Origin of the sequence: Erwinia sp. AnSW2-5 (assembly GCF_045107195.1) — a bacterium.
Classification (GTDB): Bacteria; Pseudomonadota; Gammaproteobacteria; order Enterobacterales; family Enterobacteriaceae; genus Erwinia.
The window spans coordinates 1-56,999 of the sequence record NZ_JBJGXA010000017.1 but is presented as its reverse complement, the minus strand read 5'-3'; the positions used below and the strand labels follow the sequence as shown (position 1 = coordinate 56,999).

The window sequence follows — 56,999 nt, the reverse complement described above, 5'->3', positions numbered from 1 at the left end:
TGGCGCAACGGCTGGTTGTCTGACGAAGATGTGCGTCGCTCGGCCGATGCCCTGGCAAAAACCGGCTACGGCCAGTATTTATCCGATCTGCTCCATGTCCGTCCTCGCCAGTATTAAACCTCTGGCGTGGGAAAACGCCTTCTTCGGTTGTCACAGTGCCCTGCTTGAATTGCAGGGCGAAACACCGCTGGATAACGCACAGCTCGACAGCTATGCGCTGGTGCAGGTCAAAGTGCTGGCCCAACAGAGCGCCGAGCTGGATGCCCTGAGCGCACTGGGCTTTCGTCTGGTGGAAGGGGAAGCTGACTGCGTGCTGGGCATCACTCCTGTTGAACGCCCGACGGGCATTCGTATTGCCCGCGCAGAGCACATCCCCGCACTGCGTCAGGCAGCAGAAGAGGCATTCATCTACAGCCGTTTTCGCGCGCCCTGGTATGCGCCGGGTGACAGCGGACGCTTTTATGCGCAGTGGGTGGAAAATGCCGTACGCGGCACCTTTGATCACCAGTGCCTGCTGGCGGTGGATGAGCAGGGTGCAATGCAAGGCTTTGTCTCGTTGCGTGAACGGGAAGACGGCACTGCACGCATTGGCCTGCTGGCCGTGTTACCCGCCGCGCAGGGGCTGGGCATTAGTCAGCGGCTGATGAACGCGGCTAATGACTGGTGCCGCGCGCGCCGACTGACACGGCTTCATGTCGCAACGCAGCTCGGCAATGTTGCCGCGCTGCGACTCTATCTTCGCTGCGGTGGCGTGATTGAACGCACCGCTTACTGGTTATACAGGGAAACGCCATGATTCCGTTTAATGCGCCACCGGTGGTGGGAACTGAACTTGAATATATGCAGTCGGCAATGGGCAGCGGCAAACTCTGCGGCGACGGCGGTTTTACCCGTCGCTGCCAGCAGTGGATGGAACAGCGCTTCGGCAGTCGCAAAGTCCTGTTGACCCCATCCTGCACCGCATCGCTGGAGATGGCGGCCATTCTGATCGACATTCAGCCCGGTGATGAAGTGATCATGCCGAGCTATACCTTTGTCTCTACGGCCAACGCCTTTGTGCTGCGCGGTGCGACGATTGTGTTTGTCGATGTGCGCCCGGATACCATGAATATCGATGAGCGCCTGATTGAAGCGGCGATCACCGACAAAACCAAAGCTATTGTGCCGGTGCATTACGCGGGCGTTGCCTGCGAGATGGACACCATTATGGCGCTGGCGAAAAAGCATCAGCTGTGGGTGGTGGAAGATGCCGCACAGGGTGTGATGTCGACGTATAAAGGTCGGGCACTGGGCAGCATTGGCCATATCGGCTGCTTCAGCTTCCATGAAACCAAAAATTACACCGCCGGAGGCGAAGGCGGAGCAACGCTGGTCAACGACGCGGCGCTGGTTGAACGCGCTGAAATCATTCGTGAAAAAGGGACCAACCGCAGCCAGTTCTTCCGGGGCCAGGTGGATAAATACACCTGGCGTGATATCGGCTCCAGCTACCTGATGGCGGATTTGCAGGCGGCGTATCTCTGGGCACAGCTGGAAGCGGCGGAACGTATTAACCAGCAGCGTTTGCGCCTGTGGCAAAACTATCACGACGCATTGCTGCCACTTGCTACACGCGGACGTATTGAGCTGGCCAGCATTCCGGCGGACTGTGAGCACAATGCCCATATGTTTTATCTGAAGCTGCGCGACCATGAAGACCGCAGCGCGCTGATTGCATGGCTGAAAGAGGCCGAAATCCTGGCCGTGTTCCACTATATTCCGCTGCACAGCTCACCTGCCGGGCTGCGCTTTGGCCGCTTCCACGGTGAAGATCATTTCACCCAGACAGAGAGCGATCGCCTGCTGCGCCTGCCGCTGTTCTATAACCTTTCTGATAATAATCAGAAAACGGTGATCAACTCCTTACTGAGCTATTTCTCCTGATATGTCACTGGCAAAAGCGTCAGTGTGGACGGCAGCCTCCACGCTGGTAAAAATTGTCGCCGGTTTACTGGTGGTGAAAATGCTGGCGGTTTCATACGGGCCGGCGGGCGTCGGGCAGGCGGGGAATTTCCGTCAGTTGATTACTGTACTCGGTGTACTGGCCGGCGCGGGTATTTTTAACGGTGTCACAAAGTATGTGGCGCAGTATCAGCAGCAGCCCGAACAGCTGCGTGCCGTTACCGGCACCGCATCGTCAATGGTTCTGGGGTTCTCCTTGCTGCTGGCGCTGGTGTTTCTGCTGTTTGCCGCGCCAATCAGCCATGCGCTGTTTGGTCATGATCGCTATCAACAGGTGATCCGTATCGTCGCCTTCCTGCAAATGGGCATTGCCTGGGCGAATCTGGCACTGGCGATCATGAAAGGCTTTCGTGATGCGGCAGGCAATGCATGGTCGCTGATCATCGGTAGTCTGACGGGCGTTGCGGCGTGGTTTGTCTGCTACAAGCTGGGCGGGTACAGCGGCGCACTGATCGGGCTGGCGATGGTGCCTGCGCTGGTGGTGATACCGGCCGTGGTTTTGCTGGTGCGTCGCGAGCATCTGCCGATGCGCTATCTGCTGCCTGCCTGGCAGCCGGAGTTTGTGGCCCTGCTGGGTAAGTTTACGCTGATGGCGCTGATCACCGCTGTAACGCTGCCCGTGGCATGGATGATGATGCGTAACCTGCTGGCACAATATGCGGGATGGGAGCAGGTTGGCCTGTGGCAGGGCGTCAGCAGCATCTCTGATGCCTACCTGCAATTTATCACGGCCTCTTTTAGCGTGTATCTGCTGCCCACCTTATCGCGTTTGCAACACAAGGCGGAGATTTCACGTGAAATTCTGAAGGCGCTGCGCTTTGTGCTGCCAGTGGTTGCCGCCGTGAGTTTAACTGTCTGGCTGTTGCGCGATGTGGCTATCTGGCTGCTGTTCTCCCGTGAGTTTGCGGCCATGCGCGATCTGTTTGTCTGGCAGTTGATTGGTGATGTGCTCAAAGTGGGTTGCTACGTTTTTGGCTATCTGGTCATCGCGAAGGCATCGCTACGTTTTTATGTACTGACGGAAGTGAGCCAGTTTGTCTTACTCACCGGATTTTCCCGCTGGTTGATCCCGCTGCATGGTGCAGCCGGTGCGGCTCAGGCGTATATGGCGACCTATATCGCTTATTTTGCACTCTGTGCAGGCATGTTTATTATTTACTGTAGAAGAGTATGACCAGAGTAATCCATCTTTTAGGCTCAGATATTCCGCATCATAACCAGACGGTGTTGAGCTTCTTTGATCAACAGCTTCATGACGCGGCGCCTGTGACAGCCCCGCGCGAGTTCTGGGTGGTTAGCGCACAACCTGAGATGGCGCAGCCCTTTACCCGGCTGAACATCCGTGTTTTTGCGGATAAAGCAGCACTGGCCGCTGCCGTGATTGCCACCGGACGTCTTGAGCGCGATACGCGCTTTTTCTGCCACGGCCAGTTCAATCCTCGCCTGTGGCTGGCACTGTTGTCCGGCCAGCTAAAGCGCTCACAGATCTACTGGCATATCTGGGGGGCCGATCTGTATGAAGATTCAACCCACCTGAAATTCCGGTTGTTCTATCTGCTACGACGTCAGGCGCAAAAGCGAGTGGCACAGGTGTTCGCCACCCGAGGTGATATTAATCACTTTCACCAGCGGCATCCGGGCGTTCCGGCTTCTTTACTCTATTTCCCAACACGGCTGGCACAAAACGTGCAAGGCAGTGATGAGCCACAGGGGCCGCTAACGCTGCTGCTCGGAAACTCCGGGGATGCCAGCAACCGACATATTCAGGCACTGCACTCCATCCATCAGCAGTTTGGCAATAATGTGCGGGTGAAGGTGCCGCTGGGTTATCCCGCCAATAACGACGCGTATATCCAGCGCGTGCGTGATGCCGCTGCGGCGTTGTTTGCGCCGGACGTGGTGGAACTGCTGACGGAGAAGCTGGCGTTTAGCGACTATCTGCAACTGATCGCCCGTTGCCACCTTGGCTATTTTATTTTTGAACGCCAGCAGGGTATCGGTACGCTGTGTCTGTTGATGCAGGCCAATGTGCCCTTTGTGCTTAACCGCAAAAATCCGTTCTGGCAGGACCTGGCAGAACAACAGGTTCCTGTGCTGTTTGAGGGCGACCCGCTGGATGCAGCGACAGTGAAAGAAGCGCGGCGTCAGATGATGTTGCTGGATAAATCACATATTGCCTTTTTCGAGCCGGGCTACCTGAGCGGCTGGCAGCAGGCACTGCGTCTGGTAGAAGGGGACACCGCATGACGTTATTACAGTTTGCCGGGCTGCTGGTGGTGTATCTGTGCTGCGGTGGTTTTATTCTCACGCTGACGTGGCGCGAGTTTCGTCGTGTACGCTTTAATTTCAACGTGTTTTTCTCGTTGCTGTTCCTGCTGACCTTCTTCTTCGGCTTCCCGCTTACCTGCATGTTGGTGTTTGGTTTCGATGTTGCCGTGGTGCAGCCGGAATATCTGCTTCAGGCGTTACTGTCAGCGGGCTGTTTCTACGCGATTTACTACGTCAGCTATAAAACCCGGCTGCGGGCAAAGCATCAGGGGCCGCCACGTCAGGTGTTTACTATTAACCGCATTGAAGCCCATCTGACCTGGGGCATTCTGGCGCTGGTCGCGCTGGGAACCGTCAGCGTGTTCTTCCTGCATAATGGTTTTCTGCTGTTCAAGCTGCACAGCTACAGCCAGATTTTCTCGGCGGATGTCTCCGGCGTGGCGTTGAAGCGCTTCTTCTACTTCTTTATTCCTGCGATGCTAGTGATCTACTTCCTCAAGCAGGACAAGCGGAGCTGGCTGGTGTTTCTGGTCAGCACGGTGGCGTTTGGGCTGCTGACGTACATGATTGTCGGTGGCACCCGCGCCAACATCATTATTGCTTTTGCTCTGTTCCTGTTTATCGGCATTATTCGCGGCTGGATCACCCTGTGGATGTTAGTGCTGGCGGGGGTTGGCGGGATTGTCGGTATGTTCTGGCTGGCGCTGAAACGCTATAACCTGGATGTCAGCGGCTCGGAGGCCTTTTACACCTTCCTCTATCTGACGCGCGATACCTTCTCGCCGTGGGAGAACCTGGGCCTGCTGCTGCAAAACTACGACAAAATCGATTTCCAGGGGCTGGCGCCAATCTGGCGAGACTTTTACGTCTTTATTCCCAGCTGGTTGTGGCATGACCGTCCTTCTATTGTGCTCAACAGCGCTAACTACTTTACGTGGGAAGTGCTGGATAACCACTCCGGGTTGGCAATCTCTCCGACGCTGATCGGTTCGCTGGTCGTGATGGGCGGCGCACTGTTTATTCCGCTCGGGGCGATTGGCGTCGGGCTGATCATTAAGTGGTTCGACTGGTTGTATGAAAAAGGCCAGCAGGAGCCGAACCGCTATAAAGCCGCGATCCTGCAAAGCTTCTGCTTTGGTGCCGTGTTCAACATCATCGTGCTGGCGCGGGAAGGGCTGGATTCATTTGTTTCGCGTGTGGTGTTCTTCTGCGTGATTTTCGCTGTCTGTGTGGTGGTGGCGAAGTTGTTGTACTGGCTGCTGGATACTGCCGGGCTAATTCGTGCCCGTGTTCCGGTTCGTCCGATCTCGATCCAGCCGAAACCTTTGCCAGGCGATTTGTTTTGAAGGAATGTTCATGAGTGTTTCTGTAACCGTGCCGCAATACCAGATCCGCGGGATAGCGCTGTCAGGCTTTAGTGATATGGCGCAGTTTGTTGATTACCTCAATCAGCAGGGTGAGCTGAAAACCGGCACGCTGGTGGCGATCAACGCGGAGAAAGTGCTGACCGCAGAAGCTGACGCGGCGGTATCTCAGTTGATTGATGCGGCGGAATACAAATATGCCGATGGCATCAGTATTGTGCGCTCTATCCGCAAGAAGTATCCGCAGGCGCAGGTATCGCGTATTGCCGGAGCGGATCTGTGGGAGGCACTGATGCAGCGTGCCGGGCGTGAGGGAACGCCGGTGTTCCTCATTGGCGGCAAACCGTCGGTGCTGCTGCAGACCATCGATAAGCTGCGCCGCCAGTGGAATGTGAACATTGTCGGGTCGCAGGATGGGTTCTTCACGCCAGACCAGCGCGATGCACTGTTTACACGTATCCGGGAGAGTGGCGCGAAACTGGTGACGGTAGCGATGGGATCACCGCGACAGGAAATTCTGATGCGTGACTGCAAAGCCAGCTACCCGGATGCGCTGTATATGGGAGTGGGCGGCACCTACGACGTGTTTACTGGCCAGGTGAAGCGTGCGCCTAAGATATGGCAGCGAATGGGTCTTGAGTGGTTGTATCGCCTGATTTCGCAGCCTTCGCGCCTGAGGCGTCAGCTCAGATTGCTGAAATACCTTAAATATCACTGGCGCGGCGATCTTTAATTCGCAGGTCATTTTTGTCACTGAAAGGCCTTTTGTGCGATTTGAACGGGTGAAAAGGCCGAAAAACGCTGCTAGTTTAGACGTAATGCACAAAGCGTAATCAAACGCGTTTTTTTGTGAAAAAAGCACTGGACAGTCAGGTCTCTCCTCCGTAGTATGCACATCCGCAACGGCGCTACGCGCCCGTAGCTCAGCTGGATAGAGCGCTGCCCTCCGGAGGCAGAGGTCTCAGGTTCGAATCCTGTCGGGCGCACCATATTTTTTGTGCGCATATGAGCGGCGGTGGTAACATTTACCGCGTTAGTCAGTAGTAGAAAGAAGCAGTAAAGAAGTCAGGTATGGTGGCTATAGCTCAGTTGGTAGAGCCCTGGATTGTGATTCCAGTTGTCGTGGGTTCGAGTCCCATTAGCCACCCCAGACTTTAAGTACAAGATTTTGTCGTATGCGAAGGTGGCGGAATTGGTAGACGCGCTAGCTTCAGGTGTTAGTGTCTTAACGGACGTGAGGGTTCAAGTCCCTCTCTTCGCACCACAAAGTCTAAGCAGTAAAGAAGTGCCGCAGTATTCGGCGAGTAGCGCAGCTTGGTAGCGCAACTGGTTTGGGACCAGTGGGTCGGAGGTTCGAATCCTCTCTCGCCGACCAATTTAGAAAACCCTGCTGTAGCGGGGTTTTTGCTTAAAACCTGAGAGTTTTGAGCATAAAAAAAGAAAAGTAGTGGCATCAAAGAAGTATTCGGCGAGTAGCGCAGCTTGGTAGCGCAACTGGTTTGGGACCAGTGGGTCGGAGGTTCGAATCCTCTCTCGCCGACCAATTTAAGAAACCTGCTTGAAAAAGCAGGTTTTTTTTCGTCTGTACATAATGAGGATGAGAACCTCCGAAGGAGGTTTGAGCCGAGCGAAGCGAGACAACGTTGCTTCAGCAACGGCCCGCAGGGCGGCTCGAAGAGCCGTAATCCTACTCGCTACCAATTTAAGAAACCTGCTTGAAAAAGCAGGTTTTTTTTCGTCTTTTTATATCGTTTACGCCTGCCCCATTTTCCTTCCCAGCTCGCTCACATTTTGCAGTTCAACGCTCAGTGCCTCTCCGGGTGTTTGTAACAACAGCTCAGAAGTCAGCACCTTCGCACCACAAAAATCGAAAATCCCGTGATCGATCTGCGTTCTCATGGCAGCAAAGTAACCGTGGCGGGCATAAGTGCGCATATCTCCCGCGCCAATGGCGACCAGATGCACCTTCAGGCGCTGTAGTTTTTTCACCAGGCTCCCATCGGCATTGGCGTCATAAGCCCAGCCCTGAGTAAACACGCGATCAACCCAGCCTTTCAGCTGCGCAGGCATTGACCACCAGTAAATCGGGTAAACCAGTACAAGAGTATCTGCACGGTCGATCCTGCTCTGTTCAGCAACGATCTCCTCTGCTATTGATCCCTGCTGACGGAAGGCGGCCACATCATCAGCGGAGAAACGCGGGTCGAATCCTTCGGCGGCCAGATCGGCGATCTCAACGCTGCCGCCGGTTGACGCTATACCCTCCGCGAGCTGTCTGGCGATGTGATGTGTTAATGACTGGCTATCGGGATGAGAAACGACAATAAGGGTATGCATGGGAAGCCTCCGGCTTGCAGGTTGAACGAAGAAAAGATACGCTAATATACTATTGGTAAGTTACCTTTGGTATATAAGCATGTCAATCGACAAAAACTCTTCACCGTCGCCCCGGCGGCGTTTATCGCGTGAGGCGCGTTACCAGCAGCTCATTGAAACGGCATGGCAGCTCATTCGTACTGAGGGAACGGAAGCGTTAACGCTGGGCAGGCTGGCCGAGGAGTCAGGCGTCACTAAGCCGGTGGTGTATGATCATTTCGGTACACGTTCAGGTCTGTTCGCCGTGCTTTATCAGGCGTTCGACGCCCGCCAGAATGCGCTGTTTGATGCGGCATTAGCGCAAAGTGAAGCCACTTTGTCGGCCAGAGCGCAGGTGATGGCTGAATCTTATGTGAACTGTGTTCAGAAACAGGGGCGGGAGATACCGGGTATTATCGCCGCGTTGGTCGGTTCACCCGAGCTTGAGCAGATCAAGCGGGCCTACGAAGTGGCCTTTATCGAGAAATGTCGCGAAACGCTGACGCCTTTCACTGGGGGTAAAGCATTATCGAATGCCGGTTTGTGGGCCATGCTGGGTGCTGCTGAATCGGTGGCTTACGCGTCCACACGTAATGAAATCACCGGGCAACAGGCGCGGGATGAGCTGTACGCTGTCATTGTGGCACTGGTCGAACGCAGCGTAAGAATATAATGTCAGTTTGTCGCTACATTGAGACATATAACAATCTGTTTTATAAGCAATTTACCTAAATATGCGTTGTCCGTCTCTGAATGGAGACGTACCCTATGCGATTGTGTTGGTTTGCAGCGACACCTGACAAGCGCAATAAAGCCGCTTAAATAAAGATTAATGATTTAAATATCAGTGATGTAATAAAATTATCGCACGTGAATTGCAAATCTGGCACGCGCTATGCAAGAATATCCCCGTAGATGCTCATTCCACCTCTTATGTTTGCTGATGCTTCATAAACCTGGGAATGACGCAGAGCCATTTTACGGTACCTGTTGTCCAGCCAGCCAATATCGCTAACGTCTTATTGGATCTATCGGGCAATACGTTGAGTCAGGTACCAATCGGTTGTCTTAACCGACCTGAAAATTTGCACCTGTCTTATGACAGGTGTTTTTTTTTGTGTGGTTTCAGGCATAAAAAAAGCCGGGCATTGCCCGGCTTGTGTGGTGCTGTTACAACGTTATGGGTTGTTTTTCAGTGTGAGTAACAGACCGTCACGGCGCATTGATGCGGCTTCTTCCGGCTTGTGCTGACGATCCAACGTATCAGCCAGCCAGGCGTAGTCGAAGGCATCCGGGCGCTGTTGCAGCGCGGCACGGAAGGACTCAGCAGCCTGTTCCCATTCACCGTGCTGCATCAGCAGTTGACCCAACGTACTGTGCAATAGCGGTGTCGCACCGTGTTGCTTGATCTGCTGCCGCAGTGTTTTCTCCAGCTGTTCCGGGTGACTCGTTTTCAGTCGTGGCATCAGCAATACCAGGCGCTCATCGTACTGACGCTTCAAACCATCCAGCACGATTTGCTGTGCGGTATCGTGGTCATTACAGACGATAAGATGGTCCGCCATTGCAACCTGTAAAGCGGGGTCATGACGCGTTTTTCGGCTCTGGTTCTGCCACCAACGCTTCAGACCATCACTACCCTGATCGGCCATTGCCTGGCTCATCAGGCCCAGCCATGACTGCTGTTGTAGCTCGAGGCGATGGGCTTCATTCCCCAACTGAATTTTCTCCATTGCAGGCAGAATATCCAGTAGTGCGCCCCAGGCATGAGTGCGCAGATAAGCCTGCTCAGCCAGACGCAGAACTTCAGGGTGGCGTGGCGCAATCTCCAGCAGACGATCAATACCGTGGCGTGCGGCGTGATCTTCATTGCGTGCCAGTTGAATGCGTACGCGTGTGATCTCGACCGGTATCGGGTCACCCTCGTTTAATTCGGTGGCACGTTCCAGATGCTGATTGGCGCGTATCTCGTCACCGCGCTGTTGAGCGGCTTCCGCGGCCAGCAGGTAGTTCACCATCGGCTGTTCAGCGTGGTCGGCATTACGTGACAGCAGTTTTTCTACCTGCTGATAATCACCTTCCGCCAGTTTGATCAACGCCGCATTGGTATGCTTATGCGCGCTGCGGCGTTTGCGGCCGCTAAACCAGCCACGGGTGCGTGCACCGGTGCGGAAAAGGCGACGGAGCAGCCATTCGATAGCCAGAATGACGATCAGCGTCAGGATCAGCATGATCACCAGGGCAGTCACACTGGTTTTAATATCCCAGTTGTCGGTCTGGATCAGGACAAATCCCTGATGACCCGCAATCACGGGACCCAGCACAATACCGGCAATTAACAGCAGGAAAAGCAGAAGCACTTTCAACATCATTATTCTCCCTGCTGCTGAGATGAAGCTGACTGTGCGGCTGGCTGTGCCAGCAGGTTACGCACGCGTGTCTCCATCAATTTATCCAGCAGTGGCTGGCTTTGCAGTGCTTCTGGAACATCCATTGAAACGCTCTGCTGGCTCAGTTCATCCAACTGGCTGAGGAAGGCTTTGGTATTGGGATCGTTGCTGTCAAACCAGGCTCGGGTCCAGGCGGAAACCGTGTCGATAGACTGTTTAAAGATTTCATCCTGATGACGCGGTACGGCCTGAGCAGCAATGAGCAGGCGTGAACGGATATTCTCACGTAAATAAATATCCTGGTCCGGTGCCATCAGCGGCTCTGCGGTGGCATCACGACGACGGATGGTGATGAAATCGTCCATAAAATTATGCCAGCTTTTCACCAGATTCTGACGCCACTCACGCAGCGAAGAGGAAAGCTCATTGCTGTCGGCATCCATCGGCTCATTATCGCTGTCATTATCGGCGATACGCAGATTATCAACATCGTTAGACAATTGGTTTAATTTGAGGATCACGCCATCGTAATCGACCTGGCTGAGAGCGGACAGGGTGCTGATGTCATGCGTCAGCGCGCGGCGGGCATCGATCAGGCTCGGATCGTTCATATCGGCCAGGCTGGCATCCGCACTTTTCAGCAGCGCTGCTGCGGTCGTGACGTCCTGATCGCTCCACAACTTACGTCCGGCCATTTTGACCAGGTAGTCAGCCTGCGCCAGCATCCATGTCTGGGCATCGCTGCCTGAGATGGTGGCGACCTTCTGTTTCAGTTCATCCAACTGCTGGCTGGTGGCAGCCTGCTGCTGACGGGCGGTATCCAGGGCGCTGGTTTGCGTTGCCAGTCGCTGTTCCAGTGACTGTTTGTCACTGAGCGCTGACTGCTGCAGGTCGGATAGCTGTAAGGCGAGCGCCTGGCTGGCTGCGGCCTGCTGTTGTATTTGATGGTTTCCATACAGATAGAGACCCGCACCCACGGCCAGTGCAATCGCGATGGCGACAGTGCCAAGAACCGCACCACTGTTTTTTACTTTACGTGGTGATGGTGATTCAGATGTTGAGTTATCAACCGCTGGGGTAGTCTCTTCAACCATGGCGGAGGAATCTTTGTGTTCCGTCATAATGGCTCATCCCATATTTAAGTGTGTTGTATACCTTCGGCATTGACGTTTCATTGCTCACGCAAAATCCGTACGGCCTTTTAAAGGTATAGCGCGCGCAATAGCGCGTCATTATCGGCACCCCCGGCGACACAAATGTTCGCCCAGCCCAATTCCCGGGCCAGAGTAGCCAAACGTTCACTGACGACAACCAGCCGACAGTGCAGGAGCCATTCATCCCGATCAACATCGGGGAACAGCTGGTAAAGCTGTTGCAGCATTTCACCACTGGTCACGACCAGGGTATCAATGCCGCAATTACGCCAGCGTCGGCCTTCTTCCGCGCCGTGATAATGTTTTTCACAACGTTGATAGCACTCAATGAACTCTACCTGAGCGCCACGGGCAAGCAAAGTTTCTGCCAGTAATTCCCGTCCACCGTTGCCGCGCAGAATAAGGGCGCGTTTGCCAACCACCGCTTGCAGGGCCGGAAGCTGAATCAGCACTTCGCTGATTTCCTGCTCGTGTGGCCAGACGACGTTATGGCCGCTGACAGCATGCAGCGCCAGCGCTGTCGTGCGGCCTATAGCATAATAGTTCAGGTTGGCAGGCCATGTTGCTCCAGCGGCAGAGAGCGCGGGCTGGGCATAATGGATCGCGTGCTGTGACAAGATAAAGACCAGATCGCCTGCCGCCAGCGAGCGCAATCGCTCAGGCAGGGTATCCAGTTGGGTTCCCGGCGTAAACTCAATCAACGGGAACGTCCAGGCCACCTGACCGCGCGTGCGCAGACGGCTGACCAGCTCTTCTGCGGCCGGTGATGGGCGGGTGACCAGAATCGTCATGCTGGGGGATTTCCCTGGTAGACCTCAGCGAGAATGTCACGCGCGCCGTTATCCAGCAGTTCTTCCGCCAGCGAAATACCCATTTTTTCTGCATCTGCACGCGGGCCGCGACGTTCACCACGGACCATCAGGCTGCCGTCTGGCGCACCAACCAACCCCCGTAGCCACAGTTGATCGCCTTCCAGCAGCGCATAGCTGCCGATCGGGACCTGGCAACCCCCTTCCAGTCGGGTATTCATGGCACGCTCTGCCCGTACCCGGCAGGCGGTGTCGTCGTGATTCAGCGCAGAGACCAGCCCAATAACCCAGTCATCGTCGAGGCGGCATTCGATGCCTACCGCGCCCTGGCCCACCGCCGGAAGAGACTCCTCAGCAGGCATGATCTGACGAATGCGATCGCCCAGACCCAGACGCTTCAGCCCGGCTACGGCAAGGATAATGGCATCATATTCACCAGCATCCAGCTTGCCCAGGCGAGTGCCAACATTGCCACGTAGCGAACGGATAATCAGATCCGGGCGACGTGCGCTAAGCTGACACTGGCGGCGCAGGCTGGAAGTGCCGACAATCGCGCCCTGCGGTAAGTCATCCACAGACGCATAATGATGAGAAACAAAGGCATCGTGCGGGTCTTCACGCTCGCAGATGGTGGTTAATCCCAGGCCCGGAGGGAAGTCGACCGGCACGTCTTTCATCGAATGCACGGCGATATCGGCGCGATCTGACAGCATGGCTTGTTCCAGTTCTTTTACGAACAGGCCTTTACCGCCGACTTTCGCCAGAGGAGTATCGAGGATCACATCCCCGCGTGTAACCATAGGCACCAGATCAACGCGCAGTCCTGGATGGGCGGCGATTAAACGCTGCTGAACATACTCTGCCTGCCACAGCGCGAGTGGACTTTGTCGGGTGGCAATTCTTAAAATTTTGTCTAACATGCTTGATACCGTTTTGATCGTTCACTGATTATCCTATCATTGAACCGGGAATGCTGTCAGTTAAACGGCGGTACACGGAGGTATTGCATCGGGCTGCTCGCAAAATGTGCTAGGCTGTAGGTAGCGCAACTTTCTTTACGGTCAATCTGCCAGGTGTTAGATTGATCACGTTTCCAGCAATAATCTGCACGACTATTTTTAAAGCAAGCGGCAGATTTTGGAAACCGAACTTTTATATACCCTCGTTAGTCCAACAAGGGTATAGGCACTGGGATAATCAGGCGAGACGTCTTGTACCTCTACATTGAGACACTGAAACAGAGACTGGATGCCATTAACCAGCTGCGCGTTGATCGCGCGCTGGCGGCCATGGGGCCTGCGTTCCAACAGGTATACAGTCTGCTGCCGACCTTATTACATTATCATCATCCGCTGATGCCGGGTTACTTCGAAGGTAACGTTCCACATGGCATCAGCTTCTACACGCCTGATGAAAGTCAAAAATTCTATCTGGATGATTTGGAAGGGAAATCCGGATCTGCCGCTGCTATTCCTCCTCAGGGCGAGATGCCGATTACCGGCGTCTACTCCATGGGCAGTACTTCATCCGTCGGCCAGAATGATACCTCCGATCTCGATATCTGGGTCTGCCACCAGTCATGGCTGGACAATGACGAACGCCTGAGCCTGCAGAAAAAATGCACCCAGTTGCAAAAGTGGTGCGCTGCCATGGGCGTTGAGGTGAGCTTCTTCCTTATTGATGAAAACCGTTTTCGCCATAACGAAAGCGGCAGCCTCGGCGGCGAAGATTGCGGTTCCACTCAGCATATTCTGTTGCTGGATGAATTTTATCGCACGGCGGTGCGCATGGCGGGTAAACGTATTCTGTGGAATATGGTGCCACGCGAAGAAGAAGAACATTACGACGACTATGTGATGTCGCTGTATCAGCAGGGTGTGTTGACGCCAAACGAATGGCTGGACCTCGGTGGTCTGGGCACGCTGTCGGCTGAAGAGTATTTCGGTGCCAGCCTGTGGCAGCTGTATAAGAGCATCGACTCGCCTTACAAGGCGGTGTTGAAGACGCTGCTGCTGGAAGCCTATTCCTGGGAATACCCTGCAACGCATCTGCTGGCGATGGATATCAAACAACGCCTGCATGACGGTGAAATTGTCTCCTACGGGCTTGACCCCTACTGCATGATGCTGGAGCGGGTGACTCACTATCTCACCAGCATTGACGATCATGCGCGCCTTGATCTGGTGCGGCGCTGCTTCTATCTCAAAGTATGTGAAAAACTGTCGATTGCGACGGAAGACACGGGCTGGCGTCGCGAAATTCTTGGCCAGCTGGTCAAAGAGTGGGGCTGGGATAATGCCCGCCTGGCGATGCTCGACAGCCGTGCAGACTGGAAAATAAGCCAGGTACGTGAAGCCCATAATGAACTGCTGGATGCGATGATGCAGAGCTATCGCAACCTGATTCGTTTTGCGCGCCGTAACAACTTAAGCGTCAGCGCCAGCCCGCAGGATATCGGCGTGCTGACGCGTAAGCTGTACGCAGCCTTTGAAGCGCTGCCAGGGAAGGTCACCCTGCTTAACCCGCAGATTTCGCCCGACCTGTCTGAATCGCACCTGACCTTTATTCACGTGCCGAATGGCCGCGCTAACCGCGCAGGCTGGTATCTGTATAACCAGTCGCCAGACATGAGTTCGATCATCAGCCATCAGCCGCTGGAATATAACCGCTACCTTAACAAGCTGGTGGCCTGGGCGTGGTTTAACGGCCTGCTGACCAGCAAAACGCGCCTGCATATTAAAGGGAACGAGATCTGCGATCTTGCCCGTTTGCAGGAGCTGGTGTCCGACGTTTCGCATCACTTCCCGCTGCGTCTGCCTTCGCCTACGCCGAAGGCGCTTTACAGCCCATGCGAAATCCGTCATCTGGCGATTATCGTCAATCTTGAATATGACCCGACGGCGGCCTTCCGCAATCAGGTGGTGCATTTCGATTTCCGTAAGCTGGATGTGTTCAGTTTTGGTCAGCAGCAGCAGTGCCTGGTCGGCAGTGTCGATTTGTTGTACCGCAACTCGTGGAATGAAGTGCGTACGCTGCATTTCAACGGTGAGCAGGCCATGATTGAAGCGCTGAAAACTATTCTGGGCAAAATGCACCAGGACGCTTCACCGCCAGATTCCGTCGAAGTGTTCTGCTACAGCCAGCACTTGCGCGGGTTGATTCGTACTCGTGTGCAGCAACTGGTGTCCGAATGCATTGAACTGCGTCTTTCCAGCACGCGTCAGGAGCCTGGTCGATTTAAAGCCGTACGCGTGGCGGGCCAGACGTGGGGACTGTTCTTTGAGCGCCTCAGTGTTTCGGTACAGAAGCTGGAAAATGCGGTCGAGTTCTACGGCGCTATTTCGAATAATAAACTGCACGGTCTGTCACTGAAGGTGGAAACCGATCAGGTTCACCTGCCTGCGGTGGTGAATGGCTATGCGAGTGAAGGTATCATCCAGTTCTTCTTTGAAGATACGCTGGACGATCACGGCTTTAATATCTATATCCTTGACGAAACAAACCGCGTTGAGGTGTATCACCATTGTGAAGGCAGTAAAGAGGAGCTGGTGCGTGATGTCAGCCGTTTCTACTCCTCCTCACATGACCGCTTCACCTACGGTTCCAGTTTCATCAACTTCAACCTCCCGCAGTTCTACCAGATTGTGCGTGTGGATGAACGTTTCCAGGTCATTCCCTTTCGTAGCCAGGCCCTGACACAACTCTGTGCAGCATTACCGGATGATGCGGCCAGCGAAGAGTACGCCCGGCGTTATCAGATGCATTAAGCACCACCCTTCATCACCCGGATCACTTTACATCCCAGTCTTTCCATAACGCCTTGCTGTTACGCGTTGTCGTCATCTGCATGAGGTTAACGATGCAGCAGGGATTGCGCTTTTCCTGTTGCTTTTCGAACTTCACCTGCGATGATAGACAACCAAAAGGCATCAATGACGAGCACATGAGAATGAAGAAAAGAATTTGCCAGCTGGCCGTGATACTGGCCGTCACCAGCCTGGCGGGATGTGGATTAAAAGGGCCGCTCTATTTTCCGACAGATGAGCAGGCTAACCCACAAACAACTCAGACAACCCCTGCAACGCAGTCTGGCAATCAGGCGCAACAACCTGCCACGACCAGCGGACAGAGTGTGCAACCGGCTCAGTAAACTATGACGCACTCGGCGGAGCAGAAAATGCAGTTCTCAAAAATGCACGGTCTCGGTAACGACTTTATGGTGGTCGATGCCGTGACGCAGAATGTCTATTTCTCACCAGAACTGATCCGCCGTCTGGCCGATCGTCACATGGGGATCGGTTTTGATCAGCTGCTGATCGTCGAACCGCCTTACGATCCCGATCTTGATTTCCATTATCGTATTTTTAATGCCGACGGCAGCGAAGTGGCGCAGTGCGGCAACGGCGCACGCTGTTTTGCCCGCTTTGTGCGCATGAAAGGGCTGACCAATAAAAATGATATCCGCGTCAGCACGCAAACTGGCCGCATGGTGTTAAGCGTCAACCAGGATGAACTGGTGTGCGTGAACATGGGCGAACCCAACTTCGAACCCCAGCAGGTGCCTTTCCGTGCTAACAAAGCGGAAAACATCTATCTGATGCGCGTTGCTGAACAAACGGTGATGTGTGGTGTGGTGTCGATGGGTAACCCGCACTGCGTGTTACAGGTTGATAGCGTAAAAACCGCCACGGTAGAGGCGCTGGGCCCGGTGCTGGAAAGCCACGAACGTTTTCCTGAGCGGGTCAACGTCGGCTTTATGGAAGTGGTCAGCCGCGAACATATCCGTCTGCGTGTGTATGAACGCGGCGCGGGCGAAACCCAGGCCTGTGGCAGCGGTGCATGCGCTGCCGTTGCGGTTGGGATACAGCAGACATTGCTGGCGGAAAAAGTGCGGGTTGATCTGCCTGGTGGCACGCTCAATATCGCCTGGAAAGGTCCGGGGCATCCCCTGTATATGACCGGTCCGGCCACTCACGTTTATGACGGGTTTATTCATTTATGAAAAATGTCGGGGAACAACAGTACACTGGCGAAATCTTGCTAGACGATCGCACGGTTAGTGAGTTCCTGCTGCAAAATCCAGACTTCTTTATCCGCAATGCCCGCCAGGTCGAGCAGATGATCGTGCCGCATCCGATCCGCGGTACTGTCTCGCTGGTGGAGTGGCAACTGGCGCGTCAGCGCAATCATATTCACCAGCTGGAAGAAGACATTACGCTGTTGATGGAGCAGGCGAGCGCCAATCAGCAGCTGTTTGATCGGCTGTTCGCCCTGCAAGGGCGTCTGGCCTCGGCCACCAGTCTGCATGACATGCTTAACCGCCTGCATCGCTGGGCGCGTGAATTTGGCCTCGCGGGGGCTAATATCCGCCTGTTCGGTGAGAAATGGCGCATCGGTGCCCCTTCCGACTTTACGCAACTGGCGCTGCCGCGTCAGGCATTTGAATCCGTGCGCATTCAGCGTTTGGGCAAGCAGAATCACTATCTCGGCAGCCTTAATGGCCCGGAATTGCTGTTACTGCTGCCGCAGGCAAAAGCCATCGGCTCGGTCGCGATGTCGTTGCTGGGTGAAGAGGGTGACCTCGGCGTGCTGATTTTCAGCAGCCGTGATAATCAGCATTATCAGGCAGGTATGGGCACGGTGTTGTTACAGCATCTGTCGCTGATGCTGCCCCAGCTGCTGTCACGCTGGATAGAGCGCGCGTGAGCAGCGAGTCGCCTCTGCTGCCAGCCGTAGAGGGCTTCCTGCGTTATCTTAAAGTGGAGCGTCAGCTCAGTCCGCTGACTCAAGAGAGCTATCAGCGGCAGCTCAATGCCATCATTGTTTTGCTGGATGAATTGAAAGTGAGTGACTGGCCACGGCTGGATGCCGCCCTGGTGCGCTCGCTGGCGGCGCGCAGCAGCCGCAGTGGGTTGAAGCCCGCAAGCCTGGCGCTCAGGCTTTCCGCATTACGCAGCTTCCTCGACTGGCTGATTAGCCAGGGTGTTATCAAAGCGAACCCGGCGAAAGGTGTTGCTACGCCGCGTGCTGCACGCCATCTGCCCAAAAATATTGATGTCGATGAAGTTGATCGGCTGCTGGATATTGACCTCAATGACCCGCTGGCCGTGCGCGATCGCGCGATGCTGGAGGTGATGTACGGCGCCGGTTTGCGTTTGTCCGAACTGGTGGGCATTGACCTGAGCCATCTTGACCTGGCTTCCGGTGAAGTGTGGGTGATCGGTAAAGGCAGCAAAGAACGCCGTCTGCCGATTGGCCGTACCGCCGTTCACTGGATTGAGCACTGGATGGTGCTGCGTGAACTGTTTGCACCGGAGGACAATGCGTTATTCCTGTCGAAGCAGGGCAAGCGCATTTCAGCGCGTAACGTACAAAAGCGCTTTGCCGAGTGGGGCGTCAAACAGGGGCTGTCCAGCCATGTTCATCCGCACAAACTACGCCATTCATTTGCTACCCATATGCTTGAATCCAGTGGTGATTTGCGTGCCGTGCAGGAGCTGCTCGGGCATGCCAACCTGACCACCACGCAAATCTATACCCATCTCGACTTTCAACACCTGGCGTCGGTTTACGATGCTGCCCATCCCCGTGCGAAACGAGGAAAATCCTGATGCACTTTTACCGGCCTTTACGCCCTGTTGCGGCAATGACCTTCGATCTTGATGACACGCTGTATGACAACCACCCGGTGATCCTGCGGACCACGCGGGAATCACACAGCGCGCTACAGGCGTATCATCCTGCGCTGAAAGACTACAGCGTGGCGCAGTATCAGCAGGTGCGTGACCGCCTGCTGGCCGCCGAACCTGACATTTATCATGATGTCAGCGAGTGGCGTCGTCGCGCTGTTGAGCAGGTTATGCTGGATGTGGGGTTGCCGCCAGCGCAGGCGCTGAGCGGTTCGCATGATGTCATGGCCGTCTTTGCCCGCTGGCGCAGCGAGATTGATATGCCTGAAGAGACACACGCCACGCTGGCGGCTCTGGCTCAGCGCATCCCGCTGGTAGCGATCACTAACGGTAATGCACAACCCCATCTTTGTGGCCTGGATAAGTATTTCCAGTTTACCCTGCGTGCCGGGCCGGATGGCCGCGCTAAGCCTTTCCAGGATATGTACCAGCTGGCGGCAGAGCGGTTGAATCTGCCCGCTGAAAATATCCTGCATGTGGGTGACGATCTCACCACGGATGTCGCCGGAGCGATTCGCTTCGGGATGCAGTCATGCTGGATTAACCTGCGTGAAGGCAACCTGATGCATATCAACGATACCCGCCTGCTTCCCACGCTGGAAATTTCCCGGTTGGCATCGCTGACCGCATTGATATAATAAGCTGGTTAAATATCCAGTGGGCGGCCTGATGCTGCCCCCGATCCCCGACGGTGCCTATGGACGTTTCTGAACTGCTCGACAGCTTGAATGACAAACAACGCGAAGCCGTTGCCGCGCCGCGCAGCAATCTGCTGGTGCTGGCGGGTGCGGGCAGTGGTAAAACCCGCGTGCTGGTTCATCGCATTGCCTGGCTGATGGCGGTGGAAAACTGCTCCCCCTATTCGATTATGGCGGTGACCTTCACCAACAAAGCGGCGGCCGAGATGCGCCACCGTATCGAACAGCTGATCGGCACCAGCCAGGGCGGTATGTGGATCGGTACGTTCCACGGGCTGGCGCACCGTCTGCTGCGCGCGCACCATCTTGATGCCAACCTGCCGCAGGACTTCCAGATCCTCGACAGTGAAGATCAGCTGCGCCTGCTGAAGCGCCTGATCAAAGCCATGAATCTGGATGAGAAGCAGTGGCCTGCCCGTCAGGGGATGTGGTACATCAATGGCAAAAAAGATGAAGGGCTGCGCCCGAAGCATATCGAAAGTTATGGCAACCCGATTGAACAGACCTGGCTGCGTATTTACCAGGCCTATCAGGAAGCCTGCGATCGCGCCGGGCTGGTGGATTTTGCCGAGCTTTTGCTGCGTGCTCATGAGCTGTGGCTGAACAAACCGCATATCCTCAATCACTACCGCGAACGTTTTACCAATATCCTGGTGGACGAATTCCAGGATACCAACAACATCCAGTACGCGTGGATCCGCATGCTGGCGGGTGACACCGGTAAAGTGATCATCGTGGGGGATGACGATCAGTCGATCTATGGCTGGCGTGGCGCGCAGGTGGAAAACATCCAGCGCTTCCTTAAGGATTTCCCCGGTGCGGAGACCATCCGTCTTGAGCAAAACTACCGCTCGACCAACAATATTCTGAAAGCAGCGAATACCCTGATCGCCAATAACAGCGGCCGCCTGGGTAAAGAGCTGTGGACGGAAGACAGCGATGGCGAGCAAATTGCGGTTTACTGTGCCTTCAATGAGCTGGATGAAGCGCGCTTTGTGGTCAACCGCATCAAGGTGTGGATGGAGAACGGCGGCGCGCTAAATGACTGCGCGATTCTTTATCGCAGTAACGCCCAGTCGCGCGTGCTGGAAGAAGCCCTGCTGCAAACCAGTATGCCGTACCGGATCTATGGCGGTATGCGCTTCTTCGAGCGTCAGGAAATCAAAGATGCGCTGGCCTACCTGCGTCTGATCTCCAACCGTAATGACGATGCCGCCTTTGAACGCGTGATCAACACACCAACCCGTGGCATTGGTGACCGCACGCTGGATGTTATACGCCAGACGTCACGTGAGCGTCAGCTCACGCTGTGGCAAACCACGCGCGTGCTGTTGCAGGAAAAAGCGCTGGCCGGGCGTGCCGCATCGGCCTTGCAGCGCTTTACCGAACTGGTCGATTCACTGGCGCAGGAAACCGTCGAATTACCGCTGCATGTACAGACCGACCGGGTGATCAAAGATTCCGGTTTGTGGCTGATGTATGAGCAGGAAAAAGGTGAGAAGGGCCAGGCACGTATCGAAAACCTTGAGGAGCTGGTCAATGCCACGCGGCAGTACAGCTATCAGGATGAAGATCAGGACCTGATGCCGTTGCAGGCGTTTCTCTCCCATGCCGCCCTTGAGGCCGGTGAAGGGCAGGCCGACAAGTGGCAGGATGCCGTGCAGTTAATGACCCTGCACTCCGCCAAAGGGCTGGAGTTTATGCAGGTGTTTATTGTCGGCATGGAAGAGGGCATGTTCCCCAGCCAGATGTCGCTGGATGAAGGCGGGCGACTGGAAGAGGAGCGTCGTCTGGCCTACGTTGGCGTGACGCGTGCGATGCAGAAGCTGACCCTGACTTACGCGGAAACCCGGCGGCTTTATGGTAAGGAAGTGTATCACCGCCCATCGCGCTTTATTGGTGAGCTGCCGGAAGAGTGCGTGGAAGAGGTTCGCCTGCGCGCCAGCGTCAGTCGCCCGGCCAACCATCAGCGCATGGGCACGCCGATCGCGAAAAATGACAGTGGTTTCGCCCTCGGCCAGCGGGTGCATCATGCCAAGTTTGGCGAAGGGACAATCGTCAATCTGGAGGGCAGTGGTGAACATAGCCGACTCCAGGTTGCATTTCAGGGTCAGGGTATTAAGTGGCTGGTTGCGGCTTATGCCAAACTGGAAGCAATGTGACGCCCTGAAGGGCGCATGGCCCCGCTTGACGCCTTTTTAGTCTCAGCGTAACATGCGCCCACCATTACCCTAAGAGGACATTCGCCTTGGACACACCCAGTACATACTGGCTCACTGACCTGCATTCCAGGTACAACTCCTAAGGCTATCCTCTTTTGCCGATAGCCTTCGTGGTTGTTGGCGACCGCATTTCCCGTCGCTCTGAGTCAGTTTTGCTCGCTGACTGAAACATCTGTTTCCCGTGTTCAAGCGCTCTGTCCCATTTTGTTACTGTGAATTGGGAGTACAGCTTATGTTGAGCGCCTTTAAACTCGACCAAAACCGTCTGACCCGCCTTGAACTGGATGATGCTGATGCCAGGGACGAGCTGATCGGTTCCGTCTGGGTCGATTTGATCGAACCGGAAGAATCGGAACGAGATCGGGTACAAACCGAACTTGGCCAGAGCCTTGCGACCCGCCCTGAACTGGAAGATATCGAAGCCTCCGCGCGTTTCTTTGAAGATGAAGACGGTCTGCATATTCACTCATTTTTCTTCTATGAAGATGCCGACGATCACGCGGGTAACTCGACGGTGGCTTTCACCATTCGTGAAGGGCGTCTGTATACCCTGCGCGAACGCGAACTCCCGGCGTTTCGTCTGTACCGCATGCGTGCCCGCAATCAGGTTCTGAGCGATGGCAATGCTTACGAACTGCTGCTCGATCTGTTTGAGACAAAAATCGAACAGCTGGCGGATGAGATCGAGAATATCTACAGCGATCTGGAAAAACTGAGCCGCGTGATTATGGAAGGTCAGCAGGGCGATGCGTTTGATGAAGCGCTGTCGACGCTGGCAGAACTGGAGGATATCGGCTGGAAGGTCCGTCTGTGTCTGATGGATACCCAGCGCGCCCTGAACTTCCTGGTGCGTAAGGCGCGTCTGCCAGGTAATCAGCTGGAGCAGGCGCGTGAGATCCTGCGCGATATCGAATCCCTGCTGCCACACAACGAATCCCTGTTCCAGAAAGTGAACTTCCTGATGCAGGCGGCGATGGGCTTTATCAACATCGAGCAGAACCGCATTATCAAGATCTTCTCGGTGGTCTCGGTGGTCTTCCTGCCGCCTACCCTGGTGGCCTCCAGCTACGGGATGAACTTCGAGTTTATGCCTGAGCTGAAATGGAGCTTTGGTTATCCAGGGGCGATTAGCCTGATGATCCTCGCCGGTCTGGCTCCGTACGCCTACTTCAAGCGTAAAAACTGGCTGTAAGCGGATCGATGACGAAAAAAAATCGCCTGAGTGGCGATTTTTTTATGTCTGCTTATCGCATTATGCGGCCGGTGAGCGGCGCAATGTTAACAGCGCATCGGCGATAAACAGCGCCAGCGCCGTCCAGATGAAGCCAAAGGTCACCGCTTTATCTGGCGTCATTTGTTCACCGTAGAGCAATACGGCCAGCAGGAACATCAGCGTGGGCCCCAGATACTGGAAGAAGCCGACGGTGGACAGCTTCAGGCGCGCGCAGGCAGCGGTAAACAGCATCAGCGGAACCGTGGTGATAACACCGGCAGCGGCCAGCATCAGATTCAGACTCAGTGGGTTGCTTCCCAGATGGCTGGTGGGGCTGTCGGCTATCGCGAACAGATAGATTGCCGCCGGGATCAGCAGCCAGCTGGTTTCAATCAACATGCCGCTCTGGGCATCAACGGCAATTTTTTTACGCAGCAAGCCATAGAATGAAAAGCTGATCGCGAGACCGAGCGCGATGATCGGCACTGAACCAAACTGCCACACCTGTATCAGTACGCCGCAGGCCGCGAGCGCCACCGCCAGCCATTGCAGGCGCCGGAAGCGTTCACCGAGAAACACCATCCCTACCAGCACATTCAGCAGTGGGTTAATAAAGTAACCCAGGCTGGCTTCCAGTAAATGGTGATTATTCACTGCCCAGATATACAACAACCAGTTGCCGCAAATCACCACGGCGGAGAGCGCCAGCAGCAGCACTTTTTTAGGGTGCTGGATAACCGTACGCACATTGCGCCAGTGACGGCTGGCGGTGAGGAGCACCAGCATAAAGAAAAATGACCAGATCACCCGGTGGGTCATAATTTCCCCTGGGGCAACTTGCTGGATGAGCTTGAAGTAAACCGGGGCAATTCCCCAGATAAAATAGGCTCCCAGAGCAAAGAATATGCCCTGGCGAGTATGCTGTGGATTCATGACGTTAACCGATTAGATAGGTAGCAGTAGCGCTGGCAATGTGAACACCGACATCGTTGTGTAGCTCGACTCTGGCAACCGAGACTTTATTACCGCCACGCAGCAGGCTGCTGCTGGCAATAAAGCGTTCACCCCGGCCGGGACGTAGATAATCCACCCGCAGGTCGATGGTCCCCATGCGCGATAAGCGCTGGCGCAACTCCTCTTCAGTGATGCTTTCCTGGCGTGTCAGTGCCCTGGTGACGCACACCAGACCGGCAGCGACGTCCAGTACGGAAGCGATCACGCCACCGTGCAATATTTTCTGCGCAGAGTTACCGACCAGCATGGTCTGGTTCGCCAGGCTTATCTCTGCGTAATCCGACTCCAGGCGGTCCAGTGCCAGCCCCAATGCGCGGTTGAACGGCATGTGGTAAACAAAAATCTCGCCAATCAGGCGGCGCGCGGCAGCCTGATCCATAGGTACTGCTGACATTATCGGGTCTTCCTGTAATGCGGTCTGAATGAAAAATCAGGTTAACGGAGTGTGTATAATATGCTTCGTTGAAGGTGCTTTCCACTTTCGGAAATGAGCACTAATCCCCCAGGATGTTTCTGTGTAGAATGGCGTGCTTTTTATTCACTTATCCGCCTCTCTGGGAGAACCCTATGGCTCTGCTGAAAGGATTGCTGGCGTCAGCAATTCTGTTTCCGACGTTGGTGCTGGCACAGGAAGCCACGGTTAAAGTCATCCATGACCGTCCTGCGGTGAAGGGCAGTATTATTGCCAACATGCTGGAGAAACACGACAACCCGTTTGTTCTGTTACCTTATGAAAGCAACTATCTGCTGTATACCGATTCCAGCAACATTAATAAGGAAGCGATCGAGTCGTACAACTGGGACAAAACCAGGCACGACGAAGTGAAGTTCCAGCTTAGCCTGGCCTTCCCACTATGGCGTGGTATTCTCGGTGACAACTCAGTGCTGGGTGCCTCCTATACTCAGAAATCCTGGTGGCAGCTCTCTAACCGTAGTGCCTCTTCACCGTTCCGCGAAACCAACTACGAGCCGCAGATCTTCCTCGGTTGGGCAACGGACTACAGCCTGGGGGGCTGGACGCTGCGTGATGTGGAAACGGGTTTGAATCATCAGTCTAATGGCCGCTCCGACCCGACCTCGCGCAGCTGGAATCGTGTCTATGCGCGTCTGATGGCGGAAAACGGTAATTGGCTGGTCGAGGTGAAACCCTGGTACCGTCTTCCAGAAAGTGAAAGTAATGATGATAACCCGGATATCACTAAGTACATGGGTTATTATCGCCTGACAGTTGGCTACCAGTGGGGCGACAGCATCTTCAGCGTGAAGAGCCAGTACAACTGGAACAGCGGCTACGGCGGCGCCGAGCTAGGCTGGAGCTACCCGATTACGGAACACGTGCGGTTTTACTCGCAAGTGTACAGCGGGTATGGTGAATCTCTGATTGACTACAACCATCGTCAAACTCGCGTCGGTGTCGGCGTGACGCTCAACGACCTGTTCTAAGGTCACCGCTACCGGGTGGTGTATACTGCCCGGTTGAAAATTCAGTCACTTCAGATTTTGGGGACAACGTGTCTACGGCAGCAGTCATCAATAAAGAAATGCTGGCAGAGCAGGTATTACGCGATACCTTCGGCTATCAGCAGTTTCGTCCGGGGCAACAAGCCATCATTCAGGAATCGCTCAACGGGCGTGACTGTCTGGTGGTCATGCCAACCGGCGGCGGAAAATCACTCTGTTATCAGATCCCTGCGCTGGTGCGTGAGGGGCTGACGCTGGTGGTGTCGCCGTTGATCTCGCTGATGAAAGACCAGGTTGATCAGCTGCTGGCAAACGGCGTTGCGGCGGCCTGCCTCAACTCGACGCAGAACCGGGAAGAGCAGCAGGAAGTGATGGCGGGCTGCCGTACCGGCCGCATCCGTCTGCTGTACATCGCCCCTGAACGTCTGATGATGGACAACTTCCTCGAGCAATTAACGCACTGGAACCCGGCGATGCTGGCGGTGGATGAAGCCCACTGTATTTCCCAGTGGGGCCACGATTTCCGCCCGGAATACGGTGCACTGGGCCAGTTACGTCATCGTCTGCCGGATGTGCCGGTGATGGCGCTGACCGCCACGGCCGATGAAACCACACGTAACGACATTGCCCGTCTGCTGCAGCTTGACGACCCGCTTATCCAGATTAGCAGCTTTGACCGTCCCAATATCCGCTATACGCTGGTGGAAAAATTCAAACCTACCGAACAACTGTTGCGCTATGTGCAGGATCAGCGCGGCAAGTGCGGCATCATTTACTGTAACAGCCGGGCAAAAGTGGAAGACACCGCTGCCCGTCTGCAAAGCCGTGGCCTGAGCGTTGGCGCCTATCATGCCGGAATGGATAACGCACACCGTGCCCACGTGCAGGAAGCCTTCCAGCGCGATGACCTGCAAATTGTGGTGGCGACCGTTGCTTTTGGTATGGGCATTAACAAACCCAACGTGCGTTTTGTGGTGCACTTTGATATCCCGCGCAATATCGAATCCTACTATCAGGAAACCGGGCGTGCGGGGCGGGATGGCCTGCCAGCGGAGGCCCTGCTGCTGTACGATCCCGCCGATATGGCCTGGCTGCGTCGCTGTCTCGAAGAGAAAGCCCCAGGGCCGCTGCAGGATATTGAACGTCATAAGCTGAATGCGATGGGCGCGTTTGCCGAAGCGCAGACCTGCCGCCGTCTGGTGCTGCTGAACTACTTTGGTGAAGGGCGACAGCAGCCTTGCGATAACTGCGATATCTGTCTGGACCCACCGCGCCGCTATGATGGCCTGGTCGAGGCGCAAAAAGCGCTCTCCTGCATTTACCGCGTCGGGCAGCGTTTTGGTATGGGTTACATCGTCGAGATCCTGCGCGGCGCCAATAACCAGCGTATCCGCGACATGCAGCACGATAAATTACCGGTGTATGGCATTGGACGTGAGCAAAGCCATGAGCACTGGACCAGCGTGTTGCGTCAGCTGATTCACCTTGGGCTGGTGACGCAAAATATTGCCATGCACTCAGCATTACAGCTGACGGAAGCCGCCCGCCCGACGTTACGTGGCGAAGTGCCGCTGATGCTGGCGGTTCCACGTCTGGTGAGCATTAAACCGCGTAATAGCAGCCAGAAGTCTTATGGCGGAAGTTATGACCGCAAGCTGTTTGCCAAACTGCGCAAGCTGCGTAAATCCATCGCCGATGAAGCCAATGTGCCGCCGTATGTGGTGTTTAACGATGCAACGCTGATTGAAATGGCGGAGCAAATGCCACTGACCGCATCCGAGATGCTGAGTGTGAACGGCGTCGGGCATAAGAAGCTGGAACGCTTTGGCAGGCCATTTATGGTGATGATCAAAGAACACGTCGACGGTGATGACGACGAATAATCTCTGACGGCGGGCCGAGCGTAAAACGATCGGCCCGACAGGTTCTGTAGGGGTCGACCTTCTTTTGCGGTCGACCCACGTTTTTTAGGCGATTCTGCGCGCCGAAGCCAGCAGTGCACCCACCGCAATAAACAATCCGCCAAAAATCCGGTTCAGCAATTTCATCTGATGTGGTCCTTTGATCCATGCGGAGATACGCGTGGCCAGTGTGGCATAGCCAATCATCACGATAATATCCACCACCACGGTCGTGACGCCCAGTACCAGATACTGCATCGCCTGCGGCTGATGTGGCAGGATGAACTGCGGGAAGAGGGCCGCCAGGAACACAATGCTTTTGGGATTGGTCAGATTCACCAGCACGGCGCGTTTAAACAGCTTACGACGCGGCATCGCTTTGGCGACCGCATTCAGGTCGATCGCACCGGCAGATCGCCACTGCTGAATACCCAGCCAGACCAGGTAACCTGCCCCGGCCCACTTCAGAATTTCAAAGGCCAGTAACGACTGGGAAAACAGCGCACCCAGTCCAATGCCGACCAGCACAATATGCAGCGACAGTCCAACCTGAAGGCCGGAGATTGACGCGACCGCACCGCGATAACCGTGGCTGATACCGGTACTCATGGTATTGATTGCGCCAGAACCTGGCGACAGACTTAAGATGCTGGTTGTTAACAGATAGGTCAGCCACCACTCGATGGTCATGCGTAAAACTCCCGGAAAACGCTCATTTGTGACACAATACGTTATTGTTGAATGCGGCGCTACGGGGAACCTTGCCCCTTTTTTAAGGGAGAACCCTTTCTGGAAATGAGCCTGATGGAACATCGTAAACACCACTGGACGACACGGGAAAAAGCCTTTGCGGCATTTGCCACGGGTCCGTTGCTGGATTTCTGGAAATTGCGCGAAGAGGATGAGTTTGTCGGTGTTGAAAACGTGCCGATCCGCTACGTCCGCTTCATCTCACCGCAACACGATAAAGTCATACTGCTGTGCCCGGGTCGAATTGAAAGCTATGTGAAATACCCGGAGCTGGCCTATGACCTGTTCCATAGCGGTTATGATGTGATCATCATCGATCACCGCGGGCAGGGACGATCCGGGCGCTTATTGCCGGATTCTCACCGTGGTCATGTGGTTGAATTCGAAGATTATGTCGACGACCTCGAAACACTGTATCTGAAAGAGATCGTCACACGTCACTATCACCGCCGCTATGCACTGGCTCATTCGATGGGCGGGGCGATACTGGCACTGATGCTGGCTCGTCAGCCTGCGGCGTTTGATGCGGTGGCGCTGGCGTCGCCGATGTTTGGCATCTTCCTTCCGATGCCGCTATGGATGGCGAACTCTATCCTTAACTGGGCGGAGAAATATCCGACGGTACGAGAGGGTTACGCGCTGGGGACGGGACAATGGCATGCGCGTCCGTTCGCCATCAACGAACTGACGCACAGCCGCGAGCGCTACCGCCGTAACCTGCGCTTTTATGCCGACGATCCCGGTCTGAGAGTGGGTGGCCCCACTTATCACTGGGTAAGAGAAGGGGTACGCGCCGGGCACAGTATTTTAAGCCAGGCGGCGAAGATATCGACGCCGCTGCTGCTGCTGCAGGCCGCTGACGATAAAGTCGTGGATAACCGCGCGCAGGATCTGTTTTGCCAGACGATGGTGGCCGCTGGTCAGCCCTGCGAAGGGGGTAAACCGATGATTATTGATGGTGCTCGCCATGAGATCCTGTTTGAAAAAGACAACATGCGCAGCGAAGCGCTTGAGGCTATCCTGGCCTTTTATTCCCGCCACAGCTAAGCGGACAGAATGACATTGCCGGTGGGTACTGACTGCCCGCCAGAAAATATTAACCAGAGGTGTTATGTACCGTATTGTTGCTTCAGACCTGGATGGCACGCTGCTGTCACCGGACCACACGCTTTCCCCTTATGCCCGTGAAACGTTACAGTTGCTGACACGTAAAGGCATTCATTTTGTCTTTGCGACGGGCCGCCATTACATCGACGTGGCGCAGATGCGTGACAGCCTGGGTATCGATGCTTACATGATCACCTCAAACGGCGCGCGGGTGCATAACACCGCGGGTGAACTGGTTTTCAGCCATAATCTTGATGAAGACATCGCGCTCGAACTGTTCGCGATGCAGCACGCCAACCCGGATATCTACACCAACGTATATCGGGATGAAGAGTGGTTCCTGAACCGCCACCGTCCTGAAGAGATGGATTTCTTCCGCGAGTCTGATTTCAACTATCAGATCTATGAGCCAGGCCAGCTGTCGACCGACGGCATCAGCAAGGTGTTCTTCACCTGTGCGATCCCTGAACTGCTGGTCCCACTGGAGCTGGCGCTGATTGCGCGCTGGGGCGATCGGGTTAACGTCAGCTTCTCGCTGCCAACCTGTCTGGAAGTGATGGCGGGCGGTGTGTCGAAAGGGCATGCGCTGGATGCAGTATCAAAATCCCTGGGCTTCTCACTCAAGGAATGCATCGCCTTTGGTGACGGTATGAATGATAAAGAGATGCTGAGTATGGCGGGTAAAGGCTGCATCATGAGCAACTCTCATCAGCGCCTGAAAGATATCCTGCCGGAGCTGGAAGTGATTGGGTCGAATGCCGATCAGGCGGTGCCGAACTTCCTGCGTCAGCTGTATAACGTGTAAACCGGTTGGGCCGATCATCTGTGTCGATCGGCCCGATACGATTTTAACGTTTTAAGAAGTGAACGGCTTTGTCCGGGAAATCGGTAAACAGGCCCTCGACTCCCGCTTTGTTGTACAGCAGGTCGTAAAGCTGATCGACGTTGCTGACATAAGGCGGCAGCTGGTCGGCGCGTACCGTGTACGGATGCACCACCAGATGATTGTGGTGCGCCTCTTTCACCATATCATTCAGCACCACATGGCCGGTTTTTGCACCCGGAGCCACCAGCATATGGTAATCCGGGCCGATCCCGTCGGCGTATTGAGCAATGGTTTTCATCGCACCCGGCGCGAACATCCAGTCGTAATCGTAGTTCACCCACTTCCCGTCGCGTTGCTCCTGAGTTTCATCCCATTTGGTATAAGCGATCAGCTGCACAAGCTTCAGGTTCATCCCACGCTGAGGTTCCAGTTCGGTCTTGATACGCTTCACTTCGTTATAATCGAAGCACTGCAAATAGACCTTATCGGTCTTACTGCTGTAACCATACTGCTTCAGGACATCCAGCACTTTGGCGGAAATATCTTTGCCTTCTTTGCGGTGGAACCACGGGGCTTTAATTTCGGTATAAATCCCGATGTCTTTGCCCGTTGAGTGGTTCAGACCCTGAATAAACTCCAGCTCTTCCTCAAAGGTATGAACGCGGAAATCCGATTTCCCCATCGGGAAGCGACCTGGGAAGGTCTGTACCTTTTTGCCGTTTTCAAGCGTAAATCCTTCGGTAAACGCCAGGCTCTTGATCTCGGCCAGGGTAAAGTCGATGGCGTAATAACGCCCGTCAGCCCGTGCGCGCTGGGGGAAACGCGTGGCCACATCCGTTACGCGATCCAGATAGTGGTCATGCAGCACCACCAGACGATCGTCTTTGGTCATCACCAGGTCCTGCTCAAGGTAATCTGCCCCCTGAGCATAGGCCATCGCTTTTGCGGGCAGGCTGTGTTCCGGCAGATAACCGCTGGCCCCACGATGCGCAATCACGACAGGTGAAGAACTCGCGGCTGTCGCCGCGAGAGAGGTGGTGAGAAGTAAGGTAGCGATAACGTTTTTCAACATAATGTTCCCTTAATCAGAGTGCGTTCAGACCCTGTTTATGTTTCTTCTCGCTGATCATGGTCATGATCAGCAGGATGACTGCCAGCACACAGCCGCCAATCATAATGATAAAACCGCCGTCCCAGCCGAAGTAATCGACGGTATAACCCACGATGGCACTGGCAGCAACGGACCCGCCGAGGTAGCCAAACAGACCGGTAAAGCCTGCCGCAGTTCCCGCCGCTTTCTTCGGTGCCAGTTCAAGGGCATGCAGTCCAATCAGCATCACCGGGCCATAAATCAGGAAGCCGATGATCATCATACAGGCCATGTCCATGCCAGGATTGCCTGCCGGGTTCATCCAGTACACCACGGTTGCAATGGTCACCAGGATCATAAAGAACACCCCGGTGGCACCACGGTTACCTTTAAAGACTTTATCCGACATCCAGCCGCACAGCAGCGTACCCGGGATACCTGCGTACTCGTAGAAGAAGTAGGCCCACGATGATTTATCCAGTGTGAAGTGTTTCACTTCTTTCAGGTAAGTCGGTGACCAGTCGAGGATGCCGTAGCGCAGCAGATAAACAAATACGTTAGCCAGCGCGATGTACCACAGCAGTTTGTTAGGCAGGATGTACTGCATAAAAATCTGCTTCGCCGTCAGCTCTTCTTCATGCTTCTCATCGTAGTTCGGCGGATAATCGTTTTTGTACTCCTCAATCGGCGGCAGACCGCACGACTGTGGCGTGTCACGCATCAGCGCGAAGGCAATGATGGCGATAAGAATGGCACCAAAAGCAGGCATATACAGCGCCGCTTTCCAGTCGTTAAACCAGGCCATACCGAGCAGGAACAGCAGCGGAGGAATACCCCCTCCGACGTTGTGCGCACAGTTCCAGACGGAAACGATGCCGCCACGTTCTTTCTGCGACCACCAGTGAACCATCGTACGCCCGCACGGCGGCCAGCCCATGCCCTGGAACCATCCGCACAGGAACAGCAGAACAAACATCACCATAATGCTGGACGTCGCCCACGGGACAAAGCCCATAAACAGCATCACGGCAGCGGCCAGGATCAACCCGGCAGGCAAGAAGACGCGAGGGTTAGAGCGGTCAGAGACCGAGCCCATGATGAATTTTGAAAAACCGTAAGCGATAGAGATACCGGACAGCGCAAAACCCAGATCGCCACGCGAGAAGCCCTGTTCAATCAGATAGGGCATCGCCAGGGCGAAGTTTTTACGCACCAGATAGTAGGCAGCATAACCGAAGAAGATCCCCAGAAAAATTTGCCAGCGTAGTTTGCGATAGAGCGGGTCAATGCGGCTGTCATCAACGCGAGGTTGATGCGCTGCAGGTTTGAAAAAACGTAACATTGTGGCCTCCCATGGCTCGAAAGACTGACATTCACTTTCGAATGATCAGTTAAAAAAAATATTTCTCTGTCACAGCCGTATCAGGTGTTCTATTCCGCGCATAGCGTAGTCGTTATCAGAACAAGTGACTGTGAAGAAGGGCGCAAATGTTACAGTTTTATGACGAAATGGCTATGGCTGTATCACAATATGGTGATTTATTTTCGTTGTGGAACTATAAACTGTGATTATAGTCACATTTGTAAGCCTGAATGATGAGGGTGGTTTCGTTTCGTGAGTGATTTTGTTCTAAAAGGAAGGTGGCGGTGGGAGGAAGCAGAGATTAACGCCAGCAGGTGGCGTTAATCAGTCAGTCGGTCGCTTACGCTTTCTTCACCGGACGGATTTTCATCGTCAGGCCTTTGAGGAAGTTGCGCAAAATTTGATCGCCGCATTCGCGGTAATTTTTATGACCCGGTTTACGGAAGATCGCCCCAATTTCTGACTGTCCTACCGCGAAATCGGCGCTTTTCAGCAGTTCCAGAATGTCGGTGGTTTTCAGATCGAAGGCCACACGCAGTTTCTTCATCAGGATGTTGTTAGTCATCTTGCGTTCGATGGACGGCGCAGGCGCGTCTTCACTTTTGCCACGGCGTTCAAAAATCAAACCATTCAGAAAGTAACCCATGATGACATCGGGGCAGGGGCGATAGCCGGCTTCATCCTCTTTTTTCAGGAAGCTGTGCACTTCGGCTTCTGTTACTTCGCTCTCTGCCAGCGCCAGAATGCTCACAACTTTAGCATCGCTTAAATTCAGCATGTAACGCACGCTGCGCAGGACATCGTTATTGGTCATAGGGACTCTCTGTAGTGAAACAATTGCAGTGAGTGCAGTATAACCCGTCGCCCTTCAGGCTGCATCTGCGTTAGCGCCCCGCGCTGACCTGCGGTCAGCGTGCAACGCCGCTGCGCGTATTCAGGGATGGCTGACGGAAGGATGTGGCACACCAGGACGGGACGCATCACGTACCCGAGGCAGATGATCGCAGGCGTGCTGGCGGGCGGAACGAATAAAGGCTTCTACCACGGGCTGACGCTGTTCACCGTCGCGCACTGCCGCATACAGGCGGCTCCACAGACCCTCTCCCAGCGTTTTTGTCACCACCAGTCCCTGATGCTCAAAACTCTCCACGACCCAGTGTGGCAACGCAGCAATCCCCATTTGTGCCGACACCATCTGAATCAGCAGCAGCGTGTTATCCACGCTTTTCAGCGTTGGGCTGACATCGGCAGGCTGTAAGAAATGACGCCAGATATCCAGGCGCTGGCGCTGAACCGGATAAATCATCAACACCTCACTGGCCAGATCTTCTGGTGAGATATGCGCCTTTTGTGCCAGCGGGTGATCCGGTGCCAGCACCAGGCGGACTTCGAAATCAAACATCGGTGAATAAAACAGTCCACTGCGCGGCAGAATATCGGAGGTCAGCACCACATCCAGCTCTCCCTGTTGCAGGGCGGGCTGCGGGTCAAACGTCATCCCCGATTTGAAATCCATCACCACCTGCGGCCAGCTCTTACGGAAGTTGTTCAGCGCCGGGGTCAGCCACTGGATACAGCTGTGGCATTCAATCGCAATGCGTAACGTTGTCTGGTGAGGTTCATGGCAGGCCTGCAAGGCCTGTTGGATTTGCGGCAGCACCTGTTCCGCCAGCTGCAGCAAAATTTCTCCCTGCGGCGTGAAACGCAGCGGCTGGCTTTTACGCACAAACAGACGGAAACCCAGACGTTGCTCCAGGTCGCTGAACTGATGAGATAACGCTGACTGCGTTTGATGAAGCTGGGCCGCCGCCGCCGCCAGCGAACCTGTCGTTCGCAGCGCCTGCAACGTCCGCAGGTGTTTAAGTTCGATCATGAGAGTCCTTCACATCGACAGTGAATATTTTGCGCTTGTAGTGAATACAGTACCTGCACAATATAGCGGTGTAAACATCTGGACGTCTAAATGCTTGGCGTTACCGGTTAAGAACAATTTAATGAGGCACAACTGATGACTATTCTGAACCATACTCTCGGATTTCCCCGCGTTGGTCTGCGTCGCGAACTGAAAAAAGCGCAGGAAAGTTACTGGGCAGGCACCATCAGCCAGGACGATCTGCTGACGACCGGCCGTGAGCTTCGCGCACGCCACTGGCAACAGCAGAAAGACGCAGGCGTGAATCTGCTGCCGGTTGGTGACTTCGCCTGGTACGATCATGTCCTGACCACCAGCCTGCTGCTGGGGAATGTTCCGGCGCGTCACCAGAATAAAGATGGCTCAGTTGACCTCGATACGCTGTTCCGCCTCGGCCGTGGCCGTGCCCCAACCGGTGAACCCGCCGCCGCTGCCGAAATGACCAAATGGTTTAACACCAACTATCACTATATGGTGCCAGAGTTTGTTCAGGGTCAGCAGTTCAAACTGACCTGGACCCAACTGCTGGACGAAGTCGACGAAGCGCTGGCGCTTGGCCACAAAATCAAACCGGTATTACTGGGACCGGTGACGTATCTGTGGCTGGGTAAAGTGAAAGGGGATCAGTTTGATCGCCTCAGCCTGCTGAAAGACATCCTGCCGGTTTACCAGCAGGTGCTGGCCGAACTGGCTAAACGCGATATCGAATGGGTGCAGATTGACGAGCCAGCACTGGCGCTTGAACTCCCTGCCGAGTGGCTGGCCGCTTTCAAACCCGCTTATGAGGCATTGCAGGGGCAGAGCAAACTGCTGCTGACCACCTATTTCGACAGCATCGGTCAGAACATCGACACCATTACGGCATTGCCCGTTCAGGGTCTGCACGTTGACCTGGTCCACGGTAAAGATGATATCTCCACGCTGAACAGCAAAATACCGGCGAGCTGGTTGCTGTCTGTGGGGGTGATTAACGGCCGTAACGTCTGGCGTGCGGATCTGAGCAGCTGGTTTGAGCGTCTGCAACCGCTGGTGGCGAAACGCAAACAGCTGTGGATCGGTTCTTCCTGCTCGCTGCTGCACAGCCCGATCGATCTGAGCGTGGAAACCCGTCTTGATGACGAAGTGAAGAGCTGGTTCGCCTTTGCCCTGCAAAAGTGTGCTGAGTTGTCACTGTTGAGCAATGCGCTGAACAACAATGACCCGGCATCACTGGAAGCCTGGAGTGCGCCTGTCCGTGCCCGTAAAAACTCCAGCCGGGTTCATAATGCGGCCGTCGGTGATCGTCTGGCCGGGATTACCGCCAAAGACAGCCAGCGTAATAGCAGCTACCCGGAACGTGCTGAAGCCCAGCGTCAGCGTTTCCAGCTGCCCGCCTGGCCAACCACGACTATCGGCTCCTTCCCGCAAACCACCGAAATTCGTGGCCTGCGCCTTGATTTCAAACAGGGGCGTCTGGACGGCAGTCACTACCGTACCGGCATCGCTGAACATATTAAGCAGGCGATTGCTGAGCAAGAACGTTTAGGTCTGGACGTGCTGGTGCATGGCGAAGCTGAACGTAACGACATGGTGGAATACTTCGGGGAGAACCTGGATGGCTTCATCTTTACTCAGAATGGCTGGGTACAGAGCTACGGTTCACGCTGTGTGAAACCACCGGTTATTATCGGGGATGTCAGCCGCCCGGAAGCGATTACCGTTGAGTGGGCGAAGTATGCCCAGTCCCTGACCGACAAGCCGGTAAAAGGCATGCTGACCGGTCCGGTGACCATTCTGTGCTGGTCATTCCCACGTGAAGATGTGTCCCGCGAAACTATTGCCAAACAGATTGCTCTGGCACTGCGTGACGAAGTGGAAGATCTGGAAAAAGCCGGTATCGGTATCATCCAGATTGACGAACCCGCACTGCGCGAAGGCTTACCGCTGCATCGCTCCGACTGGGCTGCCTATCTGGAATGGGCGGTTGATGCCTTCCGTCTGAATGCCGCCGTGGCGCAGGATGACACCCAGATCCACACCCACATGTGTTACTGCGAGTTCAACGACATCATGGATTCGATTGCCGCACTGGATGCCGACGTGATCACCATCGAAACCTCACGTTCTGATATGGAACTGCTGGAGTCGTTTGAAGAGTTTGATTACCCGAATGACATCGGTCCCGGCGTTTACGATATTCACTCGCCGAACGTGCCGAGCGTTGAGTGGATGGAAGCCCTGCTGCTAAAAGCGGCACAGCGTATCCCGACTGAACGTCTGTGGGTTAACCCGGATTGTGGTCTGAAAACACGTGGCTGGGCAGAAACCCGTCAGGCGCTGGCAAATATGGTGAAAGCAGCGCAGAACCTGCGTCGTGCGCAAGAAGCCTGATGGCGATGTTGTTAATGTGATCATGAAGGGGCGCCTGTGCGCCCCTTCATTTATGCTTTTGGCGCAACGCCATACTGTTTAAACCACGCCAGCATCCGTTGCCAGCCATCCTGAGCAGACTCTGCATGATAGCTGGGGCGATAATCTGCATTAAAGGCGTGCCCGGCATCGGGGTAAACAATAATCTCAGCGCTGGTATTCGCGGCACGCAGCGCCTGTCGCATGGTCTCCACGCTTTCCAGCGTGATGCTGTCATCTTTACCGCCGTACAGGCCTAAAACCGGCGAATTCAGGTCCACGGCAATATCCACCGGATGCTTCTGCTGCTTCATGGTTTTTTCGCCAACCAGTTTGCCATACCAGGCGACGGCGGCTTTAAGCTGTGGGTTATGCGCGGCATACAGCCAGGTGATTCGCCCGCCCCAGCAAAAACCGGTGGCGGCCATGTTGCGCATATCCCCGCCATGACGAGACGCCCAGTTTGCCACGTGGTCGAGATCGGCCAGTACCTGACTGTCCGGAACCTGGCTGACGATCTTTTTTAACAGGGTGGGGATGTCGGTGTAATCCGCAGGATCACCCAGGCGGAAATAGAGTTCAGGTGCCACCGCCAGATAGCCTTCACTGGCCAGACGACGGCAGATATCCCGGATATGTTCATGTACGCCGAAAATCTCCTGGACCACTAGCACCACTGGCAGAAGCCCCTCGGCATGACGTGGCTTCGCATGGAAAGCAGGCATGTTCTCACCCTGGGTAGGAATGGACGTTTCACCTGAAATAATATCTGCGCTGTCGGTGATAATCGTGGTGGCAGCGGTAGGGCGTGTTGCGGGTGCAAACCCTTTGTTGCTCGATTCTTGCGTCGTGTTATCGTCGGTTTTCATTATCCTCTCCGTGCATGCACAAGTACGATCAGCATTCTGGGTTTAACTATAGCCCGTAATGTGATGGGTCAGGTTTCACTGCTGGCTATCTCTATCACCAGATAGACCTGAGCCACAGGCCCGGATGTGTGAAAGTGTGCTTACCGAAGTTGATAATGTGATTCATATCACTTTTTATAATGTAATCAGTGCAATTTTCATTTGTAATGTCGATTCTTATCACATAAATGTTCGCCAGATTTCCTTACAGTAGCATCCCGTTAACTATCCCCGCTTCCCGTGACAGGAGTTTGAAATGGCACAGTCTGACGTTTTCCATCTTGGCTTAACCAAAGCCGACCTTCAGGGCGCCACGCTGGCCATCGTGCCGGGCGACCCGGAGCGCGTGAAGAAAATTGCCGCCCTGATGGACAATCCGGTCCATCTGGCTTCGCACCGTGAATTCACCACCTGGCGTGCCGAGTTATCCGGTAAGTCGGTGATTGTCTGCTCAACAGGCATTGGTGGCCCGTCTACGTCAATTGCAGTGGAAGAGCTGGCCCAGCTTGGTGTACGTACTTTCCTGCGGGTCGGAACCACCGGGGCGATCCAGCCGGATATCAATGTGGGTGACGTGCTGGTGACTACCGGTTCCGTGCGTCTGGATGGTGCCAGCCTGCACTTTGCCCCGCTGGAGTTCCCGGCCGTGGCGGACTTTACCTGTACCACGGCGTTGGTTGATGCGGCGAAAGCGGCAGGGGCGACCACCCATATCGGTATTACTGCTTCCTCGGACACCTTCTACCCGGGCCAGGAGCGCTATGACACCTTCTCCGGGCGTGTTGTCAGCCGTTTCCAGAACTCGATGAAAGAGTGGCAGCAGATGGGCGTACTGAACTACGAAATGGAATCCGCCACGCTGCTCACCATGTGTGCCAGCCAGGGGCTGCGTGCCGGGATGGTGGCCGGTGTCATCGTCAACCGCACCCAGCAGGAAATCCCGGATGCAGAAACCATGAAACGCACCGAGAGCGATGCGGTGAAGATCGTGGTTGAAGCTGCCCGTCGTCTGATCTAATCGTTTTATCTTACGGCCGTGCTCACGCGCGGCCTGTAACGTCTTTTCTTGCTGTGAAAAAATTCAGATCCTCCTCGACAATTCCTTCCGTACCCGCCCGTTTACTGCTTTTTATCTGGACATTCATACAGTGCGCCTCTATTTTTCCCCTATTGTACCCTTCATACTTCAAGCTGCCTGGGTGTTGGCTGCGCTCCCTCACCCTGGTCACATACTTTTCTATGCTCCCAGGGATTATAAGCTTCATTCTGAAGCTCACCCTGCGGGCCAGCACAAGCGCTGTTCAAATCGGCCAATGGCCGATTAGTCACTCGCTTGCCGCCTACAAGCAGCTCGAATTATTTTGGGTATAGGTTTTGATTAGGAGAAGCAGGGTGGATGCAACAATCGTATATGGTGCCGGTATTGGTCTGGTCGGGTTACTGGCGGGCTGGTTGATCGCCGGGATCCGCAGCCAGCAGTTGCTGGCCAACGGCGAAACTGAGCGGCGTCTGCTTCAGCAGTCGGTGGAACAGGCGGAATCTGAACGTCAGCGCCAGCAACAGCAGCTGGATGCCCAGCTCCTGACGCAAAAACAGAACGAGCAGGAACTGCGTCAGCTGCACGGTTCACTGGCGGCGGCTGGGGAGAAGCTGCACCAGCTTGATCACTGGCGGGGTGAAACTGAACAGCTCAATCGTGAACTGCGCAACCAGCTGGAGATCAACGCCTCACAGGAGGCCGAGCTGCGTGAAGTCACCATCCGCCTGGAAGAGACGCGCATGGCGACGGAAGAAAAACAGCGCCTGCTGGTGAACAGCGAGCAGCGCCTTAACGCACAGTTTGAAAATCTGGCGAACCGTATCTTTGAAAACAGCGGCCGCCGGGTGGATGAACAAAATCGTCAGAGCCTGAATGGCCTGATCACCCCGCTGCGGGAACAGCTTGAGGGCTTTCGCCGCCAGGTTCAGGAAGGATTCGGTCAGGAAGCACGTGAGCGGCACACTCTCGCGCATGAAATACGTAACCTGCAACAGCTGAATGCGCAGATGGCCCAGGAAGCGATCAACCTGACGAAGGCGCTTAAAGGGGATAACAAAACCCAGGGTAACTGGGGAGAAGTGATCCTCAGCCGGGTGCTGGAAGCCTCCGGTTTGCGTGAAGGCCATGAATACGAAACTCAGGTCAACATTCAGCTTGAGCAAAATGGGCGAATGCAGCCTGATGTGATCGTACGCCTGCCACAGGGCAAGGATGTGGTGATTGACGCCAAAATGACGCTGGTGGCCTATGAACGCTATTTTAACGGTGATGATGAAGCGGCACGTGAGCTGGCCATCACTGACCATATTGCAGCGATCCGAGGGCATTTACGCCTGCTGAGCCGAAAAGATTACCAACAATTACCTGGTTTACGCTCACTGGATTATGTGTTGATGTTTATCCCGGTGGAACCCGCTTTCCTGCTCGCTATCGACAGGCAGCCGGAGCTGATCAATGAGGCGCTGAACCAGAACATCATGCTGGTCAGCCCGACCACCTTGCTGGTGGCACTGCGCACCATTAATAACCTGTGGCGCTATGAACACCAGAGTCGTCACGCCCAGCGCATTGCCGATCGGGCTGCTCGTCTCTACGACAAAATGCGTCTGTTTGTTGATGATATGAGTGCCATCGGACAGAACCTTGATAAGGCTCAGGATAGCTATCGCCAGGCAATGAAAAAATTGTCCGAAGGTCGGGGCAATCTGATTGCCCAGACAGAAGGGTTCCGCCAGATGGGGGTTGAAGTGAAGCGCCCGATTAACCCAAGGCTGGTGGAACAGGCATTACCAGAAGCTGATGATGATGTGGATGACGACGATGATATGCCGCCTGCAGAAAAGGCGGAATATTCGCCGGATGCAATACCACGCTGAATCAATGAATAAGCGTGCGGCCAGTGCCTGGCCTGCGTGACTCTGGTACACTTGGCAAATATTTGATTGTAGAGCAGGCAAAACAAATGGCAGATGAATCAAAGGACACAACCCACTTCGGCTACCGTACTGTTGCGAAAGACGAAAAGGCCGATATGGTTGCTGATGTTTTCCATTCCGTTGCGGCCAAATATGATCTGATGAATGATCTGATGTCATTCGGCATTCACCGCATCTGGAAGCGTTTTACCATTGATTCCAGCGGCGTGCGCCGTGGGCAGCGCGTTCTCGATTTGGCTGGCGGCACGGGGGATCTCACGGCGAAATTCTCGCGTCTGGTGGGTGAAACCGGTGAAGTGGTGCTGGCTGATATCAACAGCTCAATGCTGAAAGTAGGCCGTGAAAAGCTGCGTAATAAGGGCATCATCGGTAATGTGAATTATGTGCAGGCGAATGCCGAAGCACTGCCGTTTCCTGATAACTATTTCGACTGCATCACCATCGCTTTCGGCCTGCGCAATGTGACCGAAAAAGAGAAAGCGCTGGCGTCCATGTTCCGTGTGTTGAAGCCGGGTGGGCGTTTGCTGGTGCTGGAGTTCTCCAAACCGCAGTTCGCACCGTTGAGCAAAGCCTACGACGCCTATTCGTTCCATATTTTGCCGCGCATTGGCGAAATGGTCGCGAAAGACGCAGGCAGCTATCGCTATCTGGCAGAATCCATTCGTATGCATCCCGATCAGGACACCCTGAAGCAGATGATGAATGACGTGGGCTTTGAAAATACGACGTATCACAATCTGACGGGCGGCATTGTTGCTTTGCACCGCGGATTCAAGTTTTAAGCAGGGAAACGCATGACATTAACGCCGCTATTAACCGCCAGTCTGGAGACCGCACTTAATCATTTGCTGTACCGCGATCGTGGCCTGAAGGCGGCGCGTCAACGTCTCAATGGTCGCAGCCTGGCGATCGTGCTGACCGAGCTTAAGCAGCCGATTATCTTCATTTTCAGTGAGCAGCAGGTTGACGTGATTGGCGAATGGAGTGATACACCGGATTGTACGGTGAGAACGCGTTTAGCCACGCTGTCAAAACTGCGTGACAGGCAGCAGCTGACGACGCTGATTCGCAGCGGTGAGCTGGAAGTTGAAGGTGACCTCCAGGTTGTGCAGCAGTTTTCGGCCCTGTTGGATCTGGCAGAACTGGACCCGGCAGAGTATCTCGCGCCCTGGACTGGTGATATCGCCGCCCAGGGGATCACGCAGTTCGCCCGACGTGGTTTCAATGCGATCCGCCGTGATGTGCAGCGCAAACAGAGTTACCTGTCACAAACGTTGACGGAAGAGTGGCGTCTGGCACCGGGTTCGCTTGAGCTGGCCTGGTTTGCTGAAGAAGTGGATGCGCTGTCCCGTTCGATGGATGCGCTGGACGCTCGCCTCAGCCAGCTGGAGGTCAAATGACCTTCGGTGAACTGCGTCGTCTCTATCTGATTATTCGTGTGTTCCTCAGCTACGGTCTTGATGAACTGATCCCTAAAATGCGCCTGACTCTGCCGTTACGGCTGGGGCGCAAGTGCCTGTTCTGGATGCCTAACCGCCATAAAGATAAGCCACTGGGCGAGCGTTTACGCTTGTCGCTGGAGCAGTTAGGGCCGGTGTGGATTAAGTTTGGGCAAATGATGTCGACCCGCCGGGACCTCTTCCCGCCGTTGATCGCTGACCAGTTAGCGATGTTGCAGGATCGCGTCGCGCCATTTGATGGTGCCAAAGCGCTCAAGTTGATTGAACAGTCTCTCGGGGCGCCTATTGATACCCAGTTTGATGATTTCAATATTGTCCCGCTGGCTTCGGCCTCTATTGCCCAGGTACACACTGCGACGCTGAAAGAGAACGGCCGTGAAGTGGTGATCAAAGTGATCCGCCCGGATATTTTGCCGGTGATCAAAGCGGATATGCGCTTGATATACCGCCTGGCGCGCTGGGTGCCGCATTTGTTGCCTGATGGTCGCCGTCTGCGTCCACGCGAAGTCGTGGCGGACTATGAAAAAACACTGCTCGACGAGCTGAACCTGCTGCGCGAAGCCGCCAATGCTATCCAGCTGCGACGTAACTTTGATAGCAGCAAAATGCTGTATATACCGGAAGTCTATTCGGATTACTGCAGTGAAAATATGATGGTGATGGAGCGTATTTACGGTATTCCCATCTCCGATGTGGTGACGCTGGAACAGCATGGCGTCAATATGAAGCTGCTGGCCGAGCGTGGCGTGCAGGTCTTCTTTACCCAGGTGTTCCGTGACAGCTTTTTCCATGCGGATATGCACCCCGGTAACATTTTCGTCAGCTATGAACACCCGGAAGATCCACAATATATCGGTATTGACTGCGGCATCGTCGGTTCTCTGAACAAAGAAGATAAGCGTTATCTGGCTGAAAACTTCATTGCCTTCTTCAATCGTGACTATCGCAAGGTGGCTGAGCTACACGTCGATTCTGGCTGGGTGCCGCCTGATACTAATGTGGAAGATTTCGAATTCGCCATTCGCACGGTATGCGAACCGATTTTTGAGAAACCGCTGGCAGAAATATCGTTCGGGCATGTGCTACTTAACCTGTTCAATACGGCTCGTCGCTTTAATATGGAAGTGCAGCCTCAGCTGGTACTGCTGCAAAAAACATTGCTGTATGTTGAAGGTGTGGGTCGCCAGCTCTATCCACAGCTGGATTTGTGGAAGACGGCCAAACCTTTCCTTGAAGACTGGATTAAAGATCAGGTGGGTATTCCTGCCATTGTGCGTGCGCTGAAAGAGAAAGCGCCGTTCTGGGCAGAGAAATTGCCTGAGTTGCCAGAGCTATTTTATGACAGCCTGCGCCAGCATAAGCATTTGCGGCACAGCGTAGATCGCCTGGCTAACGATCTGAAAGGAGAGCGTGCAAAGCAGCATCAGTCGCGCTATCTGTTTGGCGTCGGTGCGACATTGCTGCTCAGTGGGACAGCAATCCTGCTGTCACGTCCTGAATGGGATATGTTCTCTGCCGGGCTGATGGCCGCAGGCGTTGTTGCCTGGTTGGTTGGCTGGGGCAGAACAAACTGATTGTCATGAAAGGTAAATAGGCAGTTTATTGCGCAAGGGGTAGGGTTTGCGCATCGTAAGTAAGACATAAGCTGTTATATACTCGAAATTCGCATCACTTATTGATATCAGAGGTAATCATGGGTATTACACTTCCACACTTGTTGATCATCGCGGTACTGGTGATTCTGTTGTTTGGCACCAAAAAACTGCGTTCACTGGGCTCTGACCTCGGCTCGTCGATCAAAGGCTTTAAAAAAGCGATGAGCGATGAGGACGACAAAGAAAAAACCCATGCTAATGATGCTGACTTCAATGCCAAACTGGCTGAACCGCAGCAGACTGAAGCGAAGAAAGAAGACGTCAAGAACGACAAGGTGTAATCCGTGTTCGACATAGGCTTTGGTGAACTGGTACTGGTATTCGTTATTGGCCTGGTGGTACTGGGTCCGCAGCGTTTACCTATTGCAGTCAGAACGGTGATGGGCTGGATCCGTGCCATGCGCTCTATGGCAACCAGCGTTCAGAATGAGCTGGCTCAGGAACTGAAAATTCAGGAACTGCAGGACGGCCTGAAAAAAATTGAACAGGCCAGCAAAGACAGTCTCTCCCCTGAGCTAAAAGCGACGGTAGATGAGCTGAAACAGACGGCTGATTCAATGAAGCGCTCCTACTTAGGTGAAAATGAAAAAGCGGATGACGAAGCTCACACTATCCATAATCCGTTAGTGAAAGATCCTCTGCAATCGCATGATGGTGCCACGCCAGCGGCAGCAGACCACCAGGCAAGTGCGCCAGCACAGGCACCCGTCACGGTGACGCAATCTGCATCAACGCCATCTGAATCGAAACAGCCGCCAGCTTCTGCTCCGCGTGCATCCGTGCCACCTTCACAACCAGGCGATGAACGTTAAATATGGCTGTTGATGATACCCAACCGCTTATCAGTCATCTGATTGAGCTACGTAAGCGCCTGTTGAACAGCATTATTGCTGTTCTGGCCATTTTTCTGTGCCTGGTCTATTTTTCCAACGATATTTATCAACTTGTCTCGGCGCCCTTGATCAAGCAATTGCCCGCCGGGGCCAGTATGATCGCGACTGATGTAGCATCCCCTTTTCTGGCACCGATTAAGCTGACGATCATTGTCTCATTGTTCCTGTCAGTGCCGATTATCCTCTACCAGGTTTGGGCCTTTGTGGCGCCCGCGTTATATCGCCATGAACGCAAGCTGGTTATGCCCCTGCTGTTTTCCAGTTCATTCCTATTCTACCTGGGGATGGCTTTCGCCTACTTTATTGTCTTCCCGCTGGCGTTCAGCTTCTTTGCCAAGACCGCGCCACAGGGAGTGACGATTGCCACCGACATTAATAACTATCTCGATTTTGTGATGACGTTATTTATGGCATTTGGCGTATCGTTCGAAGTACCGATTGCTATCGTTCTGCTGTGCTGGACCGGGGTAACAACGCCGGAAGATCTGCGCGCGAAACGTCCGTATGTGCTGGTAGGTGCATTTGTCGTTGGCATGCTGCTGACGCCGCCGGATATCTTCTCCCAGACGTTGCTGGCCATTCCGATGTACTGCCTGTTTGAAGTGGGTGTCTTTGTTTCCCGCTTCTACGTGGGTAAAAACCGTCGCGATGAAGACGAAGAGCAGGACGCGGAATCGGAGTAACGATGCGCGAACGGCTGCCACCGGCAGAACAACCTGAATAAATTAACCGCCCGTCAGGGCGGTTACTGTATGGAAAAGACTATGTTTGATATTGGTGTAAACCTGACCAGCACGCAGTTCGCGAAAGATCGCGAAAAAGTCGTTAAACGTGCGCGCGAGGCGGGTGTTACCGGCATGTTGATTACCGGCACTAATGCGCTGGAGAGTCAGCAGGCTTGTAGCCTTGCACAACAGCATCCGGATTATTGCTGGTCAACCGCTGGCGTTCATCCTCACCATGCCAGCGAATGGTCGGGGGAAACCGCGGCTACGTTGCGTCGGCTGGCGGAAAATGACCGGGTTGTCGCCATCGGTGAGTGTGGCCTCGATTTTAATCGCAACTTCTCTGAACCAGAACAGCAGGCTTACGCCTTTGAGGCCCAGCTTGCCCTGGCCGCCGAATTATCACTGCCTGTGTTTCTGCACTGCCGGGAAGCACATGAGCGGTTTGTTGCTATCCTGGCACCGTGGTTACCTAAGCTAACGGCGGCTGTGTTGCACTGCTTTACCGGGACGCGTGAAGAGCTGGAAGCGTGCCTGGCGCTGGGATTATCTATTGGTATTACCGGATGGGTGTGCGATGAGCGGAGAGGGCAGGCGCTGCGCGAGTTGATGCCGCTGATCCCGGCAGACCGTCTGCTGCTGGAAACGGATGCGCCCTGGTTACTCCCACGTGATATGCACCCTCGCCCGGCATCGCGCCGCAATGAACCTTGTTTTTTACCGCATATTGTTCAACAGGTGGCACTACTGCGCGGGGAAGATGCGGGTGAACTGGCAGAGCAAACGGCGTTAAATGCACGAAAACTGTTTGGTTTGTGACAGGAACAGGGGGCTATTTTCGCCCCTGGATGTGCGGGATTACAGCTTCTGAAACTGGCGGTTGCCCACGCTGCGTACCACCTGTTTATTTAACAGATTCAGCAATAGCATGGATCTGGCTTCACCGTCAGGTTCGGTGAATATCGCCTGCAATCCTTCAAATGCTCCCTCGGTAATAATCACCGTATCGCCTGGCTGCGGAAGCTCACTTTCCACGGCGGGTTCGATGGGGCTTTGCAATGCGACAATCACATCCAGCGGAACGGTGGCGGGCTGATTACCAAAACGAACAAAATGGCTGACCCCACGCGTGGCGCTGATGGTGGTGGTATGAATGGATTCAGGATCGAACTCAATAAACAGATAATTGGGAAATAACGGCTCATTCACCTGGGTACGTTTGCCACGCACTGTTTTCTCTAAAGCAATCATCGGGCTGAGGCAATGCACGGCCTGGCGCTCAAGGTGCTCTTTCGCGCGCAGTAACTGACCTCGTTTGCAGTAAAGTAAATACCAGGATTCCATAACATCACTTTCCAATTATCAGTCAGATAAGAATAGCAAAATCGCTCTGAGAGATATAGCGAGAGTGCAGCAGCGGCTGAACGTCGCAACAAAATTTACCCTGATCGCTGGATCGGCACTATAATGGCCGACTCACTGACCGTACTGATGGAAAGTCATGAAATACCACGACTTACGCGATTTCCTCTCTCTGCTTGAAAAGCGTGGGGAATTAAAACGCATCAAACACGAGATCGATCCTGATCTGGAAATGACTGAAATTGCCGATCGCACGCTGCGTGCCGGCGGTCCTGCTTTGCTGTTTGAAAACCCGAAAGGTTACAGCATGCCAGTCCTTTGCAATCTCTTTGGTACCCCGGATCGCGTGGCGCTGGGCATGGGCCAGGAGGATGTTAAAGCATTGCGGGACGTTGGCCGCCTGCTGGCATTCCTCAAGGAGCCTGAGCCGCCGCGTGGTTTCCGCGACTTCTTCGATAAAATGCCGCAGTGGAAGCAGGTCCTGAACATGCCGACGAAACGGCTGCGCAGTGCGCCTTGCCAGGAACAGGTTTGGCAGGGTGATGATGTCGATCTCAGCCGCATTCCGGTGATGAAATGCTGGCCAGACGACGCTGCACCGCTGGTAACCTGGGGTTTGACCGTCACTCGTGGCCCGCTGAAAGAGCGCCAGAACCTGGGCATTTACCGTCAGCAGGTGATTGGGAAAAACAAGCTGATCATGCGCTGGCTTTCACATCGTGGCGGTGCACTGGATTTCCAGGATTGGTGCCAGCAGCATCCGGGTGAACGCTTCCCTGTCTCTGTTGCGCTGGGTGCCGATCCGGCAACCATTCTCGCGGCCGTTACGCCAGTGCCGGATACCCTGTCGGAATATGCGTTTGCCGGGCTGTTGCGCGGAACCAAAACCGAAGTGGTTAAGTGCGTTTCCAACGATCTGGAAGTACCTGCCAGTGCAGAAATTGTGTTGGAGGGGTATATTGAACCCGGTGAAATGGCGCCGGAAGGCCCATACGGTGACCACACTGGGTACTATAATGAAGTGGATAACTTCCCGGTGTTCACCATCACACATATTACGCAGCGCCGTGATGCGATTTATCACTCCACCTTTACCGGGCGTCCACCGGATGAACCCGCCGTACTGGGTGTGGCGCTGAATGAAGTGTTTGTGCCGATCCTGCAAAAGCAGTTTCCGGAGATTGTGGATTTCTATTTACCACCGGAAGGGTGTTCTTACCGTCTGGCCGTGGTGACGATTAAGAAACAGTATGCCGGGCACGCCAAACGCGTCATGATGGGCGTCTGGTCTTTCCTGCGTCAGTTTATGTATACCAAATTTGTTATCGTCTGCGATGATGACATTAATGCGCGTGACTGGAATGATGTTATCTGGGCGATCACCACGCGTATGGATCCGGCCCGTGATACGGTTCTGATTGAAAATACGCCGATCGACTACCTCGATTTTGCCTCGCCTGTTTCGGGTCTGGGGTCAAAAATGGGGCTTGATGCGACCAATAAATGGCCGGGTGAAACCCAGCGCGAGTGGGGTACGCCAATCCGTAAGGATCCTGCTGTTACCGCACGTATTGATGCGATTTGGGATGAGTTAGGCATCTTGAGTGATACACCAGCGCGCTGAAGTGCTGGCGGTCAAATGATAATGACGACCCGACAGAGGGAACGCATGACAACCTTAAGCTGTAAAGTGACCTCAGTAGAGGCTATTACCGATACCGTGTACCGCGTACGTATGATCCCTGAAGCTGATTTTAGCTTCCAGGCGGGTCAGTATTTGATGGTGGTGATGGACGAAAACGACAAACGTCCGTTCTCACTGGCATCAACGCCGATGGAAAAAGACATTATTGAGCTGCATATTGGTGCCTCTGAGCTGAACCTCTATGCGATGGCCGTAATGGAACGTATCCAGCAGCAGCGTCAGATTACCGTTGATATTCCTCATGGTGATGCCTGGCTCCGCGAAGAGGGCGAACGCCCGCTGGTACTGATTGCTGGCGGCACAGGTTTCTCCTATGCGCGTTCCATTTTGCTGACGGCATTGTCGCAGCAGCCGGACCGCCATATTGCGATCTACTGGGGTGGGCGCGAGCTGAAACACCTGTACGATCTGGATGAACTGAACGCCCTGGCGATCAAGCACCCGAACCTGAGCGTGATTCCGGTGGTGGAGCAGCCTGAAGAGGGCTTTACCGGCCGTAATGGCACGGTTCTGACCGCCGTCATGCAGGATTATGGCTCTCTGGTCGATCACGATATCTACATCGCGGGTCGTTTCGAGATGGCTAAAATTGCCCGTGAACGCTTCTGTGCCGAACGTGGTGCACAGGAAGCGCGCATGTTCGGCGATGCTTTTGCCTTTATCTGACAGTAAGGGGCAGCCAGGCTGCCCCTTGTTTCTACCTGAGTCGCCCCGTGGCGTAAACTAAACGCGTTCAAACACCGTTGCGATCCCCTGTCCCAACCCGATGCACATGGTGGCAAGACCAAACTGCGCATCCCGCCGCTCCATCAGATTAAGCAGTGTGGTGCTGATACGTGCCCCCGAGCATCCCAGCGGGTGGCCTAGTGCAATCGCGCCGCCATTCAGATTCACCTTCTCGTCGAGTTGATCCATCAGCCCCAGATCCTTAATGCAGGGCAGGGTTTGTGCCGCAAAAGCTTCATTCAGTTCAAACACACCGATATCGCTGATGTTCAGCCCGGCACGTTTCAGCGCCAGCTGTGATGCCGGAACAGGGCCGTATCCCATAATTGACGGGTCACAGCCGACAACGGCCATTGCGCGGATTCTGGCTCGCGGTGTGAGACCATATTCCCGTGCGAGTGACTCGCTCATCACCAGCATGGCGGCAGCACCGTCCGAGAGCGCTGAACTGCTGCCCGCCGTCACGGTGCCGTTCACCGGGTCAAATGCCGGGCGCAATGCGGCCAGACTTTCTGCCGTGGTATCCGGGCGGATCACTTCATCGGTGTCATAGCGTTTTAATACGCCATCGGCGTCATGCCCGGAGACAGACACAATTTCACTGGCGAAATGCCCGGCTTCCGTTGCTGCCCAGGCGCGCTGATGGGAGCGGGCGGCAAACTGATCCTGCAACTCGCGGCTGATACCGTGAATTTTTGCCAGCATTTCAGCCGTCAGACCCATCATTCCCGCCGCTTTCGCCACGTTGCGGCTCAGGCCGGGATGGAAGTCGACGCCGTGATTCATCGGCACGTGGCCCATATGTTCTACGCCGCCAATCAGGCAGGAGCGGGCATCGCCGACCATAATGGCGCGCGCGGCATCATGCAGCGCCTGCATCGATGAGCCGCACAGACGGTTGACGGTGGTAGCAGGTACGCTGTGGGGGATTTCTGCCAGCAGCGCCGCATTACGCGCAATATTAAAACCCTGCTCCAGCGTCTGCTGAACGCAACCCCAATAGATGTCATCCAGCAACGCGGCGTCCAGCGCAGGGTTGCGACTAAGCAGGCTGCGCATCAGATGAGCTGAAAGGTCTTCGGCCCGTACGTGACGAAATGCGCCGCCTTTCGAACGTCCCATTGGCGTGCGAATGGCATCAACGATCACAACTTTTTCCATTTTGATTTCCTCACGCCGTTTTCAAAGAGAGATCGTTCAATGGCACCGCCAGCGGATACCAGCTTCCGCCCTGCGCGGCCTTATCCAGTAACCCGTCCGGCAGCTGATAAAGCGCACCCAGCGTGGTGAACGGTTCAGCCTGAGCGACAAACTTATCGCTGCCGAGGGTGTCCAGATAACGGAAAGCGCCGCCGTGGAACGGTGGGAAGCCCAGACCGTAAACCAGCGCCATATCGGCTTCCGCCGGACTGGCGATAATGCCTTCTTCCAGACAGCGAACCACTTCGTTAATCATCGGGATCATCATACGGGCGATAATTTCCTCATCGCTGAACACGCGTTTCGGCTGGCACACGCTCTGCAACAGACGATCGGTTTCGGCATCTGTGACCTTCTTCGCTTTGCCTTTGCTGTCGGTTTCCCAGCGCCAGAATCCCTGCTGGTTTTTCTGGCCGTAACGTTTTGCTTCAAACAGGATATCGATGGCATCCCGATACTCTTTCTTCATGCGTTGCGGAAAACCCTCTGCCATAACGCGTTGCGCATGATGCGCCGTATCGATGCCCACCACGTCAAGCAGCCATGAAGGTCCCATTGGCCAGCCGAACTGTTTTTCCATCACTTTATCAATCTGACGGAAGTCGGCACCGTCACGCAGGAGGAGACTGAACCCTGCGAAGTAGGGGAACAGCACGCGGTTCACAAAGAATCCTGGGCAGTCATTAACGACAATCGGTGTCTTGCCCATTTTGCTGGCCCAGGCCACCACTTTGGCGATGGTGCTGTCAGCCGTTTTCTCCCCACGAATGACCTCAACGAGTGGCATACGCGGTACCGGGTTAAAGAAGTGCATCCCACAGAAGTTTTCCGGACGGGTAAGTGCTTCAGCAAGCTGACTGATGGGGATGGTAGAGGTGTTCGATGCCAGAATAGTATCCGGGCGAATATGACTTTCTGTTTCGGCCAGTACGGCCGCTTTCACCTGCGGGTTTTCAACCACTGCTTCGACCACCACATCAACCCGGTCGAAACCCGCATAGTGCAGCGTGGGTTGAATGGTGCCGATGACGCCTGCGAGTTTCAATCCATCAATTTTGCCGCGTACCAGCTGCTTATTCAGCAGTTTTGCGGCTTCATTCATTCCCAGTGTCAGCGATGTTTCGCTGATATCTTTCATCATCACCGGCACGCCTTTCCAGGCGGACTGATAAGCGATGCCGCCACCCATGATACCGGCACCCAGTACGGCGGCCTGTTTTGGCGTTTCAACGTCGCGGGTCAGCTTCTTCGCTTTGGCTTTTACTGCCTGATCGTTGAGGAAAATCCCGACCAGGGCGCGGGCTTCATTCGATCGCGCCAGGGGAACAAACGCAGCGGTTTCCAGTTTCAGTGCCTCGTTGCGGCCCAGACGCGCAGCGGCCTCAATGGTTTTCACGGCGGTCAGTGGGGCTGGGTAGTGTTTCCCTGCGGTTTGCATCACCATCGCTTTGGCCGTAGTGAAACTCATCGCGGCTTCAATTTTATTCAGTTTTAGCGGCTCCAGCTTGCACTGGCGGCGTTCCCGCCACGGCAATCGACCGGAGATCGCCTCTTTCAATACGGATAGTGCGGCGGCATCCAGTTTATCCGCAGCCACGACAGCATCTACCAGACCCACTTTCAGTGCCTGAGTACCATCAATATCTTTACCCGCTGCAATAATTTCCAGTGCACTGTCAGCCCCAAGCAGACGTGGCAGACGCACGGACCCCCCAAAACCAGGCATGATGCCGAGTTTCGTTTCCGGCAGGCCAATGCGGGTATCGGCAGTCGCAATACGGAAATCCGTCGCCAGCACACATTCGCAACCGCCACCTAATGCATAGCCACGAATGGCGGAAACGGTGGGAACGGGGAGATCTTCCAGGCGATTGAAGATGCCATTGGCAAAGCCCAGCCATGCGGTGAGTTTTTCTTCCGGGGCGATAAACAGTGAGAGGAATTCCGTGATATCGGCACCGACGATAAAGGCCGATTTGCGTGAACTGAGCAGCACGCCACGCAGGGTGGGTTGCTGTTCCAGCACCGAGATAGCTTCACCGAGGCTGGCAACCGTCTGTGTATCCAGCTTGTTCACCGAGCCGGGCGCATCAAAAATCAGTTCGGCTATGCCGTCTTCCAGCCAGTCGAGGGATAGGGTTTCGCCTTGGTAGAGCATGTGTGTCTCCTGAGCCGCGATAAGAGGATCTGGTCATACCAGATGATCGTGAGTGTGGGATTGGTGTTGCTTATTTGCAAACGATACGTTGTCGATTTGCAAACAAGATCACAACTGCGGCAAAACGCCATACCCCTGCTGGCTGTGGTAAGATGCCGACAATTTCGTAATAACGGAGACAGGATGATGGAGTCACTGGTTACGCTTTATCAGCAGCATGTGAAAACGTTACAGCAGCGCGCACAGCAGGTGCTGGCGCGGCACAATCTTGATGCCATGCTGATTCATTCCGGGGAATTACTGACGGTATTTCTCGACGATCACACGTATCCCTTCAAGGTAAACCCTCAGTTCAAAGCCTGGGTGCCGGTTACTCAGGTGCCAAACTGCTGGCTGTGGATCGACGGTGTCAACAAGCCGAAGCTGTGGTTCTATTCCCCTGTTGATTACTGGCACAACGTTGAGCCTTTACCGCATAGCTTCTGGACAGGTGAAATTGACATCATCGGCCTGAAGAGTGCGGATGACATCGGCCAGCAGTTACCTGCGCAGCGTCAGAATGTGGCGTATATCGGGCCGGTGCCTGCACGAGCCACTCAGCTTGGGTTCAGTGCCGGGGCGATTAATCCTCAGGGCGTGATCGACTTCCTGCATTATCACCGTGCTTATAAAACGGGTTATGAGCTGCATTGTCTGCGTCAGGCGCAGAAAGCGGCCGTGACCGGCCATCGTGCGGCCAAAGAAGCATTTCTGTCCGGTATGAGCGAGTTCGACATTAATGTCGCCTATCTCAGCGCAACCGGCCACCGCGATACCGATGTTCCTTATGGCAATATCATTGCCCTTAACGAACATGCTGCGGTGCTGCACTACACTAAACTCGAACATCAGCTCCCTGAGCAGCGGCGCAGTTTCCTGATCGATGCAGGCGCCGAGTATAACGGCTACGCAGCCGATCTGACCCGCAGCTATGCGGCGAACGAGAAGAGTGACTATGCGCAGTTGATCAGGGACATGAATGCCGAAGAACTGGCGTTGATTGCCACGATGAAAGCGGGCGTGCGCTATACCGAATACCATCAGCAGATGCATTATCGTATCGCCAGTCTGCTGCTTAAACACCAACTGGTGAATGGCATCAGCGCGGAAGCGATGGTGAAAGAGGATCTTACCGGTCCCTTTATGCCTCACGGCATTGGCCATCCGCTGGGCTTACAGGTGCATGACGTTGCCGGCTTTATGCAGGATGAGCAGGGTACACATCTGGCTGCTCCTGCGAAGTATCCGTACCTGCGTTGTACCCGCATGCTCGAGCCGGGAATGGTGCTGACGATTGAACCGGGTATCTACTTCATCGACTCGTTGCTGGCGCCGTGGCGTGCCGGTAAGTTCAGTCAGCATTTTGACTGGGCGAAAATTGATGCGCTGAAGCCTTACGGCGGTATCCGCATTGAAGATAATGTCGTGATTCATACCAACGGCGTAGAAAATATGACTCGCGATCTGCATCTGGCCTGATGGACGCTTACGATATCCCGGCTGAACTGTTCAGCTTTAGCGAAGAGATCAAGAAAAGCCGATTTATCACGCTGCTGGCACACACCGAAGGTGTGGAGGCGGCACGGGGATTCGTACAGCAGATCAAGCAACAGCACCCAACGGCCCGGCATCACTGCTGGGCTTTTGTCGCCGGGGCACCCGATGATTCGCAACAGTTGGGATTCTCCGACGATGGGGAGCCGTCCGGTACCGCCGGTAAACCAATGCTGGCCCAGTTAATGGGTAACAATATTGGCGAAATTACGGCGGTTGTTGTGCGTTATTATGGCGGCATCCAGCTGGGAACGGGTGGGCTGGTTAAGGCCTATGGCGGTGGCGTGCAACAGGCGTTGCGATTACTGCCCCGCAAGGTCAAAGTTCCCATGCTACAGTTCAGCCTTATCTGCGATTATGCCCAACTGGGTGATATTGAACGGATGACGGCACGTTTTGATGGTCAACTGCTTCATACTGAGTTCCAGCAGAACATTACTCTTCACCTGGCTCTGCCTCATGCGCAGGTGGCGGGTTTCAGGCAAAATCTATCAGACTTTAGCCGGGGCACTTTGCAATTAGCCTCGCTCAAATAACACTTCATGTCAGGAAAGGAACGGCAGAATGCATTTTCGCGCCATTACCCGCATAGTGGGTTTACTGGTTATTTTGTTCTCAGGCACCATGATTGTGCCCGGGCTGGTGGCGTTAATTTACCGCGATGGGGCAGGGCGTGCATTCACTCAGACGTTTTTCATGGCGCTGATGATTGGGACGTTGCTGTGGTGGCCGAACCGTAAAAAGAAGAGCGAGCTGAAGCCACGGGAAGGATTCCTGATCGTCGTACTGTTCTGGACGGTGCTGGGTAGTGTCGGGGCCATGCCCTTTATCTTCGCAGAGCAGCCTAACCTGTCACTGACCGATGCCTTTTTCGAATCGTTCTCCGCCCTGACGACCACCGGAGCCACCACGCTGGTGGGGCTGGACGCATTACCGAAGGCGATTTTGTTTTATCGTCAGATGTTGCAGTGGTTGGGGGGGATGGGGATCATCGTGCTCGCCGTAGCGATCCTGCCAATCCTTGGGGTCGGGGGAATGCAGCTCTACCGTGCAGAAATGCCCGGCCCGTTAAAAGACAACAAAATGCGGCCGCGTATTGCTGAAACAGCGAAAACACTGTGGCTGATCTATGTGTTGTTGACGATTGCCTGTGCGGTGTCGCTGTGGATGGCGGGGATGTCGCTGTTTGATGCCATTGGGCACAGCTTCTCGACTATCGCCATTGGGGGATTCTCTACTCATGATGCCAGCATTGGTTACTTTAATAGCCCGACCATTAATACCATCATCGCCGTCTTCCTGCTCATTTCTGGCTGTAACTATGGCCTGCACTTCTCGTTGCTGAGCGGACGCAGCTTACGCGTTTACTGGCGCGATCCTGAATTTCGTATGTTTATCGGCGTACAGATTACGCTGGTGATTATTTGCACACTGGTGCTGTGGTTCCATGATGTCTACCAGACAGGAATGCAGACAATCAACCAGGCTTTCTTCCAGGTGGTATCGATGGCAACCACCGCAGGCTTCACCACGGACAGCATCGCTCGCTGGCCTCTCTTCCTGCCAGTATTGTTACTCTGTTCTGCCTTTATTGGTGGCTGCGCCGGTTCAACGGGGGGCGGCCTGAAGGTGATCCGAATCCTGCTGCTGTTTAAGCAAGGGTCGCGAGAGCTGAAAAGGCTGGTACACCCGAATGCGGTATACACCATTAAACTGGGTAACCGTGCGCTGCCTGAGCGTATTCTTGAAGCCGTGTGGGGTTTCTTCTCTGCCTATGCATTGGTATTCATCCTCAGCATGTTGGCGATCATCGCCACGGGTGTTGATGACTTCTCGGCATTTGCGGCGGTGGCGGCAACGCTTAACAACCTTGGCCCTGGCCTTGGCGTGGTGGCGGATAACTTTACCTCAATGAATGATACCGCCAAATGGATCCTGATTTTGACGATGCTGTTCGGGCGTCTTGAAGTCTTCACCTTATTAGTTCTGTTTACGCCGACATTCTGGCGTGAATAAGTGAGAGTGGAATAATGAAAGCATTAATCCTGTTTTCCAGCCGCGATGGGCAGACCCGTGAGATTGCCTTCTATATAGCTAACCAGCTAAAGGAGGTGCGGGAGTGTGATGTGTTTAACATCCAGCTTATTAACGAGATTGACTGGACGCAGTACGATCGGGTGTTGATAGGGGCTTCGATCCGTTATGGGCACTTCCAGCCTGCGGTGGCGAAATTTGTGAAAACACACCTTAATGCACTACAGAAGCGTTCAAGTGGCTTTTTCTCGGTAAACCTGACGGCACGTAAACCTGAGAAGCGTACGCCACAGACCAATGCTTATACCCGCAAGTTTTTGATTCAGTCTCCGTGGGAGCCTGATTGCTGCGCTGTCTTTGCTGGTGCGCTGCGCTATCCGCGCTACAGCTTCTTCGATCGCATCATGATCCAACTGATAATGCGTATGACAAAGGGAGAAACCGATGCCCGTAAAGAAGTGGAGTATACCGACTGGCAGCAGGTGACCCGTTTTGCCCAGGAATTTGCTGCATTACCGAGCAAATCGCAGTAAAAAAACACGCTTCGCTGAAAAATAACGCGCTCAGTCATTTTATTGCAATAAACACTTGTCACCCGTCGGAATTTCCCTATAATGCGCAACCACTGA

Annotated in this window: 53 protein-coding genes, 5 tRNA genes and 1 other RNA gene (1 of these 59 running past the window's edge); 43 read left to right on the top strand and 16 right to left on the bottom strand. The window is 54.5% G+C overall.

The genetic code is table 11. The features are described 5' to 3' along the window. The 13 genes from rfbA to ACFL9S_RS14085 all read left to right on the top strand — a co-directional run. Nucleotides 1-117: the final stretch of a glucose-1-phosphate thymidylyltransferase RfbA gene (gene rfbA / locus ACFL9S_RS14145; RefSeq protein ID WP_405262529.1), read on the top strand. The gene continues 765 nt to the left of window position 1, outside the view; only the last 117 of its 882 coding nucleotides appear in the window; its start codon lies off the left edge, out of view; it ends in the stop codon at nt 115-117. Next, entirely contained in the window at nt 95-796 is a 702-nt protein-coding gene (rffC, locus tag ACFL9S_RS14140; protein ID WP_405262528.1) for a dTDP-4-amino-4,6-dideoxy-D-galactose acyltransferase, read from the top strand. Before rfbA ends, rffC begins: the two co-directional genes overlap by 23 nt. Continuing rightward, nucleotides 793-1,923 (top strand): dTDP-4-amino-4,6-dideoxygalactose transaminase, encoded by a 1,131-nt coding sequence (rffA, locus tag ACFL9S_RS14135; protein WP_405262527.1) that lies wholly within the window; start codon nt 793-795, stop codon nt 1,921-1,923. The genes rffC and rffA overlap by 4 nt, the downstream gene beginning before the upstream one ends. 1 nt (nt 1,924) lies before the next feature. After that, nucleotides 1,925-3,175, top strand: a complete 1,251-nt coding sequence (wzxE, locus tag ACFL9S_RS14130) for a lipid III flippase WzxE (protein ID WP_405262526.1) — start codon at nt 1,925-1,927, stop codon at nt 3,173-3,175. Then, complete coding sequence (locus tag ACFL9S_RS14125; protein ID WP_405262525.1) at nt 3,172-4,248, top strand: TDP-N-acetylfucosamine:lipid II N-acetylfucosaminyltransferase; 1,077 nt, start codon at nt 3,172-3,174, stop codon at nt 4,246-4,248. The genes wzxE and ACFL9S_RS14125 overlap by 4 nt, the downstream gene beginning before the upstream one ends. Beyond that, the gene (wzyE, locus tag ACFL9S_RS14120) at nt 4,245-5,615 is read left to right on the top strand and encodes an ECA oligosaccharide polymerase (protein ID WP_405262524.1); all 1,371 of its coding nucleotides are present in this window, start codon (nt 4,245-4,247) and stop codon (nt 5,613-5,615) included. Before ACFL9S_RS14125 ends, wzyE begins: the two co-directional genes overlap by 4 nt. A 10-nt stretch (nt 5,616-5,625) precedes the next feature. Further along, nucleotides 5,626-6,366, top strand: coding sequence for a lipopolysaccharide N-acetylmannosaminouronosyltransferase (gene wecG / locus ACFL9S_RS14115; protein WP_405262523.1), 741 nt, complete (start codon nt 5,626-5,628; stop codon nt 6,364-6,366). A gap of 179 nt (nt 6,367-6,545) precedes the next feature. Then, a tRNA-Arg gene (locus ACFL9S_RS14110) sits at nt 6,546-6,622 on the top strand. Nucleotides 6,623-6,707: 85 nt separating this feature from the next. Next, nucleotides 6,708-6,783 (top strand) — tRNA-His (locus ACFL9S_RS14105). Nucleotides 6,784-6,810: 27 nt separating this feature from the next. Further along, nucleotides 6,811-6,897 (top strand) — tRNA-Leu (locus ACFL9S_RS14100). Between the two features lie 34 nt (nt 6,898-6,931). Further along, nucleotides 6,932-7,008 (top strand) — tRNA-Pro (locus tag ACFL9S_RS14095). A gap of 91 nt (nt 7,009-7,099) precedes the next feature. After that, nucleotides 7,100-7,176, top strand: a tRNA-Pro gene (locus ACFL9S_RS14090). A 36-nt stretch (nt 7,177-7,212) separates the two neighbouring features. Further along, nucleotides 7,213-7,333: non-coding RNA, RtT sRNA (locus tag ACFL9S_RS14085), on the top strand. Nucleotides 7,334-7,385: 52 nt separating this feature from the next. On the opposite strand, the gene ACFL9S_RS14080 is transcribed toward ACFL9S_RS14085, so the two are convergent. Next, nucleotides 7,386-7,970 carry an NAD(P)H-dependent oxidoreductase gene (locus ACFL9S_RS14080; RefSeq protein WP_405262522.1) on the bottom strand — a complete coding sequence of 195 codons (585 nt, stop codon included), beginning with the start codon at nt 7,968-7,970 and terminating at the stop codon, nt 7,386-7,388. A gap of 79 nt (nt 7,971-8,049) precedes the next feature. Here ACFL9S_RS14080 and ACFL9S_RS14075 point away from each other — a divergent pair, with 79 nt between their 5' ends. After that, nucleotides 8,050-8,661, top strand: coding sequence for a TetR/AcrR family transcriptional regulator (locus tag ACFL9S_RS14075; protein WP_405262521.1), 612 nt, complete (start codon nt 8,050-8,052; stop codon nt 8,659-8,661). A 505-nt stretch (nt 8,662-9,166) separates the two neighbouring features. Here ACFL9S_RS14075 and hemY read toward each other — a convergent pair. The 4 genes from hemY to hemC form a co-directional block, all read right to left on the bottom strand. Next, a complete protein-coding gene (hemY, locus tag ACFL9S_RS14070; protein WP_405262554.1) occupies nt 9,167-10,357 on the bottom strand; it encodes a protoheme IX biogenesis protein HemY in 1,191 nt (396 codons plus the stop codon). 2 nt (nt 10,358-10,359) lie between these two features. Then, the gene (hemX, locus tag ACFL9S_RS14065; protein WP_405262520.1) at nt 10,360-11,499 is read right to left on the bottom strand and encodes a uroporphyrinogen-III C-methyltransferase; all 1,140 of its coding nucleotides are present in this window, start codon (nt 11,497-11,499) and stop codon (nt 10,360-10,362) included. An 80-nt stretch (nt 11,500-11,579) separates the two neighbouring features. Then, nucleotides 11,580-12,323 carry a uroporphyrinogen-III synthase gene (gene hemD, locus ACFL9S_RS14060; protein WP_405262519.1) on the bottom strand — a complete coding sequence of 248 codons (744 nt, stop codon included), beginning with the start codon at nt 12,321-12,323 and terminating at the stop codon, nt 11,580-11,582. After that, nucleotides 12,320-13,261: a hydroxymethylbilane synthase gene (hemC, locus tag ACFL9S_RS14055; RefSeq protein ID WP_405262518.1), complete on the bottom strand. Its 942-nt coding sequence runs from the start codon at nt 13,259-13,261 to the stop codon at nt 12,320-12,322. Before hemC ends, hemD begins: the two co-directional genes overlap by 4 nt. A gap of 291 nt (nt 13,262-13,552) precedes the next feature. Here hemC and ACFL9S_RS14050 point away from each other — a divergent pair, with 291 nt between their 5' ends. The 9 genes from ACFL9S_RS14050 (at nt 13,553) to corA (ending at nt 23,142) form a co-directional block, all read left to right on the top strand. After that, on the top strand, nt 13,553-16,108 hold the full coding sequence (locus tag ACFL9S_RS14050; protein WP_405262517.1) for a class I adenylate cyclase: 2,556 nt from the start codon (nt 13,553-13,555) through the stop codon (nt 16,106-16,108). Nucleotides 16,109-16,290: 182 nt separating this feature from the next. Beyond that, complete coding sequence (locus ACFL9S_RS14045) at nt 16,291-16,491, top strand: lipoprotein (RefSeq protein WP_405262516.1); 201 nt, start codon at nt 16,291-16,293, stop codon at nt 16,489-16,491. Between the two features lie 27 nt (nt 16,492-16,518). Next, nucleotides 16,519-17,343 carry a diaminopimelate epimerase gene (gene dapF, locus ACFL9S_RS14040; protein ID WP_405262515.1) on the top strand — a complete coding sequence of 275 codons (825 nt, stop codon included), beginning with the start codon at nt 16,519-16,521 and terminating at the stop codon, nt 17,341-17,343. After that, on the top strand, nt 17,340-18,047 hold the full coding sequence (locus ACFL9S_RS14035; protein WP_405262514.1) for a DUF484 domain-containing protein: 708 nt from the start codon (nt 17,340-17,342) through the stop codon (nt 18,045-18,047). The genes dapF and ACFL9S_RS14035 overlap by 4 nt, the downstream gene beginning before the upstream one ends. Next, nucleotides 18,044-18,952, top strand: coding sequence for a tyrosine recombinase XerC (gene xerC / locus ACFL9S_RS14030; protein WP_405262513.1), 909 nt, complete (start codon nt 18,044-18,046; stop codon nt 18,950-18,952). Before ACFL9S_RS14035 ends, xerC begins: the two co-directional genes overlap by 4 nt. Continuing rightward, on the top strand, nt 18,952-19,668 hold the full coding sequence (gene yigB / locus ACFL9S_RS14025; RefSeq protein ID WP_405262512.1) for a 5-amino-6-(5-phospho-D-ribitylamino)uracil phosphatase YigB: 717 nt from the start codon (nt 18,952-18,954) through the stop codon (nt 19,666-19,668). Before xerC ends, yigB begins: the two co-directional genes overlap by 1 nt. A 59-nt stretch (nt 19,669-19,727) precedes the next feature. Then, the gene (uvrD, locus tag ACFL9S_RS14020) at nt 19,728-21,890 is read left to right on the top strand and encodes a DNA helicase II (RefSeq protein WP_405262511.1); all 2,163 of its coding nucleotides are present in this window, start codon (nt 19,728-19,730) and stop codon (nt 21,888-21,890) included. Between the two features lie 86 nt (nt 21,891-21,976). After that, nucleotides 21,977-22,033 carry a YsgD/CorL family protein gene (ysgD, locus tag ACFL9S_RS14015; protein ID WP_405262553.1) on the top strand — a complete coding sequence of 19 codons (57 nt, stop codon included), beginning with the start codon at nt 21,977-21,979 and terminating at the stop codon, nt 22,031-22,033. 149 nt (nt 22,034-22,182) lie between these two features. Beyond that, the gene (gene corA, locus ACFL9S_RS14010) at nt 22,183-23,142 is read left to right on the top strand and encodes a magnesium/cobalt transporter CorA (RefSeq protein WP_405262510.1); all 960 of its coding nucleotides are present in this window, start codon (nt 22,183-22,185) and stop codon (nt 23,140-23,142) included. A gap of 60 nt (nt 23,143-23,202) precedes the next feature. Here the strand turns inward: corA and rarD are convergent, their stop codons facing one another. Together rarD and ACFL9S_RS14000 are read right to left on the bottom strand one after the other, a co-directional pair. Next, a complete protein-coding gene (gene rarD, locus ACFL9S_RS14005) occupies nt 23,203-24,096 on the bottom strand; it encodes an EamA family transporter RarD (RefSeq protein ID WP_405262509.1) in 894 nt (297 codons plus the stop codon). Between the two features lie 4 nt (nt 24,097-24,100). Continuing rightward, the gene (locus tag ACFL9S_RS14000) at nt 24,101-24,571 is read right to left on the bottom strand and encodes a thioesterase family protein (RefSeq protein ID WP_405262508.1); all 471 of its coding nucleotides are present in this window, start codon (nt 24,569-24,571) and stop codon (nt 24,101-24,103) included. A 173-nt stretch (nt 24,572-24,744) separates the two neighbouring features. On the opposite strand from ACFL9S_RS14000, the gene pldA reads away from it, so the two are divergent. Both pldA and recQ read left to right on the top strand, forming a co-directional pair. Further along, on the top strand, nt 24,745-25,620 hold the full coding sequence (gene pldA, locus ACFL9S_RS13995) for a phospholipase A (RefSeq protein ID WP_405262507.1): 876 nt from the start codon (nt 24,745-24,747) through the stop codon (nt 25,618-25,620). Nucleotides 25,621-25,688: 68 nt separating this feature from the next. Beyond that, the gene (gene recQ, locus ACFL9S_RS13990) at nt 25,689-27,521 is read left to right on the top strand and encodes an ATP-dependent DNA helicase RecQ (protein ID WP_405262506.1); all 1,833 of its coding nucleotides are present in this window, start codon (nt 25,689-25,691) and stop codon (nt 27,519-27,521) included. An 84-nt stretch (nt 27,522-27,605) separates the two neighbouring features. Here the strand turns inward: recQ and rhtB are convergent, their stop codons facing one another. Beyond that, nucleotides 27,606-28,229, bottom strand: coding sequence for a homoserine/homoserine lactone efflux protein (gene rhtB / locus ACFL9S_RS13985; protein ID WP_200643900.1), 624 nt, complete (start codon nt 28,227-28,229; stop codon nt 27,606-27,608). A 114-nt stretch (nt 28,230-28,343) separates the two neighbouring features. Between rhtB and pldB the strand changes: the two genes are divergently transcribed. Both pldB and yigL read left to right on the top strand, forming a co-directional pair. After that, the gene (gene pldB / locus ACFL9S_RS13980) at nt 28,344-29,336 is read left to right on the top strand and encodes a lysophospholipase L2 (protein ID WP_405262505.1); all 993 of its coding nucleotides are present in this window, start codon (nt 28,344-28,346) and stop codon (nt 29,334-29,336) included. A gap of 64 nt (nt 29,337-29,400) precedes the next feature. Continuing rightward, nucleotides 29,401-30,201, top strand: a complete 801-nt coding sequence (gene yigL / locus ACFL9S_RS13975; protein WP_405262503.1) for a sugar/pyridoxal phosphate phosphatase YigL — start codon at nt 29,401-29,403, stop codon at nt 30,199-30,201. Between the two features lie 43 nt (nt 30,202-30,244). Here the strand turns inward: yigL and glpQ are convergent, their stop codons facing one another. The 4 genes from glpQ to metR all read right to left on the bottom strand — a co-directional run bounded on the left by glpQ (nt 30,245) and on the right by metR (nt 34,548). Then, the gene (glpQ, locus tag ACFL9S_RS13970) at nt 30,245-31,294 is read right to left on the bottom strand and encodes a glycerophosphodiester phosphodiesterase (protein ID WP_405262502.1); all 1,050 of its coding nucleotides are present in this window, start codon (nt 31,292-31,294) and stop codon (nt 30,245-30,247) included. 13 nt (nt 31,295-31,307) lie between these two features. After that, nucleotides 31,308-32,654 (bottom strand): glycerol-3-phosphate transporter, encoded by a 1,347-nt coding sequence (gene glpT, locus ACFL9S_RS13965; protein ID WP_405262501.1) that lies wholly within the window; start codon nt 32,652-32,654, stop codon nt 31,308-31,310. A gap of 361 nt (nt 32,655-33,015) precedes the next feature. Further along, on the bottom strand, nt 33,016-33,489 hold the full coding sequence (locus ACFL9S_RS13960; RefSeq protein ID WP_133846831.1) for a DUF1456 family protein: 474 nt from the start codon (nt 33,487-33,489) through the stop codon (nt 33,016-33,018). Nucleotides 33,490-33,609: 120 nt separating this feature from the next. After that, nucleotides 33,610-34,548 (bottom strand): HTH-type transcriptional regulator MetR, encoded by a 939-nt coding sequence (metR, locus tag ACFL9S_RS13955; protein WP_405262499.1) that lies wholly within the window; start codon nt 34,546-34,548, stop codon nt 33,610-33,612. Between the two features lie 135 nt (nt 34,549-34,683). Here metR and metE point away from each other — a divergent pair, with 135 nt between their 5' ends. Further along, on the top strand, nt 34,684-36,957 hold the full coding sequence (gene metE / locus ACFL9S_RS13950; protein ID WP_405262498.1) for a 5-methyltetrahydropteroyltriglutamate--homocysteine S-methyltransferase: 2,274 nt from the start codon (nt 34,684-34,686) through the stop codon (nt 36,955-36,957). Between the two features lie 50 nt (nt 36,958-37,007). On the opposite strand, the gene ACFL9S_RS13945 is transcribed toward metE, so the two are convergent. Next, the gene (locus tag ACFL9S_RS13945; RefSeq protein ID WP_405262497.1) at nt 37,008-37,844 is read right to left on the bottom strand and encodes a dienelactone hydrolase family protein; all 837 of its coding nucleotides are present in this window, start codon (nt 37,842-37,844) and stop codon (nt 37,008-37,010) included. Nucleotides 37,845-38,139: 295 nt separating this feature from the next. On the opposite strand from ACFL9S_RS13945, the gene udp reads away from it, so the two are divergent. The 9 genes from udp (at nt 38,140) to tatD (ending at nt 46,411) form a co-directional block, all read left to right on the top strand. Further along, complete coding sequence (gene udp, locus ACFL9S_RS13940; protein ID WP_405262496.1) at nt 38,140-38,901, top strand: uridine phosphorylase; 762 nt, start codon at nt 38,140-38,142, stop codon at nt 38,899-38,901. Between the two features lie 374 nt (nt 38,902-39,275). Beyond that, entirely contained in the window at nt 39,276-40,799 is a 1,524-nt protein-coding gene (gene rmuC, locus ACFL9S_RS13935; RefSeq protein WP_405262495.1) for a DNA recombination protein RmuC, read from the top strand. Between the two features lie 86 nt (nt 40,800-40,885). Beyond that, nucleotides 40,886-41,641, top strand: a complete 756-nt coding sequence (gene ubiE, locus ACFL9S_RS13930; RefSeq protein WP_133846825.1) for a bifunctional demethylmenaquinone methyltransferase/2-methoxy-6-polyprenyl-1,4-benzoquinol methylase UbiE — start codon at nt 40,886-40,888, stop codon at nt 41,639-41,641. Nucleotides 41,642-41,653: 12 nt separating this feature from the next. Beyond that, a complete protein-coding gene (locus ACFL9S_RS13925) occupies nt 41,654-42,259 on the top strand; it encodes an SCP2 domain-containing protein (RefSeq protein ID WP_405262494.1) in 606 nt (201 codons plus the stop codon). Then, nucleotides 42,256-43,893 carry a ubiquinone biosynthesis regulatory protein kinase UbiB gene (gene ubiB / locus ACFL9S_RS13920; protein ID WP_405262493.1) on the top strand — a complete coding sequence of 546 codons (1,638 nt, stop codon included), beginning with the start codon at nt 42,256-42,258 and terminating at the stop codon, nt 43,891-43,893. The genes ACFL9S_RS13925 and ubiB overlap by 4 nt, the downstream gene beginning before the upstream one ends. A 116-nt stretch (nt 43,894-44,009) precedes the next feature. Then, nucleotides 44,010-44,255, top strand: coding sequence for a twin-arginine translocase TatA/TatE family subunit (tatA, locus tag ACFL9S_RS13915; protein WP_405262552.1), 246 nt, complete (start codon nt 44,010-44,012; stop codon nt 44,253-44,255). 3 nt (nt 44,256-44,258) lie between these two features. After that, the gene (gene tatB / locus ACFL9S_RS13910; RefSeq protein ID WP_405262492.1) at nt 44,259-44,786 is read left to right on the top strand and encodes a Sec-independent protein translocase protein TatB; all 528 of its coding nucleotides are present in this window, start codon (nt 44,259-44,261) and stop codon (nt 44,784-44,786) included. A gap of 2 nt (nt 44,787-44,788) precedes the next feature. After that, a complete protein-coding gene (gene tatC / locus ACFL9S_RS13905; protein WP_405262491.1) occupies nt 44,789-45,550 on the top strand; it encodes a Sec-independent protein translocase subunit TatC in 762 nt (253 codons plus the stop codon). Between the two features lie 81 nt (nt 45,551-45,631). Beyond that, the gene (gene tatD, locus ACFL9S_RS13900) at nt 45,632-46,411 is read left to right on the top strand and encodes a 3'-5' ssDNA/RNA exonuclease TatD (protein WP_405262551.1); all 780 of its coding nucleotides are present in this window, start codon (nt 45,632-45,634) and stop codon (nt 46,409-46,411) included. A gap of 39 nt (nt 46,412-46,450) precedes the next feature. Here tatD and rfaH read toward each other — a convergent pair whose 3' ends face one another. Further along, nucleotides 46,451-46,936 (bottom strand): transcription/translation regulatory transformer protein RfaH, encoded by a 486-nt coding sequence (gene rfaH / locus ACFL9S_RS13895; protein ID WP_405262490.1) that lies wholly within the window; start codon nt 46,934-46,936, stop codon nt 46,451-46,453. Nucleotides 46,937-47,093: 157 nt separating this feature from the next. Between rfaH and ubiD the strand changes: the two genes are divergently transcribed. Continuing rightward, nucleotides 47,094-48,578, top strand: coding sequence for a 4-hydroxy-3-polyprenylbenzoate decarboxylase (ubiD, locus tag ACFL9S_RS13890; protein ID WP_405262489.1), 1,485 nt, complete (start codon nt 47,094-47,096; stop codon nt 48,576-48,578). Between the two features lie 45 nt (nt 48,579-48,623). After that, entirely contained in the window at nt 48,624-49,325 is a 702-nt protein-coding gene (fre, locus tag ACFL9S_RS13885; RefSeq protein WP_405262488.1) for an NAD(P)H-flavin reductase, read from the top strand. Nucleotides 49,326-49,382: 57 nt separating this feature from the next. On the opposite strand, the gene fadA is transcribed toward fre, so the two are convergent. Further along, on the bottom strand, nt 49,383-50,546 hold the full coding sequence (fadA, locus tag ACFL9S_RS13880) for an acetyl-CoA C-acyltransferase FadA (protein WP_405262487.1): 1,164 nt from the start codon (nt 50,544-50,546) through the stop codon (nt 49,383-49,385). Nucleotides 50,547-50,556: 10 nt separating this feature from the next. Continuing rightward, nucleotides 50,557-52,743: a fatty acid oxidation complex subunit alpha FadB gene (gene fadB / locus ACFL9S_RS13875; RefSeq protein ID WP_405262486.1), complete on the bottom strand. Its 2,187-nt coding sequence runs from the start codon at nt 52,741-52,743 to the stop codon at nt 50,557-50,559. 186 nt (nt 52,744-52,929) lie between these two features. Here fadB and pepQ point away from each other — a divergent pair, with 186 nt between their 5' ends. Genes pepQ through hemG form a run of 4 tightly spaced genes read left to right on the top strand, consistent with a single transcriptional unit; the run spans nt 52,930 to nt 56,903 of the window. Next, a complete protein-coding gene (gene pepQ, locus ACFL9S_RS13870; RefSeq protein ID WP_405262550.1) occupies nt 52,930-54,261 on the top strand; it encodes a Xaa-Pro dipeptidase in 1,332 nt (443 codons plus the stop codon). Continuing rightward, nucleotides 54,261-54,872, top strand: a complete 612-nt coding sequence (locus tag ACFL9S_RS13865; protein ID WP_405262485.1) for an IMPACT family protein — start codon at nt 54,261-54,263, stop codon at nt 54,870-54,872. The genes pepQ and ACFL9S_RS13865 overlap by 1 nt, the downstream gene beginning before the upstream one ends. 28 nt (nt 54,873-54,900) lie before the next feature. Further along, entirely contained in the window at nt 54,901-56,352 is a 1,452-nt protein-coding gene (gene trkH, locus ACFL9S_RS13860) for a Trk system potassium transporter TrkH (RefSeq protein WP_405262484.1), read from the top strand. 14 nt (nt 56,353-56,366) lie between these two features. Next, on the top strand, nt 56,367-56,903 hold the full coding sequence (hemG, locus tag ACFL9S_RS13855; protein WP_405262483.1) for a menaquinone-dependent protoporphyrinogen IX dehydrogenase: 537 nt from the start codon (nt 56,367-56,369) through the stop codon (nt 56,901-56,903). Nucleotides 56,904-56,999: the final 96 nt, after the last annotated feature.

Excerpts from the sequence above, each read along its gene's own strand:
- rffC (WP_405262528.1), top strand. The coding sequence starts at position 95 with ATGTCCGTCCTCGCCAGTATTAAACCTCTGGCGTGGGAAAACGCCTTC.
- rffA (WP_405262527.1), top strand. The coding sequence starts at position 793 with ATGATTCCGTTTAATGCGCCACCGGTGGTGGGAACTGAACTTGAATAT.
- wzxE (WP_405262526.1), top strand. The coding sequence starts at position 1,925 with ATGTCACTGGCAAAAGCGTCAGTGTGGACGGCAGCCTCCACGCTGGTA.
- ACFL9S_RS14125 (WP_405262525.1), top strand. The coding sequence starts at position 3,172 with ATGACCAGAGTAATCCATCTTTTAGGCTCAGATATTCCGCATCATAAC.
- wzyE (WP_405262524.1), top strand. The coding sequence starts at position 4,245 with ATGACGTTATTACAGTTTGCCGGGCTGCTGGTGGTGTATCTGTGCTGC.
- wecG (WP_405262523.1), top strand. The coding sequence starts at position 5,626 with ATGAGTGTTTCTGTAACCGTGCCGCAATACCAGATCCGCGGGATAGCG.
- ACFL9S_RS14080 (WP_405262522.1), bottom strand. The coding sequence starts at position 7,970 with ATGCATACCCTTATTGTCGTTTCTCATCCCGATAGCCAGTCATTAACA.
- ACFL9S_RS14075 (WP_405262521.1), top strand. The coding sequence starts at position 8,050 with ATGTCAATCGACAAAAACTCTTCACCGTCGCCCCGGCGGCGTTTATCG.
- hemY (WP_405262554.1), bottom strand. The coding sequence starts at position 10,357 with ATGTTGAAAGTGCTTCTGCTTTTCCTGCTGTTAATTGCCGGTATTGTG.
- hemX (WP_405262520.1), bottom strand. The coding sequence starts at position 11,499 with ATGACGGAACACAAAGATTCCTCCGCCATGGTTGAAGAGACTACCCCA.
- hemD (WP_405262519.1), bottom strand. The coding sequence starts at position 12,323 with ATGACGATTCTGGTCACCCGCCCATCACCGGCCGCAGAAGAGCTGGTC.
- hemC (WP_405262518.1), bottom strand. The coding sequence starts at position 13,261 with ATGTTAGACAAAATTTTAAGAATTGCCACCCGACAAAGTCCACTCGCG.
- ACFL9S_RS14045 (WP_405262516.1), top strand. The coding sequence starts at position 16,291 with ATGAAGAAAAGAATTTGCCAGCTGGCCGTGATACTGGCCGTCACCAGC.
- dapF (WP_405262515.1), top strand. The coding sequence starts at position 16,519 with ATGCAGTTCTCAAAAATGCACGGTCTCGGTAACGACTTTATGGTGGTC.
- ACFL9S_RS14035 (WP_405262514.1), top strand. The coding sequence starts at position 17,340 with ATGAAAAATGTCGGGGAACAACAGTACACTGGCGAAATCTTGCTAGAC.
- yigB (WP_405262512.1), top strand. The coding sequence starts at position 18,952 with ATGCACTTTTACCGGCCTTTACGCCCTGTTGCGGCAATGACCTTCGAT.
- uvrD (WP_405262511.1), top strand. The coding sequence starts at position 19,728 with ATGGACGTTTCTGAACTGCTCGACAGCTTGAATGACAAACAACGCGAA.
- corA (WP_405262510.1), top strand. The coding sequence starts at position 22,183 with ATGTTGAGCGCCTTTAAACTCGACCAAAACCGTCTGACCCGCCTTGAA.
- rarD (WP_405262509.1), bottom strand. The coding sequence starts at position 24,096 with ATGAATCCACAGCATACTCGCCAGGGCATATTCTTTGCTCTGGGAGCC.
- ACFL9S_RS14000 (WP_405262508.1), bottom strand. The coding sequence starts at position 24,571 with ATGTCAGCAGTACCTATGGATCAGGCTGCCGCGCGCCGCCTGATTGGC.
- pldA (WP_405262507.1), top strand. The coding sequence starts at position 24,745 with ATGGCTCTGCTGAAAGGATTGCTGGCGTCAGCAATTCTGTTTCCGACG.
- rhtB (WP_200643900.1), bottom strand. The coding sequence starts at position 28,229 with ATGACCATCGAGTGGTGGCTGACCTATCTGTTAACAACCAGCATCTTA.
- pldB (WP_405262505.1), top strand. The coding sequence starts at position 28,344 with ATGGAACATCGTAAACACCACTGGACGACACGGGAAAAAGCCTTTGCG.
- yigL (WP_405262503.1), top strand. The coding sequence starts at position 29,401 with ATGTACCGTATTGTTGCTTCAGACCTGGATGGCACGCTGCTGTCACCG.
- glpQ (WP_405262502.1), bottom strand. The coding sequence starts at position 31,294 with ATGTTGAAAAACGTTATCGCTACCTTACTTCTCACCACCTCTCTCGCG.
- glpT (WP_405262501.1), bottom strand. The coding sequence starts at position 32,654 with ATGTTACGTTTTTTCAAACCTGCAGCGCATCAACCTCGCGTTGATGAC.
- ACFL9S_RS13960 (WP_133846831.1), bottom strand. The coding sequence starts at position 33,489 with ATGACCAATAACGATGTCCTGCGCAGCGTGCGTTACATGCTGAATTTA.
- metR (WP_405262499.1), bottom strand. The coding sequence starts at position 34,548 with ATGATCGAACTTAAACACCTGCGGACGTTGCAGGCGCTGCGAACGACA.
- metE (WP_405262498.1), top strand. The coding sequence starts at position 34,684 with ATGACTATTCTGAACCATACTCTCGGATTTCCCCGCGTTGGTCTGCGT.
- ACFL9S_RS13945 (WP_405262497.1), bottom strand. The coding sequence starts at position 37,844 with ATGAAAACCGACGATAACACGACGCAAGAATCGAGCAACAAAGGGTTT.
- udp (WP_405262496.1), top strand. The coding sequence starts at position 38,140 with ATGGCACAGTCTGACGTTTTCCATCTTGGCTTAACCAAAGCCGACCTT.
- ubiE (WP_133846825.1), top strand. The coding sequence starts at position 40,886 with ATGGCAGATGAATCAAAGGACACAACCCACTTCGGCTACCGTACTGTT.
- ACFL9S_RS13925 (WP_405262494.1), top strand. The coding sequence starts at position 41,654 with ATGACATTAACGCCGCTATTAACCGCCAGTCTGGAGACCGCACTTAAT.
- ubiB (WP_405262493.1), top strand. The coding sequence starts at position 42,256 with ATGACCTTCGGTGAACTGCGTCGTCTCTATCTGATTATTCGTGTGTTC.
- tatC (WP_405262491.1), top strand. The coding sequence starts at position 44,789 with ATGGCTGTTGATGATACCCAACCGCTTATCAGTCATCTGATTGAGCTA.
- tatD (WP_405262551.1), top strand. The coding sequence starts at position 45,632 with ATGTTTGATATTGGTGTAAACCTGACCAGCACGCAGTTCGCGAAAGAT.
- rfaH (WP_405262490.1), bottom strand. The coding sequence starts at position 46,936 with ATGGAATCCTGGTATTTACTTTACTGCAAACGAGGTCAGTTACTGCGC.
- ubiD (WP_405262489.1), top strand. The coding sequence starts at position 47,094 with ATGAAATACCACGACTTACGCGATTTCCTCTCTCTGCTTGAAAAGCGT.
- fre (WP_405262488.1), top strand. The coding sequence starts at position 48,624 with ATGACAACCTTAAGCTGTAAAGTGACCTCAGTAGAGGCTATTACCGAT.
- fadA (WP_405262487.1), bottom strand. The coding sequence starts at position 50,546 with ATGGAAAAAGTTGTGATCGTTGATGCCATTCGCACGCCAATGGGACGT.
- fadB (WP_405262486.1), bottom strand. The coding sequence starts at position 52,743 with ATGCTCTACCAAGGCGAAACCCTATCCCTCGACTGGCTGGAAGACGGC.
- pepQ (WP_405262550.1), top strand. The coding sequence starts at position 52,930 with ATGGAGTCACTGGTTACGCTTTATCAGCAGCATGTGAAAACGTTACAG.
- ACFL9S_RS13865 (WP_405262485.1), top strand. The coding sequence starts at position 54,261 with ATGGACGCTTACGATATCCCGGCTGAACTGTTCAGCTTTAGCGAAGAG.
- trkH (WP_405262484.1), top strand. The coding sequence starts at position 54,901 with ATGCATTTTCGCGCCATTACCCGCATAGTGGGTTTACTGGTTATTTTG.
- hemG (WP_405262483.1), top strand. The coding sequence starts at position 56,367 with ATGAAAGCATTAATCCTGTTTTCCAGCCGCGATGGGCAGACCCGTGAG.